The organism is Pseudomonas sp. PS02290, from assembly GCF_029960075.1.
Classification (GTDB): Bacteria; Pseudomonadota; Gammaproteobacteria; order Pseudomonadales; family Pseudomonadaceae; genus Aquipseudomonas.
In genome coordinates this window covers 1-57,178 of record NZ_JASCOY010000005.1, presented here as the reverse complement: position 1 = coordinate 57,178, position 57,178 = coordinate 1, and the positions used below count along the sequence as shown (strand labels likewise).

52 protein-coding genes (1 of these 52 cut by a window edge) are annotated in these 57,178 nt (G+C 59.5%); 30 read left to right on the top strand and 22 right to left on the bottom strand.

Annotation, left to right across the window (positions count from 1 at the left end; genetic code table 11):
* Positions 1-280: the 3' portion of a peptide deformylase gene (def, locus tag QMX88_RS04660; protein ID WP_282366788.1), read on the top strand. It extends 260 nt beyond the left edge of the window; 280 of the gene's 540 nt are visible here — the last part of the coding sequence; the start codon falls outside the window, past its left edge; its stop codon occupies positions 278-280.
* 3 nt (positions 281-283) lie between these two features.
* On the opposite strand, the gene QMX88_RS04655 is transcribed toward def, so the two are convergent.
* Together QMX88_RS04655 and QMX88_RS04650 are read right to left on the bottom strand one after the other, a co-directional pair.
* Complete coding sequence (locus QMX88_RS04655) at positions 284-1,114, bottom strand: class I SAM-dependent methyltransferase (RefSeq protein WP_282366785.1); 831 nt, start codon at positions 1,112-1,114, stop codon at positions 284-286.
* A gap of 111 nt (positions 1,115-1,225) precedes the next feature.
* Positions 1,226-1,642: a GNAT family N-acetyltransferase gene (locus QMX88_RS04650; protein WP_282366783.1), complete on the bottom strand. Its 417-nt coding sequence runs from the start codon at positions 1,640-1,642 to the stop codon at positions 1,226-1,228.
* Between the two features lie 123 nt (positions 1,643-1,765).
* Here QMX88_RS04650 and QMX88_RS04645 point away from each other — a divergent pair, with 123 nt between their 5' ends.
* The 7 genes from QMX88_RS04645 to QMX88_RS04615 all read left to right on the top strand — a co-directional run bounded on the left by QMX88_RS04645 (position 1,766) and on the right by QMX88_RS04615 (position 7,129).
* A complete protein-coding gene (locus QMX88_RS04645) occupies positions 1,766-2,707 on the top strand; it encodes a fatty acid desaturase (RefSeq protein ID WP_282366781.1) in 942 nt (313 codons plus the stop codon).
* A gap of 15 nt (positions 2,708-2,722) precedes the next feature.
* Positions 2,723-3,502, top strand: coding sequence for a phosphate/phosphite/phosphonate ABC transporter substrate-binding protein (locus QMX88_RS04640; protein ID WP_282366779.1), 780 nt, complete (start codon positions 2,723-2,725; stop codon positions 3,500-3,502).
* Positions 3,503-3,619: 117 nt separating this feature from the next.
* Positions 3,620-4,129 (top strand): sigma-70 family RNA polymerase sigma factor, encoded by a 510-nt coding sequence (locus tag QMX88_RS04635; RefSeq protein ID WP_442969430.1) that lies wholly within the window; start codon positions 3,620-3,622, stop codon positions 4,127-4,129.
* Between the two features lie 73 nt (positions 4,130-4,202).
* Positions 4,203-5,216: an ABC transporter substrate-binding protein gene (locus tag QMX88_RS04630; protein ID WP_282366775.1), complete on the top strand. Its 1,014-nt coding sequence runs from the start codon at positions 4,203-4,205 to the stop codon at positions 5,214-5,216.
* Positions 5,217-5,296: 80 nt separating this feature from the next.
* Positions 5,297-5,848 (top strand): GNAT family N-acetyltransferase, encoded by a 552-nt coding sequence (locus QMX88_RS04625; RefSeq protein WP_282366773.1) that lies wholly within the window; start codon positions 5,297-5,299, stop codon positions 5,846-5,848.
* 263 nt (positions 5,849-6,111) lie between these two features.
* Positions 6,112-6,630: a hypothetical protein gene (locus QMX88_RS04620; RefSeq protein ID WP_282366771.1), complete on the top strand. Its 519-nt coding sequence runs from the start codon at positions 6,112-6,114 to the stop codon at positions 6,628-6,630.
* Between the two features lie 61 nt (positions 6,631-6,691).
* The gene (locus QMX88_RS04615; protein ID WP_192171511.1) at positions 6,692-7,129 is read left to right on the top strand and encodes a nucleoside deaminase; all 438 of its coding nucleotides are present in this window, start codon (positions 6,692-6,694) and stop codon (positions 7,127-7,129) included.
* A gap of 6 nt (positions 7,130-7,135) precedes the next feature.
* Here the strand turns inward: QMX88_RS04615 and QMX88_RS04610 are convergent, their stop codons facing one another.
* From QMX88_RS04610 to QMX88_RS04600, 3 genes are all read right to left on the bottom strand, one after another.
* A complete protein-coding gene (locus QMX88_RS04610; RefSeq protein WP_282366768.1) occupies positions 7,136-8,137 on the bottom strand; it encodes a diaminopimelate epimerase in 1,002 nt (333 codons plus the stop codon).
* A gap of 66 nt (positions 8,138-8,203) precedes the next feature.
* Positions 8,204-8,806 carry a LysE family translocator gene (locus QMX88_RS04605; RefSeq protein ID WP_282366766.1) on the bottom strand — a complete coding sequence of 201 codons (603 nt, stop codon included), beginning with the start codon at positions 8,804-8,806 and terminating at the stop codon, positions 8,204-8,206.
* Between the two features lie 54 nt (positions 8,807-8,860).
* Complete coding sequence (locus tag QMX88_RS04600; protein WP_282366764.1) at positions 8,861-9,697, bottom strand: AraC family transcriptional regulator; 837 nt, start codon at positions 9,695-9,697, stop codon at positions 8,861-8,863.
* Between the two features lie 260 nt (positions 9,698-9,957).
* Here QMX88_RS04600 and QMX88_RS04595 point away from each other — a divergent pair, with 260 nt between their 5' ends.
* From QMX88_RS04595 to QMX88_RS04560, 8 genes are all read left to right on the top strand, one after another.
* Positions 9,958-10,299 carry a hypothetical protein gene (locus QMX88_RS04595; RefSeq protein ID WP_282366762.1) on the top strand — a complete coding sequence of 114 codons (342 nt, stop codon included), beginning with the start codon at positions 9,958-9,960 and terminating at the stop codon, positions 10,297-10,299.
* 40 nt (positions 10,300-10,339) lie between these two features.
* Complete coding sequence (locus QMX88_RS04590) at positions 10,340-11,506, top strand: PQQ-dependent sugar dehydrogenase (RefSeq protein ID WP_282366761.1); 1,167 nt, start codon at positions 10,340-10,342, stop codon at positions 11,504-11,506.
* A gap of 168 nt (positions 11,507-11,674) precedes the next feature.
* The gene (locus QMX88_RS04585; protein WP_282366760.1) at positions 11,675-12,010 is read left to right on the top strand and encodes a helix-turn-helix transcriptional regulator; all 336 of its coding nucleotides are present in this window, start codon (positions 11,675-11,677) and stop codon (positions 12,008-12,010) included.
* The gene (locus QMX88_RS04580; protein ID WP_282366759.1) at positions 12,010-13,275 is read left to right on the top strand and encodes a type II toxin-antitoxin system HipA family toxin; all 1,266 of its coding nucleotides are present in this window, start codon (positions 12,010-12,012) and stop codon (positions 13,273-13,275) included. The genes QMX88_RS04585 and QMX88_RS04580 overlap by 1 nt, the downstream gene beginning before the upstream one ends.
* Positions 13,276-13,417: 142 nt before the next feature.
* Positions 13,418-15,589, top strand: coding sequence for a TonB-dependent siderophore receptor (locus QMX88_RS04575; RefSeq protein WP_282366758.1), 2,172 nt, complete (start codon positions 13,418-13,420; stop codon positions 15,587-15,589).
* 115 nt (positions 15,590-15,704) lie between these two features.
* Positions 15,705-17,024, top strand: a complete 1,320-nt coding sequence (locus tag QMX88_RS04570) for an MFS transporter (RefSeq protein WP_282366757.1) — start codon at positions 15,705-15,707, stop codon at positions 17,022-17,024.
* A gap of 392 nt (positions 17,025-17,416) precedes the next feature.
* A complete protein-coding gene (locus QMX88_RS04565) occupies positions 17,417-17,683 on the top strand; it encodes a LuxR C-terminal-related transcriptional regulator (RefSeq protein WP_282366756.1) in 267 nt (88 codons plus the stop codon).
* A gap of 194 nt (positions 17,684-17,877) precedes the next feature.
* Positions 17,878-18,597, top strand: a complete 720-nt coding sequence (locus QMX88_RS04560) for a hypothetical protein (protein ID WP_282366755.1) — start codon at positions 17,878-17,880, stop codon at positions 18,595-18,597.
* Between the two features lie 32 nt (positions 18,598-18,629).
* On the opposite strand, the gene QMX88_RS04555 is transcribed toward QMX88_RS04560, so the two are convergent.
* Positions 18,630-19,709 (bottom strand): diguanylate cyclase, encoded by a 1,080-nt coding sequence (locus tag QMX88_RS04555; protein ID WP_282366754.1) that lies wholly within the window; start codon positions 19,707-19,709, stop codon positions 18,630-18,632.
* Positions 19,710-20,014: 305 nt separating this feature from the next.
* Between QMX88_RS04555 and QMX88_RS04550 the strand changes: the two genes are divergently transcribed.
* Together QMX88_RS04550 and QMX88_RS04545 are read left to right on the top strand one after the other, a co-directional pair.
* Positions 20,015-20,650 (top strand): LysE family translocator, encoded by a 636-nt coding sequence (locus tag QMX88_RS04550; protein ID WP_282366753.1) that lies wholly within the window; start codon positions 20,015-20,017, stop codon positions 20,648-20,650.
* Between the two features lie 105 nt (positions 20,651-20,755).
* Complete coding sequence (locus QMX88_RS04545) at positions 20,756-21,925, top strand: RsiV family protein (RefSeq protein ID WP_282366752.1); 1,170 nt, start codon at positions 20,756-20,758, stop codon at positions 21,923-21,925.
* A 78-nt stretch (positions 21,926-22,003) separates the two neighbouring features.
* Here the strand turns inward: QMX88_RS04545 and QMX88_RS04540 are convergent, their stop codons facing one another.
* Complete coding sequence (locus QMX88_RS04540; protein WP_282366751.1) at positions 22,004-22,588, bottom strand: polyribonucleotide nucleotidyltransferase; 585 nt, start codon at positions 22,586-22,588, stop codon at positions 22,004-22,006.
* Positions 22,589-22,982: 394 nt separating this feature from the next.
* Here QMX88_RS04540 and QMX88_RS04535 point away from each other — a divergent pair, with 394 nt between their 5' ends.
* Positions 22,983-24,659: an NAD-dependent malic enzyme gene (locus tag QMX88_RS04535; protein WP_282366750.1), complete on the top strand. Its 1,677-nt coding sequence runs from the start codon at positions 22,983-22,985 to the stop codon at positions 24,657-24,659.
* A gap of 62 nt (positions 24,660-24,721) precedes the next feature.
* Here the strand turns inward: QMX88_RS04535 and QMX88_RS04530 are convergent, their stop codons facing one another.
* The 3 genes from QMX88_RS04530 to QMX88_RS04520 all read right to left on the bottom strand — a co-directional run bounded on the left by QMX88_RS04530 (position 24,722) and on the right by QMX88_RS04520 (position 28,211).
* Positions 24,722-25,486 carry a 2-keto-4-pentenoate hydratase gene (locus QMX88_RS04530; protein ID WP_282366749.1) on the bottom strand — a complete coding sequence of 255 codons (765 nt, stop codon included), beginning with the start codon at positions 25,484-25,486 and terminating at the stop codon, positions 24,722-24,724.
* Between the two features lie 92 nt (positions 25,487-25,578).
* Positions 25,579-26,877, bottom strand: coding sequence for an MFS transporter (locus tag QMX88_RS04525; protein ID WP_282366748.1), 1,299 nt, complete (start codon positions 26,875-26,877; stop codon positions 25,579-25,581).
* 122 nt (positions 26,878-26,999) lie between these two features.
* Positions 27,000-28,211: a pyridoxal-phosphate-dependent aminotransferase family protein gene (locus QMX88_RS04520; RefSeq protein ID WP_282366747.1), complete on the bottom strand. Its 1,212-nt coding sequence runs from the start codon at positions 28,209-28,211 to the stop codon at positions 27,000-27,002.
* Positions 28,212-28,375: 164 nt separating this feature from the next.
* Here QMX88_RS04520 and QMX88_RS04515 point away from each other — a divergent pair, with 164 nt between their 5' ends.
* Both QMX88_RS04515 and QMX88_RS04510 read left to right on the top strand, forming a co-directional pair.
* Entirely contained in the window at positions 28,376-29,101 is a 726-nt protein-coding gene (locus QMX88_RS04515) for a GntR family transcriptional regulator (protein ID WP_074892822.1), read from the top strand.
* A 25-nt stretch (positions 29,102-29,126) separates the two neighbouring features.
* The gene (locus QMX88_RS04510; RefSeq protein ID WP_282366746.1) at positions 29,127-29,801 is read left to right on the top strand and encodes a hypothetical protein; all 675 of its coding nucleotides are present in this window, start codon (positions 29,127-29,129) and stop codon (positions 29,799-29,801) included.
* A 373-nt stretch (positions 29,802-30,174) separates the two neighbouring features.
* Here the strand turns inward: QMX88_RS04510 and QMX88_RS04505 are convergent, their stop codons facing one another.
* The 9 genes from QMX88_RS04505 to QMX88_RS04465 form a co-directional block, all read right to left on the bottom strand.
* Positions 30,175-31,179 carry a restriction endonuclease gene (locus tag QMX88_RS04505; protein WP_282366745.1) on the bottom strand — a complete coding sequence of 335 codons (1,005 nt, stop codon included), beginning with the start codon at positions 31,177-31,179 and terminating at the stop codon, positions 30,175-30,177.
* Positions 31,180-31,389: 210 nt separating this feature from the next.
* Positions 31,390-32,109, bottom strand: a complete 720-nt coding sequence (locus QMX88_RS04500) for an HNH endonuclease (protein WP_282366744.1) — start codon at positions 32,107-32,109, stop codon at positions 31,390-31,392.
* Between the two features lie 388 nt (positions 32,110-32,497).
* Positions 32,498-34,756, bottom strand: a complete 2,259-nt coding sequence (locus tag QMX88_RS04495; protein WP_282366743.1) for a Z1 domain-containing protein — start codon at positions 34,754-34,756, stop codon at positions 32,498-32,500.
* Entirely contained in the window at positions 34,753-36,330 is a 1,578-nt protein-coding gene (locus QMX88_RS04490; protein WP_282366742.1) for an ATP-binding protein, read from the bottom strand. Before QMX88_RS04490 ends, QMX88_RS04495 begins: the two co-directional genes overlap by 4 nt.
* A 34-nt stretch (positions 36,331-36,364) precedes the next feature.
* Positions 36,365-37,672: a DNA (cytosine-5-)-methyltransferase gene (dcm, locus tag QMX88_RS04485; protein WP_282366741.1), complete on the bottom strand. Its 1,308-nt coding sequence runs from the start codon at positions 37,670-37,672 to the stop codon at positions 36,365-36,367.
* Positions 37,673-37,861: 189 nt separating this feature from the next.
* A complete protein-coding gene (locus QMX88_RS04480) occupies positions 37,862-39,109 on the bottom strand; it encodes a ribonucleotide-diphosphate reductase subunit beta (protein ID WP_037012114.1) in 1,248 nt (415 codons plus the stop codon).
* Between the two features lie 692 nt (positions 39,110-39,801).
* Positions 39,802-40,410 (bottom strand): putative adenosine monophosphate-protein transferase Fic, encoded by a 609-nt coding sequence (locus QMX88_RS04475; RefSeq protein WP_282366740.1) that lies wholly within the window; start codon positions 40,408-40,410, stop codon positions 39,802-39,804.
* On the bottom strand, positions 40,410-40,580 hold the full coding sequence (locus tag QMX88_RS04470; RefSeq protein WP_282366739.1) for a YhfG family protein: 171 nt from the start codon (positions 40,578-40,580) through the stop codon (positions 40,410-40,412). Before QMX88_RS04470 ends, QMX88_RS04475 begins: the two co-directional genes overlap by 1 nt.
* Positions 40,581-40,693: 113 nt before the next feature.
* The gene (locus QMX88_RS04465; protein WP_192172936.1) at positions 40,694-43,609 is read right to left on the bottom strand and encodes a ribonucleoside-diphosphate reductase subunit alpha; all 2,916 of its coding nucleotides are present in this window, start codon (positions 43,607-43,609) and stop codon (positions 40,694-40,696) included.
* A gap of 629 nt (positions 43,610-44,238) precedes the next feature.
* Between QMX88_RS04465 and QMX88_RS04460 the strand changes: the two genes are divergently transcribed.
* The 3 genes from QMX88_RS04460 to fhuF are packed head-to-tail and all read left to right on the top strand — an operon-like array spanning position 44,239 to position 47,351.
* Positions 44,239-44,976, top strand: coding sequence for a response regulator (locus QMX88_RS04460; RefSeq protein ID WP_282366738.1), 738 nt, complete (start codon positions 44,239-44,241; stop codon positions 44,974-44,976).
* A 3-nt stretch (positions 44,977-44,979) separates the two neighbouring features.
* Complete coding sequence (locus QMX88_RS04455; protein ID WP_282366736.1) at positions 44,980-46,620, top strand: ATP-binding protein; 1,641 nt, start codon at positions 44,980-44,982, stop codon at positions 46,618-46,620.
* Positions 46,578-47,351, top strand: coding sequence for a siderophore-iron reductase FhuF (gene fhuF / locus QMX88_RS04450; protein WP_282366734.1), 774 nt, complete (start codon positions 46,578-46,580; stop codon positions 47,349-47,351). The genes QMX88_RS04455 and fhuF overlap by 43 nt, the downstream gene beginning before the upstream one ends.
* Here fhuF and QMX88_RS04445 read toward each other — a convergent pair.
* A complete protein-coding gene (locus QMX88_RS04445) occupies positions 47,302-48,027 on the bottom strand; it encodes a 4'-phosphopantetheinyl transferase family protein (RefSeq protein ID WP_282366733.1) in 726 nt (241 codons plus the stop codon). The genes fhuF and QMX88_RS04445 overlap by 50 nt on opposite strands.
* Positions 48,028-48,925: 898 nt before the next feature.
* Between QMX88_RS04445 and QMX88_RS04440 the strand changes: the two genes are divergently transcribed.
* From QMX88_RS04440 to QMX88_RS04420, 5 genes are all read left to right on the top strand, one after another.
* Positions 48,926-49,354: a hypothetical protein gene (locus tag QMX88_RS04440; RefSeq protein ID WP_282366918.1), complete on the top strand. Its 429-nt coding sequence runs from the start codon at positions 48,926-48,928 to the stop codon at positions 49,352-49,354.
* A gap of 139 nt (positions 49,355-49,493) precedes the next feature.
* Positions 49,494-50,171 (top strand): response regulator transcription factor, encoded by a 678-nt coding sequence (locus QMX88_RS04435; protein ID WP_133777011.1) that lies wholly within the window; start codon positions 49,494-49,496, stop codon positions 50,169-50,171.
* Positions 50,168-51,511, top strand: a complete 1,344-nt coding sequence (locus QMX88_RS04430; RefSeq protein WP_282366723.1) for an ATP-binding protein — start codon at positions 50,168-50,170, stop codon at positions 51,509-51,511. The genes QMX88_RS04435 and QMX88_RS04430 overlap by 4 nt, the downstream gene beginning before the upstream one ends.
* 298 nt (positions 51,512-51,809) lie before the next feature.
* The gene (locus QMX88_RS04425; RefSeq protein WP_192172930.1) at positions 51,810-53,147 is read left to right on the top strand and encodes a dicarboxylate/amino acid:cation symporter; all 1,338 of its coding nucleotides are present in this window, start codon (positions 51,810-51,812) and stop codon (positions 53,145-53,147) included.
* Positions 53,148-53,268: 121 nt separating this feature from the next.
* On the top strand, positions 53,269-54,450 hold the full coding sequence (locus tag QMX88_RS04420; protein ID WP_282366720.1) for a CaiB/BaiF CoA transferase family protein: 1,182 nt from the start codon (positions 53,269-53,271) through the stop codon (positions 54,448-54,450).
* A 328-nt stretch (positions 54,451-54,778) separates the two neighbouring features.
* Here QMX88_RS04420 and QMX88_RS04415 read toward each other — a convergent pair whose 3' ends face one another.
* The gene (locus QMX88_RS04415) at positions 54,779-55,273 is read right to left on the bottom strand and encodes a SprT family zinc-dependent metalloprotease (RefSeq protein WP_282366718.1); all 495 of its coding nucleotides are present in this window, start codon (positions 55,271-55,273) and stop codon (positions 54,779-54,781) included.
* Positions 55,274-55,356: 83 nt separating this feature from the next.
* Positions 55,357-55,959 (bottom strand): Yip1 family protein, encoded by a 603-nt coding sequence (locus QMX88_RS04410; protein ID WP_282366716.1) that lies wholly within the window; start codon positions 55,957-55,959, stop codon positions 55,357-55,359.
* 319 nt (positions 55,960-56,278) lie between these two features.
* Here QMX88_RS04410 and ttcA point away from each other — a divergent pair, with 319 nt between their 5' ends.
* Positions 56,279-57,103 carry a tRNA 2-thiocytidine(32) synthetase TtcA gene (gene ttcA / locus QMX88_RS04405; RefSeq protein WP_192172926.1) on the top strand — a complete coding sequence of 275 codons (825 nt, stop codon included), beginning with the start codon at positions 56,279-56,281 and terminating at the stop codon, positions 57,101-57,103.
* Positions 57,104-57,178: the final 75 nt, after the last annotated feature.

Genomic DNA, 57,178 nt, shown 5'->3' with positions numbered 1-57,178 from the left:
TACGCCGCTTGAGCAAACCCTGGAAGAGGGCTGGGAAGGCTGTCTGTCCGTGCCGGGCCTGCGCGGTGTGGTTGATCGCTACGAGCACATCCGCTACGAGGGTTTCGACCCGGACGGCAAGCTTATTCAGCGTGAAGCCCGCGGTTTTCATGCGCGGGTCGTCCAGCATGAATGCGATCACCTGATCGGCCGTCTGTACCCGTCACGCATTACCGACTTCAGCCGCTTCGGCTTCATCGAAGTGCTCTTCCCGGGGATGGACCCGAACGCGGACGAATAACGGCTAATTCTTCGGCTTGATGAACCGCAGGGTCATGCGGTCGGACTCGCCGATTGCCAGATACTTCGCCTTGTCCTGCTCACCCTTGACCAGCGCCGGCGGCAGTGTCCAGACGCCGTCGGGGTAGTCCTTGGTGTCTTTGGGGTTGGCGTTGATTTCGCTCTCGCCAGCCAGTGTGAAACCCGCCTGCTGCGCCAGTTTCACGACGTAGTCCGTCGGCAGGTAGCCGTTCTTTTCGTTGTCCTTGGCGGTGGTGCCGGGTTTGGCCCGATGGTCGACCACGCCCAGCGTCCCGCCCGGTTTCAACACCTCGTAAAACGCCTTGAACGTCGCCGCTTCGTTGCCGGCGTCGACCCAGTTGTGCACGTTGCGGAAGGTCAGCACGGTATCGGCCGAGCCTGGCGTGCCGAACACCGGCGCCTGAGGCACATAGGCCACGACCTCGACCTTGCCGTAATGGGCAGGGTCAGCGGCGTATTTCTGCTTCAGGCTGTCGGCGGATTTCTTCGCGTAATCGCTGATGGCGGGGTCGACGATGGCGGCAACGTAATGGCCTTTATCTTTGAGCAGCGGCGCCAACAGTTCGCTGTACCAGCCATTGCCCGGCGTGATTTCAATGACCGTCTGATCAGGGCGCAGGCCGAAGAATTTCAGCGTTTGCTCAGGGTGACGGTATTGATCGCGGGTCGCATTTTGCGGCACTCGCCAGTCGCCACCCAGCAGGGTCGCGAACTGCTCATGGCTGACGGTGGATTCCGGCGCAGCGCTCGCCGCCACTGCCAAGCCCGTCGCCGAAAGTGCCGCGAGGGAGAAAATCATAAGCGCCGGCTTCATGTGCGTCCTGCCTGACCAAGAAATGATCGGCGAGGCTAGCACGTGAGGCCGGGCCTCCGATGGCACGTTTGGTTTGGGCCACCGCAAGAAAGGTTCTAAGCCGCTATTGGGTTACTGGCGAGTCAAATGAGCCAGTGACACCAATCGCTTGGTCTGGCGATAACGCTCCAGGCGTGAGGCCAGTTCCTGGGGCAGCTGCAATGTTTCTACGAAACCGAGTCGCTGATAAAACCCGCTCAGCTCAGGTTCACAGAACAACCAGACGTTTCCTTCAACCGACGTCAGCGCTGCGGCGATCAACCCCGCCGCGACACCCCGCCCGCGCTCGGTGGGCGCAACGAACAGCCCGGTCAACCAGTGCCCACCCGCAACAGGGGTCAAGCACATACCGCCAATAACCTCCGACCTGCGCGCCACCCACATCTGCGCCTCGCCCCTGGCGCGCATGGGCGAGCGATGGGCGCGGTAGAACTTCTCCAGCAACGGGCGCTGCACGTCGGGAAGGGGCAAAAACTGGATGTCGGGCATGGGCTGCGGGCGTCGGATAAAGGATCGATTGGGCGCATGGTTCTACCGTCATAACCAATCGATCTACAAGTTTTTCCTGCGTCGTTGCACAACCGGTTATCAGCCCGAATGCAGGAACCGGCAATGCCCCACTACCTGGACGACGCGCAGCGCGAAGAGATCAAGCGTTTGCGCGCAAGCTTTACGGGCCGCACGGAGTGGCCGACCTGGTTGCTGCTGATCGGTCTGTACACAGGCTGGCCGACGTTGTTGCTTGCCAGTCCGCACTTGGGCGTGTGGCCGACGACGCTGTTGATGATCCCGCTGCTGGTGCTGTGGATGTCCGTGCAACACGAGGTGCTCCATGGCCATCCGACCCGTTCGTTGCGATTGAACAAGGTGCTCGGTTACGCGCCATTTGCGGTGTGGTACCCGTACACCCTGTATCGCGACACCCATATGCAGCACCACTGTGACGAAGACCTGACCGTGCCCGGCCGCGACCCGGAGAGCCGCTACCTGAGCCGGTCGCATTGGAAGCAGACTGGCAAAGTGATGCGTTTCTTGCGCTGGCTGGACAAGACCCCGCCGGGGCGTCTGGTGTTTGGCGTGCCGTTGGCGCTGAGCAGTCTGATCGTTGGCGAAACCCGGCGATTGCTGCGTGGCGAGCGTCAGGCCTGGGCGATGTGGTCGACCCATGGTGGATTGTTGGTGCTGATGTTTTGGTTCATCGAGCATTACAGCGCGATCTCGGCCTTGCATTACGTGCTCTTCTGCAGCGTCCCGGCGCTGGCGGTGTCGATGGTTCGCTCATACTACGAGCACCGTCCCGGCGAGCAACCCCAGGAGCGCACCGTGATTAACGAGGCCTCGTGGCCGTGGGCTTGGCTGTTCCTGAATCTGAATCTGCACCTCGTGCACCACGACTTGCCCGGCTTGTCGTGGTATCACATGCCCGTCGTCTATCGGGCGCGGCGTGAGGCGTGGCTGGCACGCAGCGGCGGATTTCTGGTGGCCGGTTACGCGGAACTCTTTCGTCGGCACAGCTTCAATCCTATCGACAGCCCGCAACATCCCTACGTCTGATCAGGAATATCGAACATGCCCCAAGGCTTCGCCGAACTGTTGATGTACGTCGCGCCGCCGCGCGTTCAGCAGGCGCAGGGGCAGTGGCTGAAACGAACAATGGAAATCCTTGGCGTGCAGCGTCTCGATGCTGCGGATCTGGACCTGAAAGCGCTGTGGCTGTCGCCGCACTTGCTGCTGACGCAAACCTGCGGTTATCCGCTGATGACTGAATTGCAGGGCAAGGTTCAGGTGGTCGGCCGTCCTGTGTATCAATTGCCCCACAGCGCCAACGGCAATCACTGCAGCCTGTTGGTCGCCCGTGAGGACGATCCGCGTCAGGCGCTGGTCGAGTTCAGGAGCAGTCATGGCCTGCTGAATTCACGGGATTCCAATTCGGGCATGAACCTGTTCCGCCACGCATTAGCCCCACTTCAACAGGATGGCAGGTTCTTCGCCGACATCACGCTCACCGGCGGTCATCGCGCCAGCCTCGCTGCGATCAAAGCGGGTAATGGTGATCTGGCGGCTATCGACAGCGTGACCTTCGACTACCTGGCCCGCGACGCCAGCGAGGAGGTCGCCGGGGTAAAGGTGATTGCGCGCACGGCGGAGGGGCCGTGCCTGCCCTACATCACCCGCCTCGGCGCTGATGCTGATGCCATCCGCGCGGCCATGAATCAGGCGCTGAACGAACTTCCCGATGTCGCCCACGCGTTGGCGATCAGCGACGTGTTACCGGCGAGCGAGGCGGATTACCAAGTGCTGCTCGACTACCAGCAGCAGGCTGTATCCATAGGGTTTCCGTTACTCTAGTTATTCCGTGATGATCTATAACGGTCGCTTTTAAGTATTTTTACTGCAAAACCGCGCTTGCTAGCATGGCCTCTCGGAAAGTCCCGATGATAAAAATTTCAGGGCAGGGGATGTCTTATGGCTGGCGCCGACGTTATGCATCGCCACTACCTTGGCGAACTCTTTGTGCAGCACCACGCGTGGCTGTGCCTGCGCTTGCGTCGACTGCTCGACTCCGAGCAGAGCGCCGAAGACGTCGCGTCCGAAACCTTCCTGCAATTGCTGGCCTCGCCCAACGTTGTGCCGATTCGCGACCCGCGGGCGTTGCTGACTACCATCGCCCAGCGACTGGTGTATGAGCGCTGGCGGCGGCGCGATCAGGAGCGCGATTATCTGGAGGGATTGGCCCTGGAAGACGCTGTTCCTTTTGCGTCCGCCGAAAGCCACGCCGCTACGCTGCAAATCCTTGACCGTCTGGATCGCCGCCTTGACCGCCTGCCTGCAAAAATCAAATCAACCTTTGTGCTCTCCCGCCGCGGCGGTCTGACCTATCCTGAAATCGCCGCGCGGCTGGGCATTTCGCAGCGTTCGGTGAGCGACTACATGGATAAGGCTGAAACCTGTTGCCGCCGCGCTTGTCTGGAATAAAGCGTGTGCTGTGCCCGGCCAACTGTGCCAAACCGATTGAGCTCCTCCCATCCCCGAGCGACGAGAGACATCCATGACACCAATCAAAAAACTGCTGGGCGGCTCGCTGCTGGCACTGGCTGCCCTGACGGGCTCGGCGTACGGCGCAGAAAAAACCGCGCCGATTCATTTCGGTGACATCACCTGGGAGAGCGGCAGCCTGATCACCGAAATCCTGCGCACCATCGTGGAAAAAGGCTACGGCTATCCCACCGACAAACTGCCCGGCAGCACGGTGAGTCTGGAAGCGGCGCTGGCGAAGAACGACATTCAGGTGATCGGCGAAGAGTGGGCGGGTCGCAGCCCTGCGTGGGTCAAGGCGGAGGCTGAAGGCAAGGTCCACGGCCTGGGCAACATCGTCAAAGGCGCGACCGAAGGTTGGTGGGTGCCGGAATTTGTCATCAAGGGCGACCCGGAACGCGGCATCAAACCGCTGGCGCCGGACCTGAAATCGGTGTCGGACCTGCCCAAATACAAAGACGTCTTCAAGGACCCCGAATCCCCGGACAAGGGCCGTTTCCTCAACAGTCCGACCGGCTGGACCTCGGAAATCGTCAACACCCAAAAGCTCAAGGCCTACAAGCTCAACGACAGCTACGTGAACTTCCGCACCGGTTCGGGCGCGGCGCTGGATGCAGAGGTCGCATCGTCCATCCGCCGTGGCAAGCCGGTGTTGTTCTACTACTGGTCACCGACGCCGCTGCTGGGTCGCTTCAAGCTGATCAAGCTGGAAGAGCCACCGTTCAACGAAGCCGCCTGGAAAACCCTCGCCGACGCCAGCAATCCCAACCCGATCGGCTCCAGCTCCCTCGCTGCGCACCTGGCCATCGGAGTGTCTGAACCGTTCCGTCAGCAGTACCCGGATCTGGTGAGCTTCTTCGAGAAAGTGGACCTGCCCATCGACCAGCTGAACAAAACCCTGGGCGAGATGAGTGAGAAGCGCTTGGAGCCAAGCGTTGTGGCTAAAAGCTTCCTGAAGGATCACCCGGACGTCTGGACCGCCTGGGTGCCGGCTGAGGTTGCCAGCAAGGTGAAGGCGGGCCTGTAAGCGCTTTCTCTTCAAACTGTGGGACAAGCGGGCCGCCGCTTGTCCCACAGGCAATCCCGTCCATGCACGAGTGACACTTCTTGAACCCCTCATTCATTCCTCTGCATACCGAACGCCTGATCCTGCGTGTACTCACCCCTGACGACACCCCGGCGTTGGCGCAAATCCTGGGCGATGCCGAGGTGATGCGGCATTCGGTGGCGGGGGTGTTATCGGAAAAGGCGACGGGCGAGTTCATCGACTGGTGTCAGTTTTCCTACCTTGAACGTGGCTTTGGTCCATGGGCGGTGGTGGAGAAATCCACCTCAACCCTGGCGGGTTTCTGCGGTCTCAACGCCGAGCTGGTGGATGAGCAGCACGAGATCGAGATTGGCTACCGGCTCGCAACCGGGTTTTGGGGGAGGGGTTTGGGCACCGAAGCGGCGCGCGGTGCTCTGGCTTATGGCTTTGAACAGCTGGGCTTGTCATCGCTGATCGCCATCGTCCAGCCGACTAATTTTGCGTCGGTCAATGTGATCAAAAAACTCGGGTTCGGTGGGTTCGTCCACAGCCAGTATCATCGCCAGGGCGTGAGGATTTACCGCATGACCGCACAGCAGTGGGCGCTGGGTGGCTCAGCAGAATTGGCTTGAGCCTTCCCGGCTAAGGCCGGTCCCACAAAGTACGCGATCCCCGTAGGGCCGGCTTTTTCAAGACCCCCCAGGACCGGCTTTAGCCGGGGAGAGGCCAGCGCAGGCACTCTTGATTGTGTAGCGTGACATCCGGCGCCTTCCCGGCTAAAGCCAGTCCTACAAGTTTCCTTGCGCAGCCGGGATGGATATCTCGCCCCTCAACTGTTAGCGTCCAGTTGACAATCAAAGCGTTGATCACCGATAAAAAGTCGCCGGGAGAGGACATGGGATATTGCAGATCGACAGCGTTGACGATGATGAAGGCGTCACTCGGCCTGACGTTGATGGGCCTGATGGCGCTGCAGAACGTGACACTGGCCGGCGAAACCGCACCTGCCCCCGTGGCCGGGGATTCCGCGCTGACCTTCGTGCAGGATAAGCATCTGGGCGAAAGCCTGGGCTGGCTGGGTTACCAAGTCGCTTCCCACACGGTGACCTTCGCCACGATCGTCGAGACCGTCGGCCGCACCAAGGCGCAGGAAATTGTGCAGGACGAACTGCAAAGCCTGCAGCCGCAGTATCAGCAGGAATGGGACCGCAACCTTGCGGCCGCCTACGCCGCATCGTTCAGCCCCGAAGAGCTGCAAGCACTGGACGCCGCAGACCCCGCGCCAGACGTCGCCAACAAATTCCGCAACAAGCAGCGCGACGTTGGCGCTGACATGAAGGATCGCTCCAGCGAGCTGCTCAAGGTTTACGTGTCCACCGCGCTGGACAACGCGCTGAAAAAAGCCAAGCCTTGAGCGCGCGCTTGTTCTAAAGCGTTTTTTCGATCATCCCCCGTCACGAAGGAAAGGAGAGACCATGGACCCGTTCATGCAAGCGGCCATTGATGAAGCGCAGAAGGGCCTGGACGAAGGTGGTATTCCGATCGGCTCGGTCATCGTCCACGACGGCAAGATCATCGGCCGTGGCCACAATCGTCGCGTCCAGGAAGGCAGCGCCATCAAGCACGGCGAAATGGACGCCTTCGAAAACGCCGGCCGCCAACCTGCCCGCGTCTACCGCGAAGCCACGCTCTACACCACCCTGTCGCCCTGCGCGATGTGCAGCGGCGCGATCCTGCTGTACGGCATCCGCAAAATCATCGTCGGCGAACACGAGACGTTCATGGGTGAAGAAGAGCTGCTCAAGTCCCGTGGCGTGGAGGTGAATGTGCTGCACGACGAGACCTGCGTCGGACTGATGAAGCAATTTATCGCGGACAAGCCTGAACTGTGGAATGAGGACATTGGCGAGTAGTCAGCGTCAGGCTTTGACTCGCGCCGTCCCGAACAACTGCACCTGCTGCAACTGCCCGTCGCGCTCGATCAGGCGCAACGGCGCAGTGCCGCCGGGCATCACCACTTCCACCAGGCCTGCTTCAACCCAACCGCAGAACCACGCCGCCGATGCAACCGCGCTGGCGCTGGTGCCGGATGACGCCGTCGGGCCTTCGCCCCGTTCGAACACGCGCGCTGCGACTCGATTCGCTCCCAGGCGCGCGGCCCATTGCAGATTGATCCCGCCAGGGCATGGGTCGCCGCTTCCTGATTCGCCGGCGACAAACGCGATGCGGGTCAGGGCAGCGTTCAACTCGGTTTGGTGAAGGTTTTCGAAGCTGGGCAGATCATCCACATCCGGTACCAGGGTGACGCAATGGGGGTTGCCCACCCTGACGAACACGCTGGTCTGCCATGCCGGGTGCAATTCCGCCACGCGCTCGACCCGGTTGACCTCCCGCTCATTGAGCATCGCTCTGCCGACACCGGTTCCTGTCGCGCCCACTGCCTGCGGGCCGAAACCGGGCGCGCCGATGTCCAGCCAGAAGCCATTCACGCCTTCGACCGTTGCCGGGACAGCCTGGGTTGCAACGGGGCTGGGCGAGTCAGCATTGTCGTGATGAACGCGCAGGGTGAACGGCGCGCTGCCGGTGATAAGGCCTGCGTCGGTCAGTGACTGGGCGAAGATGGTCAGGCCGTTGCCGCTGCGTTCGGCGAGGGTGCCGTCGGTGTTGACGATCAACAGGTCGAACGGCGCCGCGTCCTGAAACGGGCCGATCAGAAGACCGTCCGAGCGATGAGATTTGCTGCCGGGTGGGCGCTGGCCAGCAGGCCAGTCACAGATCACTGCGACGGCTTGAGCCGTCCAGGCGTGGCGGCGAGTGGCGGCTTCCGTCGGTGAGTGAGGAAGGAGAACTCCGAGGGTGCGCAGGGCATCGGGGGTAATCACTGCGTAGATATTGCCGCGAGCGTCGTAGAAACGAGCCATGGTCAGTCCGGATCAGGGAGTCAGCGCGCATTAAATCACGCCGACCCGCGCGTTGCTGCCCGCCCTTCACACCACCAACGTCAACCACGCCGACACCAGCAACAACACCGCCATCACCTGATTGAAGCGCTTCATGCTGTGCGCCGAGCGGCAGAATTTGGCGGCGCTGACGCCCAGGTAGGCCCAGGCGCTCATGCACGGGATCGACACCAGGAAGAACGCCAGCGACAGCCACATCACCCGCAGCATGCGGTCGGCGTCGGTGCCCGCAAAGACGCTGACCACGGCCAGCGCCATCATCCAGGTTTTCGGGTTGACCAGTTGCAGGCTCGCTGCGCCCCACAGGCCCAGGGTCGGACCGCTGCGGGTTTGCGTCGGGTCGACCGCTTCGGCGGGCGCGCGGAAGATCTGCCACGCCAGCCAGGTCAACCAGCCAATGCCGAGCCATGACATCAGCGTTTGCACCTGTCGATGACGGGCCAGCACATCCCCCAGCCCGGTGCCGACCATCAGCACCAGCAATGCCGCGCCGGCGCAGGCCCCGAGGACAATCGGCAACGTGCGGAGCAGGCCGTAGCGCGAGCTGTTGGTCAGCACCAGAATGTTCGTCGGGCCGGGCGTGATGGAAGCGACGAAGGCGAACAGCAGAAAGGGCAGGAGAGTTTGCATGGGATAGCTCGGCGGTCATTGATCGTGGAGCAATGATCGGCGCGCAGTCGGCGGTCAGTCTGGAACAATTGAGCAGCGTCGGCGGTAGTCTGCCGGGGTCATGCGATAGGCGCGCTGGAACCAGCGGCCCAGATGGCTTTGATCCGCGAAACCCAACGCAGCCGCGACGCTGACAGGCGCCTCGCCCCGCGCCAGCAGATGCCGGGCGCGGGTCAGGCGCAGTTGGATCAGGTAGGCATGGGGCGCCAGGCCAAATGCGGCCTTGAACGCGCGGCTCAGGCGGAAGCGGTCAACGCCTGTCACCTGCGCCAGATCGTCCAGGCCGATGTCCTGATGCAAATGGCTGTGCAGATAATCACGGGCTCGCTGGGCCACCAATGGCAGGCGCGGATCGGGGTCGATCAGGGTGCGCCAGCGCAAGTGACTGGTCAGGTTGGCGAGCAGGTGATCCAGCGCGGTCTGGCGAACGATGCGCAGTTCATCATGGTGCATCGCTTCGAAGGCGTCGGCGGTGGCGATGGCGAGGCGCGGGTCTTCTGCCAGCGTCGCTGCGAAGCTCAGTTGGGCGTTGTCCGGCGCTTCTTCAAACTGCGCGCGCAACTCCCGGTCCAGCCAGCGCGGGTCCAGGTACAACGTGCGGTAAGTGAAGCCGCCCGCTTCCGGTGCTGTGCCGTCGTGGATGTCGCCCGGCTCGAGCAGGAACACCTTGCCCGGCGTGCTGTTGTGCTGCTGTCGACGGCAATTGAATTGCTGCAGGCCCTGTTCGGTGATGCCCACCAGATAACTGTCGTGCCAATGCGGATCGTAGGCATGGCCCTCGAAATGCGCGCGCACTGTCTCGATGCCGGACGCGGCGTCCTGCTTGAGCTCGATCCAGTTGCGGTCGGACATTGCGGGGCCTCGGGAGGGGCTGGTTTTGATAGGGGAACAGTCAATCCTGGATACGTTACCGCGCCGCTTGCGGCAGGTCTGGAAGAATCGTGCAGCGGGCGACGAAGTGTCGGCGCGCGTGAAGGTCCGGCGGGTCGCCGACTATTCTTGTTACAAAGCGAATCGTCCTACACGTTGCTCATCCACTGTGACAGCGCGAACCTACGCGCTTGATCGCCATCAAAGACCGGAATCGTTACCCATCCCACAGAAGGTAAATGATGAACCCTTTTCCGCGACGCCTCGCCGTCGTCTTGCTCGGCGGGCTGTTATCCGCTGGCCTGGCGCAGGCTGATGATTACACCGCGCACTTGCCGCCCCTGCTGGCGGCCGCAGGGTATCCGAGCCGCTCGATCAACGTTCCCGACAACGGCGCCGTCCGCCGCGCCAACCCCAACAGCCGTCAGGGCACCGAATCCATCGCACCACGTGTCGGTGGGCCTAATATAGGGCCCACTCAAGCCCGTCCGCCCACCCTTGAAAACGGTGGCGTCGGCAACGGTTATCCGACCCGGCAACAACCTGCTCGACCTTCCAGCGATACCGAACGCCGCAGCAACTGAAACCACCGCCAGCATCTCTTCCATTTCGAAGGAATCGCCTATGTTGCGTACCACAACTCTCCGCAAAACCTTGCTAGCGACCTTATGCGCCTCCGCATTCCTGGGCCTCTCCGTGCAGGCCACTGCCGCGACCTACCAGAGCGAGACCGGCACGCTGACCGTCGATGAGGTCGTCGGCGGGTTGCAGCATCCGTGGGCGGTGGCGTTTTTGCCGAACGCCCAGGGCATGTTGGTCACCGAGCGTACGGGCAACCTGCGTCGGGTGACGCCCGACGGCAAACTGTCGGCGCCGATCTCTGGCGTGCCGAAGGTCTGGGTGCAGGGGCAGGGCGGTCTGCTGGACGTCGAGCTGTCGCCGGATTTCGCCAAGGACCGCATGGTGTACCTGACCTACTCCGAGGCCGCGAGCGATGGTAAAACCGGCGGCACGGCGGCGGGGCGCGCAAGACTCTCGGAAGACATGACCCAACTGGAAGGCTTCACCCGTATCTTCCAGCAACAGCCGAAACTGTCGGTGGGCAACCACTTCGGCTCGCGCATCGTCTTTGATCGCGACGGCTATATGTTCATCGCGCTGGGCGAAAACAACGACAAAGCCACGGCTCAGGACCTCGACAAACTGCAGGGCAAGGTCGTGCGTCTGTACCCCGACGGCACCGTGCCCAAGGACAACCCCTTTGTCGGCCAGAAAAACGTGCGTCCGGAAATCTGGAGCTACGGCCATCGCAACCAGCAGGGGGCCGCGCTCAACCCCTGGACCGGCACGCTGTGGACCAACGAGCACGGCCCCCGTGGCGGCGACGAAATCAACATCATCGAACGCGCCGCCAACTACGGCTGGCCGATCTCGACCTTCGGCATCGACTACAGCGGCCAGCCGATTGCCGAGTCCAAAGGCAAGATCGTCGAGGGCGTGAAAAATCCCTTCCACGTGTGGGAGAAATCCCCGGGCGTCAGCGGCATGGCGTTCTACGACTCAAGCACGTTCAAAGCATGGGACCACAACGTCTTCATTGGCGCGCTGGCGTCCGAGGAGCTGATTCGTCTGGAGCTCAAGGACGACAAGGTGGTGCACGAAGAGCGTTTGCTCGGTGAGCTCAAGTCCCGCATCCGCGACGTGCGGCAAGGGCCGGACGGGTACGTGTATGTGCTGACGGACGAGGATGACGGAAAGTTGCTGAAGGTTGGGTTGAAGGTAGAGCAGTAGGCTTATGTAATCCATGCAGCTCATTTCTATTTTAATGAGCTGAATACGGCTCCTTACCATTGAATGTAATTTATATGGCTCATTCCCCTCACAATGAGCCATATACGACTCTATTGACTTGACCTGAGCCATATACATTACATACTCACTGCTCGACAGTGAGGCCTCATGAAAACCACCCTGCTGGACCAAATCCGAAAAAGACGCCTCGCGCTAGGCCTGCAGATACAGCAGATGCCTCTGCGTGCGGGCCTGACACGTCAGCAGTACGGCAAGATCGAAGCGGGCGGGAATCCGCGTTTGACGACCCTTGACCAGATCGCGGAAGGACTTGATGCCTCGCTGCTTCTCGTCCCCAAGTCAAAGCTTGCGGCGGTGCAGCGAATCCTCGACAGCGAAGCAGCACACGACAGTGATCGCCCGTACGCGGTGCAGGCGAATGAATCTTCAGGTGCAGAGCATTTCATTCATGAGGCCGACGAGAGTCCGTGGGGTGATCTCTGATGGCTGATGAAACGGTTGCGGCTTTGCAGCTGACCCTTCAGGGAGAGCGTGTGGGGTACGTTGCGGGGTACTCCAATGGCAAAAACGTATTCACGCTGGCGCCCGAGTACATCGAGAATCAAGCCAGACTTCCGCTGACGCTGTCGCACACTGACCCTGTGGCGTTTGCACAGCAATTGGCCAAACGGCATCCCTACGTCACTGCCCATAAGCTGCATCCGGTGTTGAGCAACCTCCTGCCGGAAGGAGCGCTGCGCGACTTTCTCTCCCAAGCGATGAAGGTCCACCGCGATAACGAGTTTCCACTGCTCACCTGGCTGGGCCGCGACTTGCCAGGCGCTTTGATGGCAGAGCGAATGGACGCAGCAGCTATTCCCGGGCTTGCGCTGCAGCACCGTGGAAAAATCGACCCGACCGTCATCGACATCCCAGACAGGCAGGCGCATTTCTCACTGGCTGGGGTGCAGATGAAATTTTCGATGCGTGACAGAGACGGGCGGTACATCACCGGTGATCCCGATGCGCCTGGGGACTGGATCATTAAGACGCCCTCGACCATCCACCCGTTTGTGCCGCTCAATGAATACACAGCCATGACGCTGGCAGCGCTCGCTGGTGTCGAAATTCCGGAGATCAGACTGATCCCGATGGCTGACATCGAAGCGCTGCCAAATATAAACCTGCCCAACGAAACGCTCGCTTACGGCATACGTCGTTTCGACCGTCTGCCAGGAAACGTGCGGGTGCATGCCGAAGATTTCGCGCAGATATTCTTCGCCTACGCACATGATAAGTACCGCAAAGCCAGCTCCGATCAGGTCGGGAAACTGGTGTATCGGAGCTCGCTCCATGCGCAGCGTGATGCAATACAAATGGCGAGGCGGCTGCTGGTCAATGTGCTACTTGGCAATGGCGATGCGCACCTGAAGAACTGGAGCATGATTTATCGCGACGGCCGAAACGCCGAGCTTTCACCGGCCTATGACATTGTCACGACCAAGGCCTACATTGCCGACGAAACCAAGCCCGCCTTGAATATGGCCAAGGCCAGAAGCTGGTATGGCATGTCACTCGAGCACTTCAAGAAATGGGCTGAGTATGGCGACATTCCATGGCGACCGGTCCTTTACAACTTGAAAGCGACCATCGACAGCGCGCGCACGCTGTGGCCCGATGCGCTGGAAAATAGTCCCATGCCAGACACGCAGAAAGCCGCATTGCGCGCGCACTGGAAAGATCTGCATCCAGACTTCCGTATCGGATGATCCCTCGCGATCTTCATCACACCTGGCCCACCTCACATCAATCCCGGTTGTAAAAACGCCGCGCAGAACGTAAAAGAGGCGCCGCCGAACTGGCCTGCGTTTCTCCCTGCCCGACTGTCCATCACCAGGAACTCACCCGCCGATGATCACCTCGTCCCGTCCCGCTGCCGGTTTCACCCGTCGGCTGTTGCCGCTGAGTATCGCTTTCGCTTCGCCGTGGCTGGCGGCCCAGGAAGCCGATCCGGTGACGCTGGATGCGCTGCGGGTGACGGGGGAGCAGGAGTCGATCTATCAGGCGAGCAGCGCGTCGGTTGGCGGGTTCAGCGAAGCGCCGCTGCGCGATACGCCGGCCTCGATATCGGTGTTCACCGCCGAGCGGCTGAAGGACCAGCAGGCCAAGCTGCTCAGCGATGTCCTGCGCAACGACGCCTCGGTGGGCGACAGCTATGCGCCGGTGGGTTACTACGAGAATTTCGTCGTGCGCGGTTTCTCGCTCAATGCGGCCAACAGCTACCGCATCAACGGGCGCAGCATCACCGGTGAGCAGAACGTGGCACTGGAAAACAAGGAACAGGTCGAGCTGCTCAAGGGGCTGTCGGGCCTGCAGAGTGGCGTGTCGGAGCCTGCGGGTGTGATCAATTACAAGACCAAACGCCCGGAAGACGTGCGGTCCGTCACGGTCTCGACCAACGAGCACGGCGAGCGCTACATCGCCACGGACGTCGGCGGCTGGTTCGGCAGCGAGAAACAATTCGGCCTGCGCGCCAACGTCGCCCACGAGGACATTCGCTCTTACGTCGAGCACGCCAATGGCCAACGGGATTTCGCCTCGCTGGCCTTCGACTGGAACATCAACGACCAGTCCACCCTGCAGCTCGACGTCGAATACCAGACCAAAGAACAGCGCTCGGTGCCGGGCTATCAATTGCTCGGCGGCACCGAGCTGCCCCACGACGCCTCACCGCGCAAACTGTTGGGCTATCAAAGCGGCTCGAATCCGGTGGGCATCGACTCGCTGAACATGACCGGCCGTTACGAATACCGCCTCAGCGACGACTGGAAAGCCAGCCTCAGCGCATCTCGCAGCCGCGTGGTCATCGACGACTACAGCGCTTTCGCCTACGGCTGCTATTACCAGAGCGACTGCCCTGCCGAGCCGCTGACCGGGCACTTTACGCCGAGCGGCGGCTACGACATCTACGATTTCCGCAGCCCGGACGACACGCGGCGCAACGATGAAGTCGAAGCGTCAATGACCGGCCTGTTCGACACCGGCTGGCTCAAGCATGAGCTGACCTTCGGCAGCAGCGCGTTCCGTCGCACGGTCGACACTCGGCCGTATTTCAGCGAATACGTCGGCTCCGGCAATATCAACGAGACGCCGGACAGCTTCGCGCCGTCGGACCTGTCAGTGGGCCACACCGAACGGCGCCTGGACAGCCGTCAGTACGGGCTTTTCGCCACCGATCGCATCAGCTTCAACGAGCATTGGCAGACTGTCATCGGCGGGCGTGAAGTGAAGCTCGACGAAAAAGCCTACAACGAGGACGGCAGCGAGAACCGTCACACCGAGCGCTCGATCTTCCTGCCCCAGGCTGCGCTGATCTACAAACCGATTGACAACGTTTCGCTGTACACCCGCTACAGCAAAGGGTTGTCCCTGGGCGGCACGGCGTCGGTGTTCGACAGCAATGTCGGGGAAATCCTCGCGCCGACGATCTCTCGCCAACTGGAAGCCGGGGTCAAATACGACTGGCGCCGCATGAGCTTCACCGCAGCGGTGTTTCAAACCCGTCAGGCCTATCAGTATTCGAAACCCCAGGACGACGGCAGCCTGACTTTCGTCCAGCAGGGCCAGCAGAAGAACACCGGCGTCGAGCTGAGCGCCAACGGCTACGTGACCTCCCAGCTGCAGATGTCGGCCAGCGTCGCGGCCATTCGCGCGCGGGTTGAAGACAGCGGCACGGCGGCTTACGAAGATCATCAGGCGATCAACGTGCCCAAATTCCGCGGCAGTTTGTCAGCGGATTACGCACTGCCGATTCAAGGCTTGGCGCTGCTGGGCGGCGTGCAATACAGCTCCAGCAAGTTCGCCAACCGCGAAGGCTCGGTAAAAGTGGATGACTACGCGGTGTTCAACGCGGGCAGCCGCTACAGCACAAAAATCGAGGGCTACGACACGGTCTTGCGCCTGACCGTCGACAACCTGTTCGACAAGCGCTACTGGCGCGACGCGGGCGAATACCTGGGGGACGATTACCTGTTCCTCGGCGCACCGCGTACGGCGCGGGTTTCGGCGACGGTGAATTTTTAAATCAGCCGCTGAAACGCGTCAGCCGTCAGCGATCCGCCCGCAAGCCGTCAGCTTTGTTATCCTGCGCGCCTTTGTCGCACCCAAGTGCGTTTCAACCTGTGATTTGGGGTCTTTCATGACAGCCATTCTTCGACCACGCCCACAACCCATCAGCCGGGGAGACTACAAAACCCTTGGCCTGGCGGCACTGGGCGGGGCGCTGGAAATCTACGATTTCATCATCTTCGTGTTTTTTGCCCTGACGCTCAGTCAGCTGTTCTTCCCGCCGGAAATGCCCGAGTGGCTGCGCCTGCTGCAAAGCTTTGGCATCTTCGTCACCGGCTACCTGGCGCGCCCGCTGGGCGGCATTCTGATGGCGCACTTCGCCGACAAACTGGGTCGCAAGCGCGTGTTCAGCCTCAGCATTCTGATGATGGCGCTGCCCTGTCTGCTGATCGGCGTGATGCCGACCTACGCTGAAATCGGCTACTGGGCACCGTTGATTCTGTTGGCGCTGCGCATCCTTCAGGGTGCGGCCGTCGGCGGCGAAGTGCCAAGTGCCTGGGTGTTCGTCGCCGAGCACGCACCGAAGGGCCATCGCGGTTATGCGCTGGGTGTTCTGCAAGCTGGTCTGACTTTCGGTTACCTGATCGGGGCGCTGACGGCGACCTGGCTGGCGAAAGTGTTCAGCCACGCGGAAATCCTCGATTACGCCTGGCGCATTCCGTTTCTGCTGGGCGGCGTCTTCGGCGTGATCGGCGTGTGGCTGCGACGCTGGCTCAGCGAAACGCCGGTGTTCATGGCGATGCACGCTCAGCGTGAAGGCATGACTGAATTGCCGCTGCGCGCCGTCCTACGCCAGCACCGGCAATCTCTGCTGCCGGCAGCGTTGCTGACCTGCGTGCTGACGTCCGCTGTTGTCACCCTGGTGGTCATCACGCCTACGGTGATGCAGCAGCGCTTCGGCATGAGCCCTAGCGATACCTTCGCCCTGAGCAGCGTCGGCATCGTGTTCCTCAACATCGGCTGCGTGTTGGCCGGCATGCTGGTCGATCGCATTGGCGCCTGGCGCGGCGTGGTGCTGTACAGCCTGTTGCTGCCCATCGGTGTTGGCGTGCTCTACGCCAGTCTGGTCAGTCACTGGTTGCCGTTGAGCCTTGCTTACGCGGTGGCGGGCCTTGCCAGCGGCATTGTCGGCGTCGTCCCTTCGGTCATGGTCGGACTGTTCCCTGCGAATATTCGCGTCTCCGGCATCTCGCTGACCTACAACATCAGCTACGCGCTGTGGGCAAGCACCACGCCGCTGGCGCTGATCGCCTTGATGCCGTGGAGCCCGTGGGTGTGTGTGGGCTATTGCGTGATCATGGGCGCGGTCGGTCTGGTGACGGCCATGTTCTTCGGCCTGCGCAAGGGCATGCAGGTCGATGATCCGCGGGTGGCGCAGGCTGGAAACTGAAAGAGCGAGGGCGTCGCAATGGCGCCCGTGTCGACTCGATGGTGCGGATTTCAAATCCGTGCCATTACAACTCAGATTGACCCGCTGATTTGTAACAGATGATTGTAATTATCATTTGCAGCGTTTATTGTCCCCGTCTATACAACTGACCCGCTTTTATATATCCACACGGCCTGCACTTGGGGCGTGTTCGAATACCTTGTCTGCGTGTTTAAGTAGGGATGCTTCGCAAATATCTGTAGGAAAATTTACTTGTTATTGTTCGGTTATTAACCGGGCTTGACCGTGTAAATGATTAAAGCGCTAAAAACCTGAATATCAATAAAAACAATGTCACGGCCCTAGCAGATGTAATGCCATGGCCGGCAAGTCGCGGAGACGGTTGAGGGCCAATGTTGGAAGAAGAACGCAAGCGCAAACGGTTGAATAAAGCTACTCCCCGAGAGCTGGAAGTCCTGCTTCTATTGCTGCAGGGGCATACCAACAAGGACATCGCGCAACGGCTGGGGATCAGTGATTACACGGCCCGCGACCACGTTTCAGCATTGCTGCGAAAGAACGAGGTGAAGAACCGCGCACAGCTCATTGCACTGCATATCACGGCGCCGCGAAAGAAAAAAACTGCTCCCACCCCTACATCTGACGGATTGTTCCGTTGAACGGTAAGTGCATAATTAACCCAATTTGATAGCCAGACTTCCAAACTGTCGGCGGCGTGATTTGCTACGGTGAAGTTTATTTCGCGAAGCGCGGTTTTCTGCGTAACTACTTCGCTGCCAGTGCTTTGATTTTTTAAATAAAAGTGCTCGGCATGGCGCACCCAAAATAACAACCAATAATAAGGATGGAATCGATGACCCTTCAAATCGCAACCTCTGAGCCCTTGAAGCAACCGTGCATCGATGCAGACTTTAATGTCGACGCCTCAACCGCGTTTCAACAATTGGTCGATGAGCAAAGCCGGCTGTCCAGAGACCAGTTGAGTGAGCTGCACAAGCAATGGCTCGGGCCCCACGGCGTGTTCGCCACCTTCAGCGCAGAGGTCGAGCGACTGGGGCGTCAGGCTCCTGCGCTGGATGATCTCTCCAGCCTTGGCAGCGCAGAGCGTATGAACGAGGCCGAACGGGCGGTGGCCTTCGCGCTGGCGCAGAGCAATCGCCGGCGCGCGGTGAACAACCCGTTCGGCTCACGCTCGCGTCAGGACCTGTGCTGCGTGGTGTTCAACGAGACCGACGCGTACACCTTGGCGGAGCGATACGCCGCGTACGAAGCCATGCGTCAGAGCGACTCGGATTTCTTCATCAAACTCATCGCCACCACCCGCGGCGTCACCGAGCGGCGCATCGTCTTTCGTGGTTTGCTCGAACATTACGACCGCCTGCTGCCGATCGAAAAAAGCATCTACCCCGAGGCCTATCGCGACGTGCAGCAAACGCATCTGGATCGGGAAGAAGGGCTGTATGGGCCGCTGATATTGGGCGACAGCCTGCACAATTTGCTGTCACGCATGACACCGCTTGAGCTGCTCAAGCAGGTTAAGGCACCTACCGATGCCATGGCCTGCAGTGAATAGCGAATCTTTCGGACCTCAATTACGTCGCTGACTCACCCCAGCGCAGCACCCTCGCGCGCCCCCGCTTTGCTGGACGGCTGCGCTGGCGTGACCCGATTGCGCCCGGCGCTTTTTGCGTCGTACAGCGCCATGTCGGCTTCGTGGAGCCACATGCCGGCGTCGGTCTGATGCGCGCCATACGCCGCGACGCCGATACTCAGGCTCAGCTTGAGATCGGGCAGGGCCGAGTGGGCGTGCTCATGGACCGTGCGGCGCAGGCGTTCGAGTATCTCGATCGCCTGGGTCAGGGTGGTGTCGGGCAGGATGACGCAGAACTCGTCGCCGCCGTAACGGCCGGCCAGATCGGTCTGCCGCAGGCTGGCGGACAGCGCGTTGCTCAGTTGCTTGAGGACGTTGTCGCCGGTGATGTGGCCGTAGGTGTCGTTGATGGTCTTGAAGTGGTCGATGTCGATCAGCGCCACGCTGTGCTGGCGATTGAGCGTCTGGCATTTATCGAACTCCAGCGCCAGTCGATCCTTCCACGCGCCGTGGTTCATGAGGCCTGTGAGGCTGTCGGTGGTGCTGAGCTTTTCCAGCGCTTTCTTGCTTCTGGACAGCTGCACGGCCACGCGATAACAGACCAGCCCGATGGCCATCGGGTAGATCACCAGCATCGGCAGGCAGGCGAATACCTGCAGCTGAGTGACATGCGGAAACAACGCCGGCAGGAATATCTTGTACGCCACCAGTGCGCCTGCTACCTGCGCCAGCGAACCCAATACAAACAGACGCAAACCACCGGACGCGATGTTGTTCATCGCCATCATCGACAGCACCGTCACGGTGGGCAGCGGACTGATCCCCATCGCCCCCGCCCAGAAGCCGCCGCCCAGCGAGTCATAAATCATGTTGCGGCGTTCGGCGGCGTACGGGTGACGTGAACGCTTGGCGAGCAGGTAAGCCAGGTGCGGCCAGCCGTAACCGTGGGCGATCATGGCGATCCACACCCAGGCCGGCGGATGGGAAGGGTACAGCGCTGCAGCCACCGCGAAGAACCCAATACCCAGACCGATACTGCGCGGCAGGTACATGCGTCTGGCGAAGGAGAGACCTTTTGGGGCCGAAGTGTTCATAGCGCTTCACCGGGTTGTGACGCTGCATCCCGACTGCCACATCGGTCACGACCAACGACTCCGAGTGTCCCTCGCCAACGGGACGCTGGGAAGAGCCCTTTGCCACTATTGAGCAAATAATTCACGCCGGCTGTCGCCACAGGGTGAGGTGATGCATGTGTCGTTTGGCTCAGCGTTGGGTGTCGTCTGTCATGGCGTGTTTTCCGGCCATCTGTGTATAGACCGCTCCACGCAGTCTGGCTGAAATAGGGCGGCAATTCGGCGCGGTCCGGATGCCTATTCCGTCACGCCGGCAGGAGCCCACGATGCCCGAACTCTCGAACCTCATCGCTTTTTCCCTGATAGCCCTCGGTATGGTGCTGACGCCAGGGCCGAACATGATTTACGTCATTTCGCGATCCATCTCACAAGGGCGCAAGGCGGGGCTGATCTCCCTCGGCGGCGTGGCAGTCGGCTTTATCTTCTACATGCTCTGCGCGGCATTTGGCATCACCGGCCTGGTCATGGCGGTCCCGTATGCCTACGACACACTGCGCATGGCGGGTGTCGTGTATTTGCTGTACCTCGCCTGGCAGGCGGTGAAACCGGGCGGTCGCTCGCCGTTTCAGGTGAGGGATTTGCCTCAGGACAGCAACCGACAGCTGTTCCTGATGGGCCTGATGACCAACCTGTTCAACCCCAAAGTGGCGGTGCTTTACCTGTCGCTGCTGCCGCAGTTCATCACCGTCGACAACGGCACCAGCGTGCTCAGCCAGTCGCTGATCTTGGGCAGCGCGCAGATTCTGGTGAGCCTGAGTGTGAATGCGACGGTCGCCATGGCGGCGGGCTCCATCGCCGTGTTTATGACCCAGAAGCCCGGTTGGGCGACGGTGCAGCGTTGGCTGATGGGCACGGTGTTGTTCGGGTTCGCGGTGCGGATGGCGGCGGAGGGCAGGCGGTAACCGCGCTGTCACGCTTCGAGGAAATCATGGCTGGCCCTTGCCAGACGCTCCGCGATTCGGGAGATTACTGGCCCGACTCGTTAGCATCATTACAAGGGACGTCTGATGCCTGTTTCTCTCTCCGTTTTGCGTATCACCTGCCTCGCCGCGCTGATCGCGCCATTTACCCTGCACGCCGAGAATGCGGTCCATGTGCTGACAGGCACCTTGGGTAAATCGCCCATCGTCGTCGAGCTGGATCTCACCAGCGCTGAAGACGTGACGGGCCGCTATTTCTACGAGAAGTACCACAAGGACCTGCCGCTTTCCGGCACTTCCAAAGGCAATGATCTGACGCTCACTGAGGGCTTGAGCTACGACGACGAAGCCAAGTTGCCGAAGCTGGTTCTTCACAAGAATTCGGACGCGACCTGGACCGGGGATTGGAGCAGCAAGGGCAAGTCCTACAAGGTGCAACTGGCCGAGCGCGCCGTCACCGCACCGGATGCTTCCGCCGAACCGGGTTGGCAGGACATTTACAAACAGTCGGCCTATGACTACCTGCGGCTCACGCACCTGCCGCTCAAGGCAGACAAAAAAGCCACGTTCATGGGCCACGGGCTGCAATGGTGGATGGAGCCGGAGTCGGGCGTCTCGATGTTTGAAATCACGTCGGGTTACGCGCCGGAGCGGGCCGCACGTATCAATCAGCAGCTGCGCTCGCGCTTGTGGCAGGAGGTTGTCAGCTACAACCAGTGCATGCTCAATGCCAGTCGCAACGGCGGTGATTTTGCCCAGACGGTCACGCCGCGCTTGCTGACGCCTGGCATCGTGAGCCTAAGCGTCTTCACCGATTATGATTGCGGCGGCGCGCACCCGGACTTCGGCGACTCGCCGCTGAATCTGGATGCCAGCACGGGGAAAGAGTTGACGCTGGAAGACGTGGTGTGGGTCGGCAAAGGCGCGCCGTTTCATTACGAACGTGATGAAGAAGGTGGTGTCAGTTTCGACACGTATTCGGACTACCGCGGCAAAGCCTTCGCCCCCTGGCTCGTTGAGCAGTTAAAAGCGGCGCACCCTGCAGACATGGTGAAGCCTGCTACCGAAGACGACTGCGACTACACAGACCCGTCGGTCTGGGAGTTTCCGTCGTGGTATTTCACTGAAAAAGGCATCGTGTTCGGCCCCTCTTTCGCTCGCGTCATGCGCGCGTGTGAAAGTCCCGAATGGTCGACCGTGCCTTACAGCGTGATCAAGGCGCATCCGGGCGGGACCAAACTGACGTTGCCGGAATGATCAGGCCCACGTGATCAGATTGATGATCTGACATCGCTGCTTTTTCGGCTGCAACCGCTGCCGGAAAAGCAGCAAACCTCACTTCCCGCCGGTCACACCCTTGACCACCTCGGCGTGGGCCTTGGCATCCTTCGCCAGGGAGATCACGTTCACCATCGCCGTGCGTTTGCCGTAGGCCGCTGTAATCGTCGTGCTCAGCACCCGACCGCCGTCTACGCTCCCTGAGATATCCAGCTGACGCATGCCGAGGCCTTTTCGTACGATCTTCTTCTCGCCCAGCTTCTTGAAGTCCTTGTAGCTGGACTGCTGCTGTTGCAGCGTGTCGGCGATGATGCCGTCGAGGGTTGGCTTGTCGTTGGCGCCGACCTTCTGGTCATTGGGCAGCGGCGCTTCGGTGATGATCACCACGCGCTTGGCCGGCTTGTTCATGTACAGCGAGCCGGTGACGCCTGCAGCCCTGGCCTTGGCGTCGATCTCTTCCATGGGGCCTTTGACGTAGTCCTTCGGCAGGGTGAAGGCAAATTTGCCGCCGAGCATCGCGACTTTTTGCCCGGAAGGTTTCGGCGCGGGTTTGGCTTTGGTCGCCGCCTGCGCGCCGACCATGCCCAGGCATGAGGCCAACGCGGTGCAGACCAGCAGGGTTCTTAAACTGAACAAGCGCATTCCGACCACTCCTGGGGATGATTCCTACATAGGTCCGGCATTTTGCCTGAGGGTGATGGCAGGTTGATAGTCGTGAGGGTGAGGGTGTCAGCGGCAATCGTTAATGCCGGTGCGATGGGGCGAGCGGGTATCTACGTAGGACCGGCTTCAGCCGGGAAGAGGCCGGTATGTACAACACAAGATTTGCAGCGTGACGCCTGACGCCTTCCCGGCTAAAGCCGGTCCCACAGGGTGTGCGGCATGAGCCAATTCCTTGTGTGTACGCGGTGTTTAGTGGGACCGGCTTCAGCCGGGAAGAGGCCAGTTCAAGCACCGCAGATTTCCATTCGTGCATTGGCTTTCCAGGCCAAAGGTGTACATTGAATTCAAAATACAATAAGCACAGGAGACAGACATGACCCATGCCGCTGATCGCACCTTGCAAGTCCCTTTCGCCGGTCCCACGTTGTTGGGCACCCCACTTCTCAACAAAGGCACCGCGTTCAGCCTCGACGAGCGTGAAGCCCTGGCCCTGCAGGGTCTGCTGCCGGAACGCGTCGAAACCATCGAGCAACAGGCGAGCCGCGCCTACCACCAATACCAGGCCTGCGCGACCGATCTGGACAAACACATCCTTCTGCGCTCGATCCAGGATTCCAACGAAACACTCTTCTACCGCGTCGTCGACGACCACCTCGACGAGATGCTGCCGATCATCTACACCCCCACCGTCGGCAAGGTCTGCCAGGAATTTTCCCGCATCTACCGCAGCCATCGCGGCTTGTTCATCAGCATCGCCGACAAGGACCGCATCGACGAGATCCTCAACAACGTTACCAAAGACAACGTCAAAGTCATCGTCGTCAGTGATTGCGAGCGCATTCTCGGCCTTGGTGATCAGGGTGTCGGCGGCATGGGCATCCCCATCGGCAAGCTGTCGTTGTACACGGCGTGTGGCGGTATCAGCCCGGCCTACACGCTGCCGGTGGTGCTCGACGTGGGCACCAACAATCCGGCCCTGTTGGCGGATCCGCTGTATTTCGGCCGTGGCCAGGAGCGTGTTCGCGGCGCTGAATATGATGCGTTCGTGCAGGCATTCGTCGAAGGCGTCCAGCGTCGTTGGCCGGAAGCCATTCTGCAGTTCGAAGACTTCGCGCTGACCAATGCCATGCCGTTGCTCGCGCGCTTTCGCGATCAACTCTGCTGCTTCAACGATGACATTCAGGGCACTGCCGCCGTCACCGTCGGCACCTTGCTGGCCGCCTGCAAGATGAAGGGCCAGCGCTTGTCCGATCAGACCGTCGCCTTTGTAGGCGCCGGGTCAGCGGGTTGTGGGATCGCCGAGCAGATCATCGCCGCCATGCAGCTCGAAGGCTTGTCCGAAGCCCAGGCCCGCAGTCAGGTCTTTCTGCTCAACAGCAAAGGCCTGCTGACCGATCGCCAGCCGGGCCTCTACGACTTCCAACAGCGACTGGCCCACTCCAGCGATTCACTCAGCGACTGGGATTTCAGCGCCGACTGGCCCTCGCTGCTTGAGGTGGTCAGCAACGCCAAACCCACCGTGCTGATTGGCGTGTCGGGCAAGGCCGGACTGTTCACCCAGCAGATCGTCGAGACCATGCACAGCCACTGCCCGCAGCCGATCATCATGCCGCTGTCCAACCCGACCTCGCAGATCGAGGCGCACCCCAAGGACATCCTGCAATGGACCGACGGCCAGGCGCTGGTGGCGACGGGCAGTCCGTTTCTGCCCATTGAGCTGCTGGGCAAAACCTTTCCCATCGCCCAGTGCAATAACTCCTACATCTTCCCCGGCATTGGCCTCGGCGCCATCGCGAGCAAGGCGACCCGCGTCACCGACGGCATGCTGATGGCGTCGGCCCAGGCACTGGCTGAATGCGCAGCGACAGGACAGATGTTGCCGCCGTTGCGGGATGTTCAGTCGGTCAGCAAGCGCATCGCGTTCGCCGTCGGCATGGCGGCCCAGCGCGACAGTGTGGCGCCACCGCAATCGGAAGATGAATTGACAGCGGCCATCGAGAAGGACTTCTGGCAGCCGGTTTACCGGCCGTATGTCCGCCGCCCTGACTAAACGCTGCACAGCAAAAGGAACCCGCCACATCGGCGGGTTTTTTATAGCAGCGAGGTATAGCGTCAGGCCAGTGTCAATGAAACCGGTGGCAACCCGTCGATCTGTCCCAGCACCTCAGCCATGCCCTGGGCGAAGTGCATGCCACTGTAAGAACCCGTGGTGACGACGAAATCCTCGGGCAACGGCAGACCGTTCAGGGTGTGATGGTTGACCAGCCACGGCAACAACCGGCGCGGGTCGCCCGCAGGATTGGCGACTTTTGACGGCACAATGCTCTCGCCATTCACTGTGAAGGTCAGAGTCGGTAGAACGAAGGGAAAGGTCGCGTCATAGGGTACGAAATCACCCACCACCAAGGCGCCGTGGTTAAGCAGATCGGCGAGTTGCGTCAGTGGCTCGATCTTCGGCCACGCCGCGAACCGGCTGGAGACCACCTCGATGGACGCTGCCATCTCGCCAATGCCAGCCATGACCTCCTCGTCGCTGTACGCCTCATCCCGAGGGCTGAAGGTGCGGTTGAAGCGGAAGGCGATTTCCAGCTCCAGACCCACCGGCGGATAGACGCTGCGGTCCAGCGTGCCGGTCGACGGGAACAGGCAGTCGCGGGGCAGGGGAGAGCCCTGAATCGGCCCGTCAGCGGATTTCGAACCGATCTTCCAGCCGCCCGCTTCAACGCCACGCAAGCGCAGGATTTTCTGTTGCGTGAGGTACGCCGCGTCGCGGTCTGTCGGGTTCAGGTCGAATTCCAGCTCGCCTAACAGGCTGCGCTTGTTCTGCGCATCGACGATCAGCTGCGCCAGGCGCGAAGGTTGGGTGTCAGTGTCCAAAAGGGTTCTCCGGTGAAGGGGTTCGATTGCAGCGTGCGGGGCTGAAGCTTCATGGATCAGATCGCCGCCCGAAGGCGGCTTCCGTTGTGGCTTTATTTACTGACCACCGGCGCCGGTTCCGCACTCGGTGTCAGAGGCGCGGCCGGCTGCCCATATTCAAACCGGTTCTGCGGCTTCATGCGGAAAGACAGCACGACGCCAATCGCCAGCAGAACAATGCTGACCAGAAACGGCAGCTGCCAGTTGCCAAACTTGTCGATCAACAGACCGGCGGCCACCGGGCTGACGATGGCGGCCATGGCCGATCCGGTGTTCATCATGCCGCTCGCGGTGCCGCAATGGTCCGGCGCGATGTCCATCGGAATCGCCCACATCGGGCCGATCGTCATTTCGGAGAAGAAAAACCCAATGGCCAGGCAGGCCAGGGAAATGTGCATGTCCTTGGTGAACATCAAGGGCACCAGCGACAGCAGCGTCAGGCCCAGGCACACGGCGACCATCAGGCTGCGCGCCTTGTTCAGGTCCTTGGTCCGCGTATAAATGCGGTCGCTGACGATGCCGCCCAACGTATCGCCGACCACGCCGCCGAAGAACACCGTCGACGCGAAAATCGCCGTGCCTTTCAAATCCAGGCCCATGTTCATGAAATACATCGGCACCCAACTGAGCAGCAGCCACAGCGTCCAGCCGTAGCAGAAGTAAACGATCGTGACCGGGGCCATACGCTTGAACAGGCGACCCCATGGCAGCACGACGCGGGATTTCACTTTCGGCGGCGGCAGGGTGTCCAGTTCCTGTTTGGAGATGCGCGGGTGGTCTTTCGGATGCTCGGTGAACACCGCCATCCACAGGATGACCCAGACGAAGCTGGTGGCCGCGCAGACATAAAACGATTCGCGCCAGCCATACGTGGCCATCACCGCGATCATTGCTGCTGGCGCCAGCGCATTACCGAGGCGGGCGAAGGCGTGGGTGATGCCCTGGGCGAAGCCGCGTTTTTCCTTGGGGATCCAGCGGGACATTGCCGCCGTTGCTGCGGGGAACGTCGCGCCTTCACCGAGGCCGAGGAGTATCCGCGCGACGATCAGCGAGACGAAACCGCCGGCCAGGCCGGTCAGCACCGTGGCGCTGGCCCAGATCAGGCCGCACACCACCAGCGTTCGCTTGGCGCCGAAGCGGTCGCTGACCCAGCCGCCGATGATTTGGAAGATCAGGTAGGGGTACGCGAAGGCCGAGAAGACGATGCCGATCTCGGTTTTGCTCAGATTGAATTCTTTACCGAAACCGACCGCGGCGGTGCTGACATTGACGCGGTCCAGGTACGTAATGAAATACATGGCGCACAGCATGAACAGCACCACCGTGGTGGGGCGCAGACGTAAAAACTTCATGTGCTATCTCCAGTTTCTTATTGTGTTCGCTGACAACGCGATGATTCGGGATAGTGAGATGTGTCAAAAAAGCTGCGGGGGTGCCGCAGCCGGGCGGAGCGGGGTGGAGACGGAGCGGCGCGTTAGTCGCGTAGCAGCGGCACCGATTGCCCTCCCAGGTAATCCATGGCCGCCAGAACGCCGCTGGACTGCAGTTTTACGCCGGCCATCTGCAGGCCCATTTCGCAGCCGGTGAGGGTTGCCATCAGCATCAGGTCGTTGCAGTCGCCCAAGTGGCCAATGCGGAACATGCGGCCTTTCATCTTGCCCAGGCCGGTGCCCAGGGACATGTCGAAACGCTCATAGATGGTCTTGCGCACCTGGTCGGCGTCGATGCCTTCAGGCGTCATCACGCCGGTGAGCACGGGGCTGTAAACGCTCGGGTCGGCGCACTGGATTTCCAGGCCCCAGGCGGTTACGGCGGTGCGGCAGGCTTTTGCCAGACGGTTGTGACGGATGAACACGTTGTCCAGGCCTTCGCCGAGGATCATGTCCAGCGCTTCCGATAATCCGTACAACAAGTTGGTGTTCGGCGTGTACGGCCAGTAACCAGTCTTGTTCATCTCGATGATCTCGTCCCACGCCCAGAAACTGCGCGGCAGACCGGCGCGCTTGCTGGCCTCGATGGCTTTGGGCGAGAGGGCGTTGAAGCTGATGCCGGGTGGCAACATCAGCCCCTTCTGCGAGCCGGAAATCGTCACGTCCACGCCCCACTCGTCATGACGATAGTCGGCGGACGCCAGGCCGGAGATGGTGTCGACCAGCAGCAGGGCAGGGTGGCCGGCCGCGTCGATCGCCTTGCGCACCGAGGCGATGTCCGAGGTCACGCCGGTGCTGGTCTCGTTGTGCACGACGCAAACGGCCTTGATGCGATGGCCGCCGTCAGCACGCAGGTGGTCTTCGATCATTTGCGCATCGACGCCGCCGCGCCAGCCCTCAATGCCGGGCCTACCAATGAACTGCGGCTTGAGGCCGAGACTCAACGCCATCTTCTGCCACAGCGTCGCGAAGTGGCCGGTCTCGAACATCAACACTTCGTCGCCCGAACTCAGGGTGTTGCACAGCGCCGCTTCCCAGGCACCGGTGCCCGACGCGGGATAAATCACCACCGGATGCGCGGTCTTGAAGATTTGCTTGATGCCTTCCAGCGCCTTGAGCCCCAGCGCGCCGAACTCCGGGCCGCGGTGGTCAATGGTGGGGTAACTCATGGCGCGAAGGATGCGATCCGGCACCGGGCTAGGCCCCGGAATCTGAAGGAAGTGGCGACCGGCAGGGTGGAAATCGAGCTTCAGCATCGGTGTCTCCTTGTCTTTTTATAATTTTGTATTTTGAATTCAAAATTAACCTAGCACACGGCGATGCTGTGTCAAACGGCCTAACTGCGCTAATCTTTCCAGCGAACTGGAGCATTTTCGAATAAGGACTCGGCGCTAGAGCGGGTCCAGGAAGGATGTATTGAATGCAAAATACTGAAGAAATGAGCGTTCAACCCGACGCCCGGCCAATGCCCAAAGTCGAACGCCAACGCCTCCACGACATCGTCATCGATCACCTGCGCGGCTTTATCACCGAAGGCGTGCTCGCCCCAGGCACCAAGCTCAACGAGCGCGAGCTGTGTGAAACACTCGGCATCTCCCGCACGCCGTTGCGCGAAGCGTTAAAGGTGCTGGCCGTGGAAGGGCTGATCGAAATCAACCCGAACCGGGGCGCCAGCGTCGCGCGCATGTCGGAGCTGGAGATTCGCGAAACCTTCGAACTGATGAGCGGCATCGAAGCCTTCGCCGGGGAGCTGGCCTGTGAGCGCATCACTGCCCAGGAAATCGACGACATCAAAGCGCTGCACTACGCCATGGTGGTCAGCAAAAACCAGAACGACCTGCCGGGTTACTACCAGCGCAACCGCGCCATCCACGATTTGATCAACCTGGCCGCGCGCAACTCGGCGCTGCGTCAGGTCTACCTGTCGCTGAACCGGCGCATCCACGCCTTACGCTTTCTGTCCAACCACCAGGCCCCGAAGTGGGACCGCGCGTTGCACGATCACGAAGAAATGATCGAGGCCCTGCAAGCCCGGGACGGCAAGCGCCTGAGCAGCATCCTGCGCCACCACCTGCTGGAGAAACGCGATGCCCTGATGCTGCTGGTCAGGGATGAGTCCGAGCACCCGGACTCCATTCGCCGCTGACTCATCATCAAGGAAGCTGCCGACCATGCCCCGTGATCTCGATGCATTGCTCGCCGCCTGCGCCGACCGATTGCCGCAACTGGAAACCCAGCGCCTGATGCTCTACGCCGGCGCCAACCTCCCCAGCGCCCGCGCCATCGCCGCGTACAATCCCGCGCTCGGCGCCTACCCGGCCATGGGCCCGACCGGCCAGAAAGAACAGCCGGAGACCGAACTGGTCAGTGAGCTCGAAAGCTTCACCAGCCAGGCGGCTATGACCTTGTTCGGCGCGGCATGGGCCGAAGTGCGCCTGGCCAGCTGCACCCTCGCCAACCTGGCCATCTTCCACGTCTACTGCCGGCCGGGCGATAAAGTGCTGGCACCCGCTGCCGAGCACGGTGGGCATCTGAGCCAGCGCCGTGGCGGGACTGCAGAATTGGCGGGTCTGGTGGTTGAAGAGCTGCCGTTCGACCGCCGCAACTGCCAGCTCGACGCAGCGCGCGCGGCGGAAATGATTACCCAAACTCGGCCCAGGCTCGTCGTGCTCGGACGCAGCGTCATGATCAAGGCCGACGACATCGCCCCAGGTGGTCAGCGCTGCCCGCGCGGTCGGCGCCAAAACACTGTTCGGCTTGATGCGCGCCCGGTCGCTGATACGGCGCAGATGGCAGGTCGGATTCAGCAAATGCTGAGCAAAAAAAAGCCGCTGGGGAGCGGCTGAAGTTTGTAGCTTGGAGGCACCACGTCGGGAGCAACGACGCAGCGAAACGACAGAAACAAAATGCTAAAAGCTGGTCAGGCGTTGAGGTTCTCCGGCTTGGTGTGGGTTTCCATCGTTCCAGCGCTGGGCGGGTTCGATGGGGTGAAGCCACTTTAGGAACGATGGGGGGCGGGGGCAAATGAAACCCGGGTAACTATTACTTAGCGAAATTGTTATGTGCGGGGAGGGGGTGAGGCGGGAACTTTCTGGGTTTCGGAGGCGGCACGGCGGGGTGGCTTGTTGGTGGGGCTGTGCGGTGTTAGTGGCTGAATGGCTCTTGGCGAAATGGTCTGCATATGACGTCAGGCTTGGGCTGATGTCATATGCAGCGGCGTTACTTCACCGTCATCGGCGCGAAAATCGCCCGGATCCCACGGCATTTTGGATAAGCCACACAACCCCAGAAATTCCCGCCCGCGTTGGCGCCCGTTCTCGCGACACGTATCACCATGGTCTTGCGGCAGTGCGGGCAGAGTGGTGCTGGAGGTTCAGGCTCGGCTTCTCGTCTGACGGGTTGCGTCGCGGTTGGAGCTGGCGCTTGCACGGGAATCGGAGCTGGCGCTTGCACGGGAACCGGAGCTGGAGCTGGAGCGAGACTTGGCGGAACGACCACCTCCGGCTCAACGATTGCGGGCTCGACACGCTCTGGCGCCACCTCGACCGTCGGCCTTGGACCAGGCTTCTTCGCCTCGGCGATCCACTGTTTAAGCACAGTGCCGTCGACCAGTTGCACGTTACGGCCTGCTGCGAAATCCCGCGCTGGTTTGGTGAATGTCCCACTGGTGACCACGAAACCGCCCACCGCGCCCTCAGCCGCCATCGCGCCATACAACTCCCGCACCACCGGCACACCGACCTGTACCGAGCGCCATTGCTTGCATTGCACCACGTACGTCTCGCCGTCCTTGCGCGCGATCAGATCAATGCCGCCGTCCGGACCGTTTTTGCCTGTTTCCCGTACGGCGTATCCGCGTCGGCGTAAAGCTTCACCCACCAGTAATTCGAACTCGTGCCAGGTGATGCTCAGCAGTGGGTTGCCTTTGGTGGTCGCGGCGGATTCGAGGAGATGGCGGCGTTTGCGGCGGCCCATGATTGAGGCGATGGCGCCGGCGGTGAAGATGAATGGCAGGAGGTATTGCCCAAACAAAGCGCCGGTGTGCGCCATGGTGCTGAAGACTACCGACTGCAAATGCTGAGGGTCGGAGTAGACGGGCATTGGCGCGGTCGCTACCGAGTGCAGGTAGAGGCCGGAGCTGATCGCGATCAGCGCGCTGAGCCACCAGGGTAGTTTGCTGGCGATGTGAAACAGGTCTTCGAAGAGGGAGGTTTTCTTGGCCATGTCCTTGGTCTTTTTTGGGTCCGTTAGGGTAGAGATTTGGTGAGCGCTGCACGACCTGTAGGAGTGAGCTTGCTCGCGATGCGGTGAGACGGATATCAACATATCGGCTGGTTGCGCCGCTGCTACAGGCCTACCTTTTCCTCGCTTGCTCGCATGAATACCGGGTGAAGCCCGGTCCGGTTCAGTTCGAAAACAGTGAGGCCAGCCGACCTAATCTTCTCGCGTCAATCTAAGCACCTTCTCATACAACGACGCTGTGAATGCTTCCCTGTCGCTTGAATGATGGCAGCGGCGATGACAATTTGGGCAAAGTGCGACGGCGTTGCTTATGCGATCCGAACCTTGATCAGCCAGATGCTTTACATGATGAACTTCGAGGAATGGGACCCCGTTCATAAGAAACGGAGCTGACCCGCCACATCCTTCACAAATACCTTTGGCGTGCTGACGTACCCAAGCTCTTACCGCTGGATCGCGGACAAACATCGCTCTAGAAGAGGCCGATTGTTGTGGCCTCGCAATACCTTCCGGAGGATTCTTAATTGGGCGCTTTTCAAGCTGAGTAGCTCGTCGTTCAAGCGTCGCGTCATCAGCGGTAGGCTCAAGGTCTTCAGGATTAGGCTTGTTATCCCACTCGATGAGCCTCTCGCGAATGATCTTTTCGACGTTAGCGCCAGCGTGACCAGCGGGCTTGTACCCAACGATGCCGGGACGGCCCATCTTACTCAAAACCGCTGAGATATTTTGCATTCTGTACTCGACCGCGCTGGCATTGCGCCCCGCTAGAGGCCCCGCGCGCAGGGTGCGGTTCTCATGGGCTTTGTTGATTTTCTGGCCACTATGCTCACGTTCCAGCATGTCGAGATACGCATCGACTGACGCTTGAATTTCGGCATCAGTCCATCTGAGACTGCCTTTCTTAATTTCCATGCGACCGCCGAAGGCTCTATACCCTCGAACGATACTGAATAGCCACTACCTTCGTCTAGGAAATTTCCTACACAAGACGGGCGCGCTTCCTGCGCTCTTGGCTACCCAGCTTGCAACATCCTGCGTTTGTATAGCTCTTATTTGGCTATGAACAGGGAATGTGAGGTTGAGCGAGATATGGGAGGCTGTTGATTGGCGATCAGGAAGATTGCTAATCTCGCTCACCAAAATGAGAATTCACCAAGGCGTCGTTAGTGGAACGGGTTGCATTGATAAGGTAAAGTGGGCGTATATCAAAAGCTAGATCTGACTCCCTTGATAACTTAAAGATCTAAAATCAGAATTGTTTAGGTGGGAGCGGGTGCCCGTTACCAGGCACCCTTTCGCTTTACTGTTTTTCTATGATCAACTGAGTCCTAAGACTAGAAGGAACATGCACTGCGTACCAGGCTACATCAAAGATGTCAGCGGATGTCTCGTCCCTAGGTATAGTTCCTAAGTTAAAAGTCCGGATCTGTAATGTGATATTGGAAGGTGAGCAGAAACTTTTATCATTTAATGTCGCGGCACTTTGACTGAAATACTGGTTGATAGGCGCCTGCAAATGTTCCTTGGGAAGTCCCCGTCCAGAGACTCTAGACCGATATCCTGGTTTAAGCTGATTCATAAAGAAGACGTCAACTTGTAAGCTGGGATCTTTGCGAAGTAGCTCCGCAAATGCAAGTAGAATGGCCGTGTGCTGTTCCGCATCCGCTTGATCCCTGACTAGGATCTCAAGGAAGAATTGTTCTAAAACTTCTTTGAGGGGTACATCAGAAAGAGCGTCATGGTTAGAAATCTTTTTTTCCGAGGAAAACTGCGGTAGGGAAGTTGCGTTAATTAGCGGCCCGTATTGCTTAGTCCAGGTTTTCTTCATGGATGAGAGAAGCTTTCTATTTGCTAGAACAGCTTGAGGGTCTTTATGAAGGGCTTTCGGCGTCAACCATCCGTCCACCGGAATACGGCGGGTCGAAATGCCAATAACATTTGGCCTTGTCGGTTTTAACAGTTCACTTAAAATGAAGTCACGGCGCCATTCAACTAAAGGTTTTCCACGATGCGCGGACAGCACACCCCTCACAAACTCTTCGTGCTCAACATATTCGAGGAAGGCATCCTTAACATCCTGTTGTAGAAACACTCTGCATAAACCGAGATAGGAACGCTTGTAACCAAAAAATCTTGCACGTTGTTGTAGCGTATCTGCGGCTGGTGAACCCCCAAGCGGTCTCGGCATATATGTTACTGATAACCCTTCAACTGTGTATCCTCGATCTAACTTAGCACCACCTACCAATACCCAATACTTTGATTCCTTCCAAAAAATTTTCTTCTCAGCGTCTGGCGTTCCATTCACCTCAACAATAACCAGATCGTCAAACACGTCATCAATCATTGCTTCGATTAGTTCTTCGATGGGAAGCAGATTACTGTAGGTGACCTTTAAAAAATCATATTCTGTCTGGAAGTGTGCAACCACAGAGGAACGCTTCTTAGTAAAATTGCCCTCAACAAATTTTATTATTGCCGTTTTCGCCTGATCTAGCCACGTTTTATATTCTTTGTGAGACATTGTTCTTACAGCAGGATGCACCATCATTGACCTGTTCCGGTCTTTTCCGCCTATTGTCTTGTCACGAGTGAGAGAATGTTGAGCAGCGCCTAGTAGAAAATGACGAAACGCAGAAAGCAAGCTTTTCGGGCAACTGGTCAATGCTTGGTCTGGCGTTGCTACATCAGCGGAAGGGATGGTGCATACGAGCTTTGGATTTTCCTTAAAGAAAGATTTTCCTCCCGTATAATCATCCCCAGGCGTCACCAACTCTGCGAATGAGGCATTAAGTAAATCTGTCTGGGCTATTAATAAGTTAGCCTGTGGTGTAGCGGTATATTGAAGGTATGAGTGGTGTGGTATAGCTTTACGAAGCTCTAATATCTTTTCGTAAGTAGTGCTTTTGGTGTCATCATTCACTGATCCGTTCTGTATCTTAGCAGCAAAAGTGTTTAAGCTTGCTTGGTCGCTTTCGTCGTCGATGATTAGTGTTGGTACATCTTTCAGGGAAATCTTAACCAGCAAGTCCGCTAATTTTTCAAGATGACCGCCATGTTTCAAAACAGTGATCAACAAAGATCTCTTCTGTGGGTTCTTTTTCCAAGCTTTAATTTTCCCATCAATCTGTGAAAACTGTGATTGATTAGGATTTGCTACATGGAACCAAACCTCACTACCTTCGGCTATCCCGAGATCTTTTTTTAGGCGATCTACGGACTGATCGAGAAGATTGTTTTTAGTTCCCGCTATTACGATAATTAATCCGTAGCCATTATCGCGTGATAGAGATATAACGGTTTCAAACGAAAGGGTCTTCCCGCTCTGCACATAACCAACGACTAAGCCTGTTTCACTGCCAGAGGGTTCGGTCGGTGGCAAGCATCTGCCCAGTATCCTTTTAGCTTCGCCAAGGACGGAGTTTGGGCCTTTGGTCAAATCTTCAAAAGTCGGACCGTCCGCATTCTTCGATTTACTCTTAAGAAAGAAATCGGTGAACTCACCTTCGACGGGGGTCCATTTCAGAGGAGGATGTACAGCCACGCTTTTCATGTTCATTCTACAGTCCTTGTGTTTAACATTGCGCCGCGGAGGATCGGGTTGAAATTCGAGAGAAAACCTTCTGGTGGGTAACCGGTTAAGTCTTGTGCTAGTAGTAAGGAGATACTGATGCCAACACCGAATCGGAGCAGCATCTCGAGGTTCTCGTTGTTCGCCCCTAAAAATTTGACCGAGTAGGGATGTCCCAAGGATACGTCAATAACTAGTCGGCGGACTTTGGACAGATCGCCATCCTCGCTGTCGAGTTGAGCCAGCGAAAGCCAATCCTCACTTTGTGGATCAAGAGAAGTTCTTAGGGTTATTGCCCATATATAATCCCCATCATCCACTTCAAGTGAACGCTCTGAAGTTTGCAAGATGCCTATTGGAAGATCAGCAGCTAATGGTGATGGTGCTGTCGGATTTGAGCGGGCCTCGATCAGATGAGGCGCGACTTCTTCCTCTACATATGTTGCTACTTTTTCAGTTGCTGCAATTGCCTGTTTGTGAATGGAAACTTTGCTAGGTAGCGCACGGTAATTCTCGGCTTGATAAATTAGGTTTAATGGGGGTTTTTCAAGTTCCTCTTTCAGGTGTTCGAGAAAAATTTCTTCATATTCCTCCCATCGAAAGCCGTCCTTAGTATGGCTTACCTCAAAACCTTCGATATGTAATTCACCAAATAGCCTTTGGTAGATAAAGCTGTTAGTGTGCTTAAAGATCTGAACTGGTCGATAAGTTTCATCATGACTACCCTCGATGAGTCGATCTCGTCGAAATAGCGCGAATCCTGCGTAGTTAGTTGAACCAGTTTCGCGAAGTGCAGCAAAGCCTCGGACTTTATGTCCCTTTCCAAAATCCAATGATATATCTTTTTTCCACTCTGTCGGGACTTGGGGGTCTGTAAGCTTACTGCTTGTCGCAGGTTTAGCGACGAGTATCTTAGCTCCGGCATAACTAAGATTAGTATCACCAAACTGAATTTTCAACTTGCCATCGGTTAGAAATACTCTGTAGATGCTAGCGAGATGCTCTTTAATTTTACCGATAGTTCGCCCTTGTGGGGCGTGATGCAAGTTTCGTAAAGTAATGACGGTGTAGTGCGAATTTTTTGATGCGGTAGTTTCTTGGGGGACGAGAGTTTCGATTCTTTCTTCGGTGATTTTTTTAATATCGAAGTTTACTGTCCGCTCGATTGACTCTCCTAAAGCTGAGGTCCTTACACTCCATTTCTGAGCAAACCAGCACGCGGCGCTCTTCATGCCCATGCCAAATTCAGAGAGGCCTGAATTGTTAACAGGCTGCTGGGCAGTTCTGAAGGCTCTAGGGAAATCATCCTTTGAGATACCTGCGGCGTTATCGGTGATCAGTATTCTAGTGGATTTGATTTCTATTTTTACTTCAAGAACATAATCTTCATGCTCATCCATCAATGCGGCTGCATTGGCGATCGAACTCTGAATAGCGTTATCAATGAATTCCGCCATAGCGAACCATGGCTTATAGTTCAAATGCCGAAGTACTGAAAGCATGGTCACTTCGGGTCTAATTCCAATTCCCGATGTAATGCTGCGCTCATTTGAATCGTCCATGCTTAACAAACCCTTCCTATTCACATATGGTTAGCTATGGCGCCGTGGATAATAGAGCTTTTGCTACCAGTTCGACGACATTAGAATTTACTGCGTTCCCTAGCGCTTTGAACGCCTGCGTCGGGCTGGATGGAAGGTAGTGAAGCTCCTCAAGGCTCTGAAGTCGCGCACATTCTGTAGGAGTCATATACCTTTTTTGCCATGCGATAATAGGCACTTGCGTGTCTGTCATTGCAATCAGGCTAGGAGCTGTAGTGCGCCTTTTGACTCGCACTCCAGAGGCCCGGAACTGAATCACATATTTCCAGATATCTCTCTCTTCGCCCTTGACATTCCATTCCAGTTTTTGAAGGCTAGACGGAAATTTAAGTATCAAAGGGATCCAGCGCTCAAGCCAATATTTGTTTTCCGCATAAAAACTTCTATTCAGCCTAATGAAGTCCTTTTTCCATTTTGGGAACTTCATCACCTTAGATCGCGCATGGCTGGGAAGCGCTTGCCATTTGTCAGTTGCGCTTATGATCGAACCTAGATCGATGCCGTGACTACCTCTATATGAATCGAGTGCGTCGGTACCTTGAAGTGCCTGGATTGCGTAAGGTGTTTCATCCTCGAACGGGTAGTCCGCTCCCCATTCCATTGACCAAAGTGGAAACCATGGGGGTTCTACTTCGGGAGGACACGCTTTCAAGAAACGATCCCAAGTTTCCAGACATTCTTTTACTTGGGCTGAAAGCTGCTTAGCGTCTTCAGGTGCGTCGTCCAAGATGGAACTAATGCTGGTAATTTGGTTGGTTTTTTCGGGCCAACTAAAGTTTTCAAGTGGAATTTTTGACCCTACTATATATACGCGTTCCCGAATCTGGGGTATGCCGAAATTATGAGGTGAAAGCTTGGTGGCCGAAATATAATAACCAAGGCCATCTTTGCCTGTGCCCAGAATCTCTTGAATTCGTTGCCAGGTGCGTCCATTATCATGTTTCAGCAAGTTAGGAACGTTTTCTAAAATAAAATAGTCAGGCTTTTTTGTGTCTAAAATTTCGGATACGTTGAAAAATAGATTTCCTTGAGCCGTGCACTCGAACCCAAGTTGCTCTCCCGCCTTTGAAAATGGCTGGCAAGGAAAGCCCGCAGTGAGTAAGTTGTGATCTGGAATTGAACTAGGTGTCACCTTTGTAATATCGCCCTCGGGCATTATTCCAAAGTTGGACTTGTACAACTCTCGGAGGTTATCCTTCCATTCAGACGCGAATACGCAAGTTCCACCGAGGCGGTTTAATGCTACGTGAAAACCGCCGAGACCTGAAAAAAGATCTATAAACTTAAAATCGTTGGTTTTCATTGGATATAAAGTTTCTTGGGATTTTCCATGGTACTGATACGTCGAGTCCGTTCGTGGCTAGGTCAGCGCCCAAGCTTTAGTGGCTAGCATATGGCCAGCCTTGGGCCTCTGTGTCAAATGATTTCGCTGTCATCGCCACTGATAAGGCTAAAAAGAGGCCATAGCCGGCCTCTTCAAATCTTTCAGGTATCAATCCCAGCTCAAAGCCCCACCCGTCTGATACTCAATAACCCGAGTCTCAAAGAAGTTCTTCTCTTTCTTCAAGTCCATGATCTCGCTCATCCATGGGAACGGGTTCGTGGTCCCTGGATACTCTTCCTTCAACCCAATCTGGCTCAAACGACGGTTCGCGATGAACTTGAGGTAGTCCTCCATCATCGCTGCGTTCATGCCCAGTACGCCGCGAGGCATGGTGTCGCGGGCGTATTCGATTTCCAGTTGGGTCCCTTGCAGGATCATCTGGGTTGCTTCTTCCTTCATTTCGGCGTCCCACAGGTGTGGGTTTTCGATTTTGATCTGGTTGATCACGTCGATGCCGAAGTTCAGGTGCATGGACTCGTCACGCAGGATGTATTGGAACTGTTCTGCGACGCCGGTCATCTTGTTGCGGCGACCCATGGAAAGGATCTGGGTGAAGCCGCAGTAGAAGAAGATGCCTTCCAGGACGCAGTAGTAGGCGATCAGGTTGCGCAGCAGTTCTTTGTCGGTCTCGACGGTGCCGGTTTCGAACTTCGGATCGGAGATCGAACGGGTGTACTTCAAGCCCCAGGCTGCCTTTTTGGCGACCGACGGGATCTCGTGGTACATGTTGAAGATCTCGCCTTCGTCCATGCCCAACGATTCGATGCAGTACTGGTAGGCGTGGGTGTGGATCGCTTCCTCGAAGGCCTGGCGCAGGATGTACTGGCGGCATTCAGGGTTGGTGATGAGGCGATACACCGCCAGCACGAGGTTGTTGGCAACCAGGGAGTCGGCGGTAGAGAAGAAGCCCAGGTTGCGCAGGACGATGCGGCGCTCGTCGTCGGTCAGGCCTTCCGGGTCTTTCCAGAGGGCGATGTCCGTGGTCATGTTGACCTCTTGCGGCATCCAGTGGTTGGCGCAGCCGTCGAGGTATTTCTGCCAGGCCCAGTCGTACTTGAAAGGCACGAGCTGGTTGAGGTCGGCGCGGCAGTTGATCATGCGTTTTTCGTCGACCGCGACGCGGGCGGCGGAGCCTTCGAGTTCGGCAAGACCTTCAGCGACGTCCAGTTTGTCCAGCGCAGCTTTGGCGCGGGCAATGGCGTCGGAGTCGTTTGCGCTGACGGCGCGGGCTTCAAGCGCAGCAGCACCACCGGCGCTGTCGAGTTTGTCCATCGCGGCTTCGGAAGCGTGGCCGGCGTTGGCGCCTTTGGCGGGTTCAGCGGCGTCTTCTTTGTCGAATTCGTCCCAGCTCAGCATAGTGAGGAGGCTCCTGCTAGAGGACCGGTTTTACGCGGCCTGTGGATTTCAAAGTATGCGTTGCCAGCGTTGCTGATAGCGGGGCTGGCAACGGGAATAGGTTGGTTGGTTCTGGTTACTACTGTGATTGATCGACGAAGGCGCTAAACGTTGGTTTAGATCGATCAACGAACATGCTGCGAGGGTTGCCTGCGTTGCACCTGCGAAACAAGTCAGCAGAGGCTGATTTCAGAGTGACGGTTTTGCGAGTGCAAGCGGTCATTTTGAGTACCCTGGATGAGCGCGGGATTATACAGATTTTGCCCGGCGCAGGTTCGTCCGTGACGGAATTTGAGGGACGATTTGCCGTCATTTTCCTTTGCGTTAACGCCCGATTCGTGCGTTGGGGAAAACGGCCACTGAATCAGGTTGGATCACGTATCTAGTGTGTCTTCGTGTTGCGAGACACATCATATAGTGCGTCAGATCGCTCGGCAATCGGTTGACAGGCGTCAATGTGTCGCTGCGAATGCGGCGACAGAAGTGGTTGTTTTGCTTTCAGACGGTAATCGTTGCGGATTCAAAGGGCCGCAGCTTCAGCCGCCATTGCATCGGCATTTAACGGCCTGCAATGTTGATGCAAAAATTGGGGCCTAATCGCGACGAATGGCGTTCCGCTCGTGCTCGTGCACGCGAATCGAGCTTCTTTGCAATCAATTGCAATCAACCCCAATCGCCCCCCCAACACACCGCTCAAACACCCGCACCATCCCCTCATAATCACACCCCACCGCATCCACATTCGCCCGTATCCATTCCTCCGCCTCCACCGGCCACCAACTGATCTCAAACCCCGCATTCACAATGATGTGCTCAAACAGAATCCGCTGAGCCCGCCCATTCCCTTCGCGAAATGGATGAATCACGTTCAAATCCCCAAACAGCTCCGCACTCGCCGCAATCAAGCGCCCGCGATCCAGCTCCTGAAACCAGTTCGCGTCGGCCAGTACCTTGAACAGCTTGTTGGCCTCGGGCTCGATGCGGTGGGTCACGCAGAAGTGGGTCTGGTCTTTGGATATGTCGACGGTGCGCAGTTCGCCCGCCCAATCATAGAGATCGGCGAACAGCTGGCGGTGGATGGCTTGCAGGTAGGGCAGGTCGTAGGGAGGAGGGGAGAAGTCGATGGCTTCGGCGGCGACTTCGGACAGGTCGCGTTCGGCCTGGGCCAGGGTTTTTGCATCGGTGAGGTCGAGGCGGTTGCGCAGCACGGTGCTGCCGGGCGGACAGTAAGGGTCTTGTCCGACGCCGTATTTGTCGACCATCAGGCCTGTTTTTTGCGGTAGCTGTTGAGCAGCTCTTCCCGAGAGGGCAGGCGGCGTTCGGAGTCGGCGGGCGAGCTCTCGAAACCTTCCAGACGCAGGCTGGCGGCGTAGTTGGAGCGGCGCGTTCTGGCGCAATAGGCTTTTTTGGACTCTAGCGAGGCAGCTGGCATGGGCATTCTCCTGGCTGGGAATGAGGGGAGTGTAACGCAAGAAGGCCCCGCGCCCTAGGGGACGCGGAGCCTTCAATCAGGGAGTCACCCGAAGGTGACGCTTGACGCGCTGCTTACTGGCAGGCTTCGCAGTCCGGCTCGTCGATCGCGCAGGCTTTTGGCACTGGCGCTGGGCCGGCCGGTGCGGCTTCGGCTGGACGCGGGGCGGTGATCGCCGAGTCGTCCGGGCCGTGGCCACCGCTGGAAACGGCGTTCAGCTTGCCGGTGTTGATGGTCGACTTCTCGGTGCTGGTCGCGGCCAGGGCACGGAGGTAGTAAGTGGTTTTCAGACCACGGTACCAGGCCATGCGGTAGGTCACGTCCAGCTTCTTGCCCGAGGCGCCGGCGATGTACAGGTTCAGCGACTGCGCCTGGTCGATCCACTTCTGACGACGGCTGGCCGCGTCAACGATCCACTTGGTGTCCACTTCGAAGGCGGTCGCGTAGAGGTCTTTCAACTCCTGCGGGATGCGCTCGATCTGCTGCACCGAACCGTCGTAGTACTTCAGGTCGTTGATCATGACCGAGTCCCACAGGTCGCGGGCTTTCAGGTCGCGAACCAGGTACGGGTTGATCACGGTGAATTCGCCCGACAGGTTCGATTTCACGTACAGGTTCTGGTAGGTCGGTTCGATCGACTGCGACACGCCGGTGATGTTGGCGATGGTCGCGGTCGGTGCGATGGCCATGATGTTCGAGTTACGAATGCCTTTCTGAACGCGAGCACGCACAGGCGCCCAGTCCAGGCTTTCTTCCAGGTCGACGTCGATGTACTTCTGGCCACGCTGCTCGATCAGGATCTGTTGCGAATCCAGCGGCAGGATGCCTTTGGACCACAGCGAACCCTGGAACGTCTCGTAGGCACCGCGCTCGTCCGCCAGATCGCAGGAGGCCTGGATCGCGTAGTAGCTGACGGCTTCCATCGAGCGGTCGGCAAATTCCACGGCGGCATCGGAGCCGTAAGGAATGTGCTGCAGGTACAGCGCGTCCTGGAAGCCCATGATGCCCAGACCGACCGGACGGTGACGGAAGTTGGAGTTCTTCGCTTGCGGCACCGAGTAGTAGTTGATGTCGATCACGTTATCGAGCATGCGCACGGCAACGTCGATGGTGCGCTTGAGCTTGTCGGTGTCCAGCTTGCCGTCGACGATGTGGTTCGGCAGGTTGATCGAGCCTAGGTTGCAGACCGCGATCTCGTCCTTGTTGGTGTTCAGGGTGATCTCGGTGCACAGGTTCGAGCTGTGAACCACGCCCACGTGCTGCTGCGGGCTGCGCAGGTTGCACGGGTCCTTGAACGTCAGCCATGGGTGGCCGGTTTCGAACAGCATGGACAGCATTTTGCGCCACAGGTCTTTGGCCTGAATGGTCTTGAACAGCTTGACCTTGCCCGGGTACTCGGTCAGCGCTTCGTAGTACTCGTAGCGCTCTTCGAAGGCTTTACCGGTCAGGTCGTGCAGATCAGGGACTTCGGACGGCGAGAACAGGGTCCACTTGCCGTCGTCGAAGACACGCTTCATGAACAGGTCAGGGATCCAGTTGGCGGTGTTCATGTCGTGGGTACGACGACGATCATCACCGGTGTTCTTGCGCAGCTCGATGAACTCTTCGATGTCCATGTGCCAGGTTTCCAGGTACGCACAGACAGCGCCTTTGCGCTTGCCGCCCTGGTTGACTGCTACGGCGGTGTCGTTGACCACTTTCAAGAAAGGCACGACGCCCTGGGATTTGCCGTTGGTGCCCTTGATGTAAGAGCCCAGCGCGCGAACCGGGGTCCAGTCGTTGCCCAGACCGCCTGCGAATTTGGACAGCATGGCGTTGTCGTGGATGGCGTGGTAAATGCCCGACAGGTCATCCGGAACGGTGGTCAGGTAGCAGCTCGACAGCTGTGGACGCAGGGTGCCGGCGTTGAACAGTGTCGGGGTCGAGGCCATGTAGTCGAAGGACGACAACAGGTTGTAGAACTCGATGGCGCGGTCTTCGCGGGCTTTCTCTTCGATCGCCAGGCCCATGGCCACACGCATGAAGAAGATCTGCGGCAGTTCGAAACGGATACCGTCTTTATGGATGAAGTAACGGTCGTACAGGGTTTGCAGGCCCAGGTAGGTGAACTGCTGATCGCGCTCGTGGTTGATCGCCTTGCCCAGTTTTTCCAGGTCGAATTCGGCCAGCACAGGGTTCAGCAGTTCGAACTGGATGCCTTTCTCGATGTAAGCCGGCAGCGCCTTGGCATACATGTCGACCATTTCGTGGTGGGTGGCGCTTTCGGCGACACCGAGGAAACCCAGGCCTTCGGCACGCAGGGTGTCCATCAGCAGGCGGGCGGTGACGAACGAGTAGTTCGGCTCACGCTCGACCAGGGTACGCGCGGTCATCACCAGTGCGGTGTTGACGTCGGTCAGCGCAACGCCGTCGTACAGGTTCTTCAGGGTTTCGCTCTGGATCAGGTCGGCATCGACCTCGGCCAGGCCTTCGCACGCTTCGGTGACGATGGTGTTCAGGCGGCCCATGTCCAGCGGCGCGAGGCTGCCGTCTTTGGCGGTGATGCGAATCGACGGGTGCGCCTGCACGGGAGTTTCGCCAGCGGTGCGACCGGCACGCTCCTTGGAGCGCTCGTTGCGGTAGATCACGTAGTCGCGGGCAACTTTCTGCTCGCCGGCGCGCATCAGCGCCAGTTCGACCTGATCCTGGATTTCTTCGATGTGGATGGTGCCGCCCGACGGCATGCGGCGCTTGAAGGTCGCGGAGACCTGTTCGGTCAGGCGCGCAACGGTGTCGTGGATACGCGACGAAGCGGCAGCGGTGCCGCCTTCAACTGCGAGAAAGGCCTTGGTGATGGCGACGGTGATCTTGTCATCGGTGTACGCAACGACAGTGCCGTTACGCTTGATCACACGCAGCTGACCCGGCGCGGTGGCGGACAGGTCCTGCTGGGTCGCACCTGTCTGCGGCGCGGTGGCCTGCGGATTCTCGCGAGTTGTGTCGGTTTGCATGGGTGTCTCCACGTTCTCTAAGTTTGTTTGGGCGCCAAGTGCACGCCCACCGTTTCGTCTTGCGGCAGTGAACTGACAAACGTCAGGCCATGACTTCAGGACGAATGGGAAGGTGGATTTACCCTCCCTGGCGTTGAAGTCGAAAAGGGTGCCGGACTTGAGCCCGTCACCCGAAAAACTGTTGCAGAATGCGCATGTGATGTTGCAACTCGTGTACCGCTGCACGCAGATCCCAAGGCTGGGTGGTCTGCCATTCGCGCTGGCGGGGTAGAGCGGTAGATTCGGGGGTTATTCAGCCCTTCGTACACAGGTAACGCGCGAGAAAAAAACCTTGAAATCGCGCCACGACTTGTGTTTGTGATTTCGGCGAAAACGCTACATGTAGGGTCTCCGCCGTCGAAGGGCTACAAGATATGCGTTTCGGACACTTACTGCAACGCATGACCTGTGGATAAAGCTGTGTGTAATTTGTGTGTGAAACAGGGAAATCCCGTGTAGGCCGCATGGCGTCTGGCATGAGCGCTTTGTCGGCGGCCAAAATCATTTTTGCGGATTTCAGCGGGCGTTAACGCTGTCGCAAAAGCCCGATGCGCAAGCACTATCAATAAGAAAAAACAAGGAGCCTCACCGTGCAGCCACAACCCTGGCAGGTGCTGATCGTCGAGGATGACCAGCGGCTGGCCGAGCTCACCCGCGACTACCTCGAAAACAACGGCCTGCGCGTGAGCCTGGAAGGGGACGGCGCGCGGGCGGCCCGGCGCATCATCGACGAGCAGCCGGATCTGGTGATCCTCGACCTCATGCTCCCCGGCGAAGACGGCCTGAGCATCTGCCGCAAAGTGCGCAGCCACTACGACGGCCCGATCCTGATGCTCACCGCGCGCACCGACGACAGTGATCAGATCCAGGGCCTGGACATGGGCGCCGACGATTACGTGGGTAAGCCGGTGCATCCCCGGGTGCTGCTCGCGCGCATCCATGCGTTGTTGCGGCGCAGCGAGGCACCCGAAAGCCCCGCCGAGGAACCGCACCGGCTGGAATTCGGCGCGCTGGTGGTGGATAACGCCCTGCGCGAGGCCTGGCTCAACGACCAGAGCGTCGAGCTGACCAGCGCCGAATTCGACCTGTTGTGGCTGTTGGTCGCCAACGCGGGGCGCATCCTTTCCCGCGAAGAAATCTTCACGGCCCTGCGCGGCGTCGGCTATGACGGCCAGGACCGCTCCATCGACGTGCGCATCTCGAAAATCCGCCCGCGCATCGGCGACGACCCCGATCACCCGCGCCTGATCAAGACCGTGCGCAACAAAGGTTATCTGTTCGTGCCCCACGCGGCCGCGCAACTGCAATCCCTCAAGCGCGACGGCTGACCGATGAATTCCATCTTCCTGCGCATTTATGGCGGCATGCTCGGCGTTCTGGTGCTGGTGGCGTTGCTGGGTGTGCTGACTCTGCATCTGGTCAACGCCGTGCGCGCCGAGCAGTACCGCGAGCAGTTGGCCCACGGCACCTTTACGTTGATGGCCGACAACCTGCGCGGCATGGACAGCATCGAACGCACCCGAGCCCTCGCGGTGTGGGAGCGCTTGCTGGGCATCCCGCTGACCCTGGAAACCGCCGAGCACGCGCACTTGGATGGCAGCGCGCGGAGCCGATTGGGTCGCGGGCAGGTGGTGGTCGAGCAGACCGGACCCCATGCCGCGCAGGTGTTTCGGGAGGTCGAGCCGGCGATGTCGGGCAATCCGTCCAGCGGCTTGCTGCTGACCGGCGAGGTGCGGCAGATCAGCGAGCAACTGGCCCGCGCCACGATCTTTCTGTTGCTCGACGAACTGGTGCGTCTGCCGGTCGATGAGCAGCCGGCGCGGCTGGAAGCGTTGCGCCAGAGCAAAGGTTTCGGCTTCGACATGCAGCTGATCCGCCTGGAGAAGCTGGATGTGGACGATGACCAGCGTCGGCGCATCGACGAGGGCGATACGGTGATGGCGTTGGGCAAGGGCGGCGATTCGATCCGCGTGCTGTCCGGCGTCGGCGAAACCCCGTGGGTGCTGGAGATCGGCCCGCTGTTCCAGATGAACCCCTATCCGCCGGAGCTGCTGATCCTCATCGCGTTTCTCGGTCTGTGCCTGATCGGTCTGGTGGTTTATTTGCTGGTGCGTCGGCTCGAGCATCGGCTGCGCGGGCTGGAAGCGGCGGCCACGCAGATCGCCCAGGGCAGCCTGGAAACCCGCGTGCCCGCCGCGGGCGCGGACTCGGTCGGACGGCTGGCGTCGGCGTTCAACGGCATGGCCGAGCACCTGCAGCGTTCGCTGATGATCCAGCGCGAACTGGTCCGTGCGGTGTCCCACGAGCTGCGCACGCCGGTGGCGCGGTTGCGTTTCGGGCTGGAAATGATCAACGACGCCACGACCCCGGAAGCGCGGCAAAAATACATGGTCGGCATGGACAGCGATATCCAGGACCTCGACAAGCTGGTCGACGAGATGCTCACCTACGCGCGCCTGGAGCAGGGCGCGCCGACCCTGAATTTCCAGCGCATCGACCTCGACGCCCTGATCGAGCAGGTGATTGCCGAACTGGCGCCGCTGCGGCCGCATATCAGTGTCAGGCGGGGGGAGTGCGTTGATGCGCTGCATCGTGTCGGATCGGACGGCGAGCATTGGGTGGAGGCCGAGCCGCGTTACTTGCACCGGGCGCTGCAGAATCTGCTGAGCAACGCCATGCGCCATGCCGAGTCGGAGGTGCGGATTGGTTATGAACTGGGTGAGGAGCGCTGTCGCATCGACGTCGAGGATGACGGCCCCGGCGTGCCGGAAAGTGCCTGGGAGCGGATCTTCACGCCGTTCATGCGCCTGGACGACAGCCGCACCCGGGCGTCGGGCGGGCACGGTTTGGGGTTGTCGATTGTGCGCCGCATCATTCATTGGCACGGCGGGCGCGCGCTGATCGGGCGCAGCCAGACCCTCGGCGGCGCGTGTTTCAGCCTGGCCTGGCCCCGGCAGCAGGGGGAGGCGTGATGTTCGACGGGCCGCTGGCCGGGTTTGCTCGCACGGTGGTGGTCGATGAAACACGGGCTGTGCTGCCGTTGACCGAGCTGTTGCGGGATAAGGCTCTGGATCGCTTGCTGCTGAAGGTGTATGGGCCGGAGTTGGTAAGGGAGCAGTTGCCGGTGCTGGTGTCGCAGTGGATGAAGTACTACGCGATGCAGCTGATTCCGCCGGTGGTGGTGGCGAGTCTGGCCCATGGCATGGGGTGGCCGCTGGGGCTGGATCGGCTGAGTTTCGCCCTGCACGAACGGGGGTTTCTGGATGGGGTGAGGTTTGACGGGGCCGTGACGCAGGTGCCGTCTTCGGATAACCCGTTCGAGCGTTTCACGCCGCTGCTGGAGAATCTGCAGCAGGTGATCGACCGCTTGAGTGCCTACGGCGATGTCCCGGCGGCCGTGCTGTGGGGCAACGCCGGGGATTATCTGGAAACCTGCTTGCGGCAGCTGTCCGCGGCGAGCGACGTTGCTCTTGGTGCTGGGTATGGCTTGTTGCGTGAAAGGCTGAGGCCGGATGGGCGGCGCAATCCGCTGTTCCAATCCGTTAGCTATATAGAAAGGGATGGGCAAACGGTTCGGCAGCGGCGCACGTGCTGCTGGAGTTATCGGGTGGAATGGGTGGGGCGGTGTGAGCATTGTCCGTTGGGCGCGGCCCTCAGCCCCGAATCGCCACCAGACTCAACAGCTGCCCGTCCTGCACGCTGAACTGTGCTTCCAGCTCCTTGCCGTTATGCCATTCCGCCGACAGGTCGAGTTTCAGCCGCAGCCGCGCGTGGCCGTCGTCTGACCAATCCAGCAACTCGGCGTCCTCGAAATAGAAGCGCTTGAGCACGATGGGGTAGAGGGCCTTGAACAGGCTTTCTTTCAGGGAAAAGGTCAGGGTGACGACCTTGGCTGCTTCATGTTCGGGCCCGGCGTTCAGGCGCTGCAGTTCTGCCGGCGTCAGAATCTCTCCTGCCAGGCGCACGGCGCGCTCGTTGCTCATCAGCTGTTCGACGTCCAGGCCCAATCCGCGCCAGTCCGTTTTGCGCGCCACGATGGCGGCGGCCCAGCCGGTGCTGTGGGTGATCGAGCCGGTGATGTCCGCTGGCCAGATCGGCGCGCGGTCTTCGCCAATCAGCGGGACGTGGGAGCGGCCGTCCAACCGGCTCATCGCCTCCCGCGCGCACAGACGACCGGCGAGGAATTCCGTCTTCCGCTTGGCCACCGACCGCTGAATGGAGGCGGGCGGCTCAATGAGACAGCGCTGAAAATCGCCGTCAATGAGCTTTTGCGGATCGAACCGACTGCTCACCAACACCACATCCGCCAAGCTGTGCGGCAAGGGCCAGTGAGCGGTGAGGGCAGGGCAACAGTCGGGCAGTGTCGGGGATCGAGTCATGCCCGGCATTCTGCCGGAACCGCGGTGTTGGGCGCAAAACCGGTTTGCGGGCAGGCAAACCGTCTTCGCGAGCAAGCTCGCTCCCACAATGGCCTGCGTTGCCCGGGATTTCAGCGTCATGCGCAGGACTGCATTCCAGTGAATGCAAAATCCAAGGTGAGCACAAAACCTGTGGGAGTCAGCTTGCTGACGAATGCGGTGGGTCAGGCGAAGTGGATGGCACAGGCAGAAAGCATTCGCGAGCAAGCTCACTCCTACAGGGGATGTGTGTTGCCCCGAGACTTCAGCGTCATGCACAGAACCTGTGGGAGTCAGCCTGCTGACGAATGCTGTGGGTCAGGCGAGGTGCTGGCACAGGCAGAAAGCATTCGCGAGCAAGCTCACTCCTACAGGAGATGTGTGTTGCCCCGAGACTTCAGCGTCATGCACAAAACCTGTGGGAGTCAGCTTGCTGACGAATGCGGTGGGTCAGGCGAAGTGGATGGCACAGGCAGAAAGCATTCGCGAGCAAGCTCACTCCTACAGTGGATCGGCGTTGGCCGGGGTTTCAGCGTCACGCAAAAAACTGCATTCCAGTGAATGCAAAATCCAAGGCGAGCACAGAACCTGTGGGAGTCAGCTTGCTGACGAATGCGGTGGGTCAGGCGGAGTGGATGGCACAGGCAGAAAGCATCGCGAGCAAGCTCACTCCTACAGGAGATGTGTGTTGCCCCGGATTTCAGCGTTATGCGCAGAACTGCATTCCAGTGAATGCAAAATCAAAGGCGAGCACAGAACCTGTGGGAGTCAGCTTGCTGGCGAATGCTCTGGTCCAGTGCGTGTTCAGGAGGGGTTCAGCGCTGGCTGGGTATGCTCCAAACCGTACCCAACAAGGCGCCTGGCGCCGGAGGACCTGCTCATGCTGACGTTCAACAAGCTCTTTCTGGCGCTGGCGTTTCTTGGCAGCAGCGCGGCGGCGCAAGCGGCTGATGGCAACGCGGACGTGTCCCGCACCGATTTCGGCAAAAACACCGAACGCGCCGACCGCATCAACGGCCTGCGCCGCAGCCTTGCCAGCAGCACTCAGGTCGGCAGATGGAGCCAGGCGTTCAGCCAGCAACCTGTGGATCACCCCTACGCCACCGGCTACGGAAATCTCGCCGCCCGCGTCAACGGCGTGAGCCTGCAAACGGCCAATCTTCCGACCGCTTACCATCCACAGGCGTCCTTGCCAGGCACGGCTAGACTGTTCGACACCTGCTTACCGGTCCGCACCGTGCAGCAACCGCCTTCGCTGAGTCTGAGCGAGAGCCCGCACACCTATTTACCCGTCCACCACGTTTCATAAGCCAATTTTATAAGCCGCCAGCCTGTTTTTCGCGGTGTCTGGATTGCACAATCGCTGCCGGGCTCGTCACACTGCACGCGCTCGGCAGCGTCGTTGAAACTCTTGAAAAAAGAGGGTTGCCTTTGCCTGGGAGAGCGTCATGAAATTGCTGGTTGTCGAAGATGAAGCCCTGCTGCGTCACCACCTGCAGACCCGTTTGACCGAAAGCGGTCACGTCGTCGAAGCGGTGGGCAACGCCGAGGAAGCGTTGTATCAGGCGGGCCAGTTCAACCACGATCTGGCGGTCATCGACCTGGGCCTGCCGGGCGTTGGCGGTCTCGACCTGATCCGTCAACTGCGCGTGCAGAACAAGGCGTTCCCGATCCTCATCCTGACCGCGCGCGGCAACTGGCAAGACAAAGTCGAAGGCCTGGCCGCCGGCGCCGACGACTACGTGGTCAAGCCGTTCCAGTTCGAAGAACTCGAAGCGCGCCTCAACGCCCTGCTGCGCCGTTCCAGCGGTTTCACCCACTCCACCATCGTTGCCGGCCCGCTGAGCCTGGACCTCAACCGCAAGCAGGCGTCCCTGGACGAACAGCCGCTGGCACTGACCGCCTACGAATACCGGATTCTCGAATACCTCATGCGCCACCACCAGCAAGTGGTGCCCAAGGAACGCCTGATGGAACAGCTGTACCCCGATGACGACGAGCGCGATCCTAACGTGATCGAAGTGCTGGTCGGCCGGCTGCGGCGCAAGCTCGAAGGGCCTGCCGGCTTCAAACCGATCGACACCGTGCGCGGCCTGGGCTACCTGTTTACCGAGCGCTGTACATGATCCGTTCGCTGCGCCTGCGTCTGATGCTGGGCGCCGCGACCTTGGCCGTCATCTTCATGCTCCTCATGCTGCCGGCGCTGCAAAGCGCTTTCAGCCTGGCCCTGGAAAGCTCCATCGAAAAACGTCTGGCGTCGGACGTCACCACGCTGATCTCCGCCGCCCGTGTCGAAGACGACCACCTGCTGATGCCGTCGTTACTGCCCGGCGAGCAGTTCGCCCTGCCCGACAGTCGCTTGCTCGGCTACATCTATAACCGCGCCGGCAAACTGGTGTGGCGCTCCCGGGCCACCGAAGACGAGGCCATCGACTACCAGCCGCGCTACGACGGCCGCGGCAACGAATTCGCCAAGATCCGCCAACCCAACGGCGAAGAGTTCTTCGTCTACGACGTCGAAATCAAACTGCTCGGCGGGCGTAATGCCGCCTACAGCATCGTCGCCCTGCAACCGGTGCGCGAATACCAGGAAACCATCTCCGGCCTGCGCGAAAAACTCTACTTGGGTTTCGGCGGCGCGCTGCTGGTCCTGCTGATCCTGCTGTGGGGCGGGCTGACCTGGGGTCTGCGTGCGCTGCGGGGCATGAGTCAGGAACTGGATCAGGTCGAGGCCGGCTCGCGGGAAAGCCTCAGCGAAGAACACCCCAGCGAACTGCTGCGCCTGACCGACTCCCTCAACCGCCTGCTGCGCAGCGAACGTGAGCAACGCATTCGTTATCGCGACTCCCTCGACGATCTCGCCCACAGCCTGAAAACCCCGCTCGCGGTGCTACAAGGCGTCAGCGAGCAGATCGCCAAACGGCCGGAAGACCTGGAGCAGGCGCGGATTCTGCAATCGCAGATCGAGCGCATGAGCCAGCAGATCAGCTACCAATTGCAGCGCGCCAGCCTGCGAAAAAGCGGGCTGGTGCGCTATCACGTGGCCCTGAAACCCGTGGTGCAGAGCCTGTGCAACACGCTGGAAAAGGTCTACCGCGACAAGCGCGTCAACGTGGTGCTCGACCTGCCGGACAATTGCCAGGTGCAGATGGAAGAGGGCGCCTTGCTGGAGATGCTCGGCAACCTGCTGGAAAACGCCTACCGCCTGTGCCTCGGTGAGGTTCGCGTGAGCTGGCGGTCATCGATGATGGGCGACGAGCTGTGCATCGAAGACGACGGCCCGGGCGTCCCGGAAGGTCAGCGCGCACGGATTCTCGAACGCGGCGAGCGGCTGGACACGCAAAACCCGGGGCAGGGCATCGGTCTGGCGGTGGTCAAGGACATCATCGAAAGCTACGGCGCGCGGCTCACTCTGGGCGATTCGGAATTGGGCGGCGCGGCGTTCCGCATCCAGTTCGCCATTTAATTTCCGCCCCAGGCACTCCCATCAAGGCGGATACCCGCCAGTGTGGCGGACGATTTGCCGGCAAACGGCGGAAAACCGCCACCCTCTTTCGGCCAACGGGTCTATCGTTAACCAGCCGGTTCACGGAATCCGGGCCTGTCACACGATTTGACAACTCTGGCACGGTGCTTGCGATGCACTGGGCAGAGGTCTGCCGCGCGCAGCTCGACAAAAACAAATCCCTCCGAGCAGGAGGGTTCGCACTTTAGGCGTCTCTGCAACCGGAATGTTGCAGACCGATGCTCTTGAGGAAACTGCAATGACGACTCGTCAGCCCATCTATAAATCCCTGTACGCCCAGGTGATCGTCGCGATCATCGTCGGTATCGCCCTCGGTCACTGGTACCCCGAAACTGCCGTAACGCTCAAACCGCTGGGTGACGGGTTCATCAAACTGATCAAAATGGTCATTGCACCGATCATCTTCTGCACCGTCGTCAGCGGCATCGCTGGCATGCAGAGCATGAAATCCGTGGGCAAGACCGGCGGCTACGCGCTGCTCTACTTCGAAATCGTTTCGACCATCTCGCTGATCATCGGCCTGATCGTGGTCAACGTCGTCCAGCCGGGCGCCGGCATGAACATCGACGTGTCCACCCTCGACGCTTCCAAGGTCGCGGCCTACGTGACCGCCGGTAAAGACCAGAGCATCGTCGGCTTCATCCTCAACGTCATCCCGAACACCATCGTCGGCGCGTTCGCCAACGGCGACATCCTGCAAGTGCTGATGTTCTCAGTGATCTTCGGTTTCGCCCTGCACCGCCTCGGCGCCTACGGCAAGCCGATCCTGGACTTCATCGATCGCTTCGCCCACATCATGTTCAACATCATCAACATGATCATGAAGCTCGCCCCGCTGGGCGCGCTGGGTGCCATGGCGTTCACCATCGGTGCCTATGGCGTCAGTTCGCTGGTGCAGCTCGGCCAACTGATGCTGTGCTTCTACATCACCTGCCTGCTGTTCGTGCTGGTGGTGCTCGGTGCCATCGCTCGCGCTCACGGCTTCAGCATCCTCAAGCTGATCAAGTACATCCGCGAAGAACTGTTGATCGTGCTGGGTACCTCGTCGTCCGAGTCGGCACTGCCACGCATGCTGATCAAGATGGAGCGTCTGGGCGCGAAGAAATCCGTTGTGGGTCTGGTGATCCCGACCGGTTACTCGTTCAACCTCGACGGTACCTCGATCTACCTGACCATGGCTGCGGTGTTCATCGCTCAGGCCACCAACACCCACATGGACATCACCCATCAGATCACCCTGTTGCTGGTGCTGCTGCTGTCGTCCAAAGGTGCGGCAGGCGTGACCGGTTCCGGCTTCATCGTACTGGCCGCCACCCTGTCTGCCGTCGGCACGCTGCCGGTCGCCGGTCTGGCGCTGATCCTGGGCATCGACCGCTTCATGTCCGAAGCCCGCGCCCTGACCAACCTGTGCGGTAACGCCGTGGCAACCCTGGTTGTCGCCAAGTGGGTCGGTGAGCTGGACGTTCCGCAGATGCAGTCCGAGCTGGCGTCTGGCGGTCGTGCCATCGACAACACCGCTCCGACTGACGACTTGGGTGTGGCCGAAACGGCGCCTACCCCTGTCGTACGTTCGTAAGCTGCGTTCGTAACACGCGTCAGCGGTAAAAGTTGTTGAAAAAGCCTGTCTTCGGACAGGCTTTTTTTATGGGCGAATCGCACCTACTCTGAGCCCCTTGCCGGCCATCTGAGAACGCCCCATGCACGGTCCGCTGTCATCGCTCAAAGTCCTCGATTTCTCGACGCTGCTGCCCGGGCCATTCGCTTCGCTGCTGCTGGCGGACATGGGCGCCGAGGTGCTGCGCATCGAGTCGCCCACCCGCCCGGACCTGCTGCGGGAATTGCCGCCCCACGACCATGGCGTTTCAGCCAGCCACGCCTACCTCAACCGCAACAAACGCAGCCTGGCGCTGGACCTCAAACAGCCTCAGGCCATCGAGGTGATCAAGCGATTGGTGGCGGATTACGACATCGTGTTGGAGCAGTTTCGGCCCGGCGTGATGGAGCGGCTGGGGATTGGCTATGAGGCGTTGAAGGCGATCAATCCCCGGCTGATCTACGTCGCCATCACCGGTTACGGCCAGACCGGGCCCTACCGTAATCGCGCCGGCCACGACATCAATTACATGGCCGTGGCAGGGCTGGCCAGCCACACCGGGCGCCAGGACGGCGGGCCGTTGCCCTTGGGCGTGCAGGTCGCGGATGTCGCCGGTGGTTCGTTGCATGGGGTCATCGGTTTGCTCGCGGCGGTGGTCGCGCGCCATCAAACCGGGCAGGGCCAGTACGTCGACGTTAGCATGACCGATTGCGCGTTCAGCCTGAATGCCCTGGCGGGCGCGGGGTATCTGGCGGCCGGTGTTGAGCCCGATCGGGAGACGCAGATGCTCAACGGCGGCAGCTTCTACGATTACTACCGCAGCCGCGACGGCAGGTGGTTTTCGGTGGGAGGGCTGGAGCCCGGCTTTCTCCACGGGATGTGTGCCGCGCTGGGACGACCGGAACTGGCGAGGCTTGGGCTGTCGTTTTCGCCCGACGAACAGGCCGCGCTCAAGCGCGAACTGGAAATCGAGTTCGAGCGCCGCAGTTCCGATGAGCTTGAAGCGCTGTTCGCCGACATCGATGCCTGTGTCGAGCCGGTACTAAGTTTCTCCGAAGCCACGCAGCACCCGCACATCCAGGCGCGCGAGATGCTGGCGCAGGTGCCCCGCGGTGACGGCAGCGCTCAACTGCAGATGGCCTGCCCGGTGAAGTTCTCAGAAGGACTGCCCGCGCCCCGGCACATCGGCGTGGCCGTTGGCGCGCACTCTGCGCAGGTGCTGGCCGAAGCGGGGTTCAGCGCGCAGGAGATTGAGTCGATGGGTGAGGCGGAGGTGTTTGGGTGAAATCTGAAGGCCGGGTCAATCGAATGCCCCGGCCTCTCGTGCGCAACCTCAGTGGCTTTAACAACGTCCCGAGTCCACTCCAATCCTGTGGGAGCAAGCTTGCTCGCGACGACTTGCTTGCAGCTCCTTGAGAAATTGCTGACTGCCCTGGCCCCTTCGTGAGCAAGCTCACTCCCACAAGTCCAGCGGCGTTACCAAGGTCCCGAGTCCACCCCGGTCACTCGTGCGCAACCTCAGTGGCTTTAACAAGGTCCCGAGTTCACTGCAACCCTGTGGGAGCGAGCTTGCTCGCGAAGACTTACTTGCAGCCACTTGAGAAAGCGGGGAGTCACTCCACCCGCGTCTCGCCGCTGAACACCAGAATCTCCCGGCAGCGTTTGCACAGGTAGCGCCGGCCTTTGCGCACCAGCTTGTGGCGCTGGGCGGTGAACGGGAAATCGCTCTCCGGGCACGGGCATCGGTAGATGTAGCGGGTCACGCTGCGGCGCTGGATTTCGTAGGTGTGGCAGCGGTTGGGCGGGAGTTCGTAGACGCCGCGCATGATCAGCTGCCATTCCTCGCCGTGGGGCTGACTGGTGTCACCGAACAGTTGATGAGCAACGAGGTGCGCGACCTCGTGGGGGACGGTCTGGCGCAGGAAGTCCTCGCGGTTTTCCAGGTACAGCTGCGGATTGAAGCGCAGCATGTTCTCGTGCAGATGTGCCACGCCGGCCTTCTGACCGCGCAGTTTGACGCTCACGACCGGACGCTTGAAAGGGCGTTTGAAGAAGTCTTCGGCTTGCTGGTAGCAGGATTCGACGCGGGTGTTGAGTGGTTCGAGCATGCTTCATCGGTCTCCAGAGGAGGCGAGTATGCCGCAAAGCTTCTGTGCCGCCAAAACCCAAAGCGCCGAATGGTCACCGGGTACTAACTGGTGAATTCCGGACCGATCCCTACGCCCCACAGCACCACGGTAAACGCCATGATCGCCACCAACACCACCAGCCCGACCGCGAGCACCGAGCTTGAGAACATGAAGCCTTCGTCCGGGTGCACGCCCATGAACACCGGCAAACCGACGTACAGCAGGTACACCGTGTAGCAGACCGCCGCCAGCCCGACCATCATCCCCAGCCACATGTGCGGGTACAGCGCGGCCAGCCCGCCGAGGAACAGCGGCGTCGCCGTGTAGGTCGCGAAGGCCACGCAGCGCGCCAGGCTGGGTGTCGCGTCATAGGTGCGCGCCATCCAGTGGATGAAGCCGCCCATGACGCCGACGCCGGCGAGCATGGCGATGTACGACATCAGCGCCATCCACACCGCGCTATCGCTGGTCAGCATGACCGGCGCGCGGTCGCCGATCTGCCAGCCCACCTGGGTCGTGCCGATGTACGCCGACACCGCCGGGATCGCCGCCAGGATCAGCGTGTGGGTGAAGTACATATGGCCGATGCTTTCTTCACCTTCGCCGCGTATCTGTTGCCATTCCTGATCGGGGTGGGTGAACAGCCCCAAGACGTGATGGATCATGTCCGTTACTCCCGTGATGTGTGCCAGCGCTTGCGACGCAGCGCCTGACCGCCAGATGCCGTCAGGACAAGGTCACAGTCGAGCAAGGAAAGTGGCTGCGACCTCTCAGGTCAGTATAGAAAGCTGAGCACCCGTAAACCGGATGCGTTAGAGCGATTGAGGCGTTCAAAGGCGCTGTTAATAGCGGTTGGCGATCAAGGGCCCTACAAATCGACGGTGGTTCCACCCGCGACAGCCATTACCCGAGCCGGTCTTTTTGCGTAAAATGCCGACCCTTTCCCCACGTCTCTTCCCACCACAGCGAGCGGATACCAGCGCCATGGGCACCCTTTCAGTCAATCAGAACAAACTGCAGAAGCGTCTGCGTCGGCTCGCGGGCGAAGCGGTGGCCGACTACAACATGATTGAAGAGGGCGACAAGGTGATGGTCTGCCTGTCCGGCGGCAAAGACAGTTACACGCTGCTGGATGTGCTGCTGCATTTGCAGAAAGTCGCGCCGATCAAGTTCGACATCGTCGCGGTGAACATGGACCAGAAACAGCCGGGCTTTCCCGAGCACGTCCTGCCGGCGTACCTGGAGCAACTGGGCGTCGAGTACCACATCGTCGAGAAAGACACCTATTCGGTGGTCAAGGAACTGGTGCCCGAGGGCCGGACCACGTGCTCGCTGTGTTCGCGCCTGCGTCGAGGCACGCTGTATACGTTTGCGGATGAAATCGGCGCGACCAAGATGGCGCTGGGTCACCACCGGGACGACATCGTCGAGACGTTTTTCCTGAACATGTTTTTCCAGGGCAGCATCAAGGCCATGCCGCCCAAGCTGCGCGCCGACGATGGCCGCAACGTGGTGATTCGTCCGCTGGCCTACTGCGCCGAGAAGGACATTCAGGCGTATTCGGACTTCAAGCAATTCCCGATCATCCCGTGCAACCTGTGCGGCTCCCAGGAAAACCTGCAGCGTCAGGTGGTCAAGGAGATGCTGCAGGAATGGGACCGCAAAACCCCCGGCCGCTCCGACATGATTTTCCGCAGCCTGCAGAACGTCCAGCCCTCGCAACTGGCGGACCGCAACCTGTTCGACTTCACCAACCTGCGCATCGACGAAACCGCCGCCTCGCGGTTTGTGAATGTGGTGAATGTGTAACGCCGACATCCCGGTTCCCGGCTGAAGCCGGTCCTACTACGGTCGCGAGTTCCGTCAGTAGGACCGGCTTCAGCC

Coding starts and splice junctions, on each gene's coding strand:
- QMX88_RS04590 (WP_282366761.1), top strand. CDS start 10,340: ATGTTGCGTACCACAACTCTCCGCAAAACCTTGCTAGCGACCTTATGC.
- ttcA (WP_192172926.1), top strand. CDS start 56,279: ATGGGCACCCTTTCAGTCAATCAGAACAAACTGCAGAAGCGTCTGCGT.
- QMX88_RS04545 (WP_282366752.1), top strand. CDS start 20,756: ATGCCTGTTTCTCTCTCCGTTTTGCGTATCACCTGCCTCGCCGCGCTG.
- QMX88_RS04490 (WP_282366742.1), bottom strand. CDS start 36,330: ATGGACGATTCAAATGAGCGCAGCATTACATCGGGAATTGGAATTAGA.
- QMX88_RS04565 (WP_282366756.1), top strand. CDS start 17,417: ATGTTGGAAGAAGAACGCAAGCGCAAACGGTTGAATAAAGCTACTCCC.
- QMX88_RS04560 (WP_282366755.1), top strand. CDS start 17,878: ATGACCCTTCAAATCGCAACCTCTGAGCCCTTGAAGCAACCGTGCATC.
- QMX88_RS04630 (WP_282366775.1), top strand. CDS start 4,203: ATGACACCAATCAAAAAACTGCTGGGCGGCTCGCTGCTGGCACTGGCT.
- QMX88_RS04520 (WP_282366747.1), bottom strand. CDS start 28,211: ATGCTGAAGCTCGATTTCCACCCTGCCGGTCGCCACTTCCTTCAGATT.
- QMX88_RS04420 (WP_282366720.1), top strand. CDS start 53,269: ATGCACGGTCCGCTGTCATCGCTCAAAGTCCTCGATTTCTCGACGCTG.
- QMX88_RS04440 (WP_282366918.1), top strand. CDS start 48,926: ATGCTGACGTTCAACAAGCTCTTTCTGGCGCTGGCGTTTCTTGGCAGC.
- QMX88_RS04425 (WP_192172930.1), top strand. CDS start 51,810: ATGACGACTCGTCAGCCCATCTATAAATCCCTGTACGCCCAGGTGATC.
- QMX88_RS04525 (WP_282366748.1), bottom strand. CDS start 26,877: ATGAAGTTTTTACGTCTGCGCCCCACCACGGTGGTGCTGTTCATGCTG.
- QMX88_RS04600 (WP_282366764.1), bottom strand. CDS start 9,697: ATGTCCGACCGCAACTGGATCGAGCTCAAGCAGGACGCCGCGTCCGGC.
- QMX88_RS04505 (WP_282366745.1), bottom strand. CDS start 31,179: ATGGCCAAGAAAACCTCCCTCTTCGAAGACCTGTTTCACATCGCCAGC.
- QMX88_RS04610 (WP_282366768.1), bottom strand. CDS start 8,137: ATGGCTCGTTTCTACGACGCTCGCGGCAATATCTACGCAGTGATTACC.
- QMX88_RS04540 (WP_282366751.1), bottom strand. CDS start 22,588: ATGCGCTTGTTCAGTTTAAGAACCCTGCTGGTCTGCACCGCGTTGGCC.
- QMX88_RS04655 (WP_282366785.1), bottom strand. CDS start 1,114: ATGAAGCCGGCGCTTATGATTTTCTCCCTCGCGGCACTTTCGGCGACG.
- QMX88_RS04510 (WP_282366746.1), top strand. CDS start 29,127: ATGCCCCGTGATCTCGATGCATTGCTCGCCGCCTGCGCCGACCGATTG.
- QMX88_RS04500 (WP_282366744.1), bottom strand. CDS start 32,109: ATGGAAATTAAGAAAGGCAGTCTCAGATGGACTGATGCCGAAATTCAA.
- QMX88_RS04430 (WP_282366723.1), top strand. CDS start 50,168: ATGATCCGTTCGCTGCGCCTGCGTCTGATGCTGGGCGCCGCGACCTTG.
- QMX88_RS04575 (WP_282366758.1), top strand. CDS start 13,418: ATGATCACCTCGTCCCGTCCCGCTGCCGGTTTCACCCGTCGGCTGTTG.
- QMX88_RS04465 (WP_192172936.1), bottom strand. CDS start 43,609: ATGCAAACCGACACAACTCGCGAGAATCCGCAGGCCACCGCGCCGCAG.
- QMX88_RS04455 (WP_282366736.1), top strand. CDS start 44,980: ATGAATTCCATCTTCCTGCGCATTTATGGCGGCATGCTCGGCGTTCTG.
- QMX88_RS04555 (WP_282366754.1), bottom strand. CDS start 19,709: ATGAACACTTCGGCCCCAAAAGGTCTCTCCTTCGCCAGACGCATGTAC.
- QMX88_RS04620 (WP_282366771.1), top strand. CDS start 6,112: ATGGGATATTGCAGATCGACAGCGTTGACGATGATGAAGGCGTCACTC.
- QMX88_RS04650 (WP_282366783.1), bottom strand. CDS start 1,642: ATGCCCGACATCCAGTTTTTGCCCCTTCCCGACGTGCAGCGCCCGTTG.
- QMX88_RS04435 (WP_133777011.1), top strand. CDS start 49,494: ATGAAATTGCTGGTTGTCGAAGATGAAGCCCTGCTGCGTCACCACCTG.
- QMX88_RS04515 (WP_074892822.1), top strand. CDS start 28,376: ATGCAAAATACTGAAGAAATGAGCGTTCAACCCGACGCCCGGCCAATG.
- QMX88_RS04550 (WP_282366753.1), top strand. CDS start 20,015: ATGCCCGAACTCTCGAACCTCATCGCTTTTTCCCTGATAGCCCTCGGT.
- dcm (WP_282366741.1), bottom strand. CDS start 37,672: ATGAAAACCAACGATTTTAAGTTTATAGATCTTTTTTCAGGTCTCGGC.
- QMX88_RS04640 (WP_282366779.1), top strand. CDS start 2,723: ATGCCCCAAGGCTTCGCCGAACTGTTGATGTACGTCGCGCCGCCGCGC.
- QMX88_RS04415 (WP_282366718.1), bottom strand. CDS start 55,273: ATGCTCGAACCACTCAACACCCGCGTCGAATCCTGCTACCAGCAAGCC.
- QMX88_RS04645 (WP_282366781.1), top strand. CDS start 1,766: ATGCCCCACTACCTGGACGACGCGCAGCGCGAAGAGATCAAGCGTTTG.
- QMX88_RS04535 (WP_282366750.1), top strand. CDS start 22,983: ATGACCCATGCCGCTGATCGCACCTTGCAAGTCCCTTTCGCCGGTCCC.
- QMX88_RS04605 (WP_282366766.1), bottom strand. CDS start 8,806: ATGCAAACTCTCCTGCCCTTTCTGCTGTTCGCCTTCGTCGCTTCCATC.
- QMX88_RS04635 (WP_442969430.1), top strand. CDS start 3,620: ATGGCTGGCGCCGACGTTATGCATCGCCACTACCTTGGCGAACTCTTT.
- QMX88_RS04495 (WP_282366743.1), bottom strand. CDS start 34,756: ATGAACATGAAAAGCGTGGCTGTACATCCTCCTCTGAAATGGACCCCC.
- QMX88_RS04615 (WP_192171511.1), top strand. CDS start 6,692: ATGGACCCGTTCATGCAAGCGGCCATTGATGAAGCGCAGAAGGGCCTG.
- QMX88_RS04475 (WP_282366740.1), bottom strand. CDS start 40,410: ATGGTCGACAAATACGGCGTCGGACAAGACCCTTACTGTCCGCCCGGC.
- QMX88_RS04580 (WP_282366759.1), top strand. CDS start 12,010: ATGGCTGATGAAACGGTTGCGGCTTTGCAGCTGACCCTTCAGGGAGAG.
- QMX88_RS04445 (WP_282366733.1), bottom strand. CDS start 48,027: ATGACTCGATCCCCGACACTGCCCGACTGTTGCCCTGCCCTCACCGCT.
- QMX88_RS04410 (WP_282366716.1), bottom strand. CDS start 55,959: ATGATCCATCACGTCTTGGGGCTGTTCACCCACCCCGATCAGGAATGG.
- QMX88_RS04480 (WP_037012114.1), bottom strand. CDS start 39,109: ATGCTGAGCTGGGACGAATTCGACAAAGAAGACGCCGCTGAACCCGCC.
- QMX88_RS04595 (WP_282366762.1), top strand. CDS start 9,958: ATGAACCCTTTTCCGCGACGCCTCGCCGTCGTCTTGCTCGGCGGGCTG.
- QMX88_RS04585 (WP_282366760.1), top strand. CDS start 11,675: ATGAAAACCACCCTGCTGGACCAAATCCGAAAAAGACGCCTCGCGCTA.
- QMX88_RS04470 (WP_282366739.1), bottom strand. CDS start 40,580: ATGCCAGCTGCCTCGCTAGAGTCCAAAAAAGCCTATTGCGCCAGAACG.
- QMX88_RS04570 (WP_282366757.1), top strand. CDS start 15,705: ATGACAGCCATTCTTCGACCACGCCCACAACCCATCAGCCGGGGAGAC.